Genomic DNA, 57671 nt, shown 5'->3' on the forward strand with positions numbered 1-57671 from the left:
GACGATTATTCAATACTTAACTCGAATCATCACTTACAGGAATAATAATGAAAACTTCTACATTAACAATCGCAATTCTTTTAGCGGCAGCTAGCCAATCGACTATGGCCGCAGAATTAGACCTAAAAGTTACTAACCTAACCAAGGGTATTCACTTTACTCCACTGTTAATTACAGCACACAACAGCGAAGACACACTATTTGAAGTAGCAACGCAAGCATCTACAGCATTACAAACAATGGCTGAAGGCGGCAATATTGCAGAGCTAGTTGCACAAGCAACTGCAGCGGGCAGTGATATGGCTGCAAATCCAGCTGAAGGTTTACTTGCACCAGCCGCATCTACAACGGCAACACTTACCACTACCGACGGTAACGAGTACCTATCATTAACTGCAATGATGCTACCAACTAATGATGGCTTTGTAGGCTTAAACAGCTGGAAAATCCCAACAGAAGCGGGTACTTACACAATTAATTTAAATGCTTACGATGCAGGCACGGAACAAAACAATGAGCTTGTAGTTGAAGGCTCTGGCGCTCCAGGTACTCCGGGTATTCCTGCGGCTCCAGGTGGCGACGCTGGCACTGGCGGTACAGGTATATTAAGTGGTGATACAAATACAAGCATCCATATTCACCCAGGTAGCTTAGGTGATGACGATTTAGAAGCGGGTAATAGCGATTTAAGTAATACAGTACACAGATGGTTAAACCCAGTAGCGCAATTAACCGTTACAGTTAAGTAGGAGCATGATTATGTCATCTGCTAACAACCTTAAAAAAAGTCTACTAGTGCTTGCACTTGCAACCACACTTGCAGCGTGTAGCGATAATGATAACGACCCAGTGGTTGAAGAGCCGGTCGTTGTTGAGCCAATTGTTGTAGAACCTGTGATCAGTGAGTTTACTATTACTTTTAGTAACTTAACTGCAGGACAGCCTTTGTCACCACTCTCTGTCATTGCTTTTGAAGATGAAGCACCTTGGTCATTCGGTACTACAGCTTCTGTTGGTTTAGAAATGCTTGCAGAAAGCGGTGCAAATGAAGAATACCTCAGCTATGAAGTTGCACTTGCTGCAGTTTCAGCTGAAGGCGCTATTGGCCCTGGTGAAACCACCACAGTAATCATTACTGTTGAAGAGCAAGAAACGCTTAATTTGTCATTTGCTGCCATGCTTGGGAATACAAATGATGCTTTTACCGGTCTTAGTTCTTTAGATGTATCAACATTAGAAGTTGGCGGTTCGTTATCACGCACTACGACTGCTTATGATGCGGGTACGGAAGCAAATACAGAAACAGCTGAAACTGTGCCAGGTCCTGCCGCTAGCGGTGAAGGGTTTAACGAAATACGTGACGATACAGCCGATATAATAACGATGCATCCAGGCATTGTTTCAAATCAAGATGGATTATCTACATCAGCACTTGGTGTTGAACATAAGTTTGATAACCCAGTATCGAAAATAGTAATTACGCGCACGCAGTAACGTTCCAGCTTGTAATGGGGAAGTAAGGGAGCACGGATGCCCCCCTTTTTACGAGGTAATACATGCGTCACGAAAAAATATTAGTAGTAGAAGATGACAGAGAAATAGGTAAGTTAATTACCACGCAGCTAACGTCGCTTAACTTACATGTTGATCATGTTGTAAGCGCAGAACTTGCCTTAAAAAAAATAGCTAAGCATCCCTACGGACTTATTTTACTCGATATAAACTTACCCCAAATGGATGGTTTGAGCTTATGCCGAAAAATAAAAGAGCATTACCCAACTACCTCCGTAATTTTACTCACCGCGCTGAGTAGCGATATGGACAGAGTTATTGGCCTTGAAATGGGCGCCGATGATTATATTTGTAAACCCTTTTTTGCACGCGAATTACAAGCCAGAGTAAAAACCCAATTACGCCACAGAGCACAGCTACTCGCTAGCCAAAATAACGACAACTCCCCCGTTGATAGCGAACAAACACTAAATGTAGGCTCACTCAATATAGAATTTAGTTCGCACCAAGTGTATTTAGGCAAGCAAGCCCTTAACCTTACCGCCACCGAATTTGATTTACTCGTTTACTTTGCACGCCATCCTAATCATGTTTTTAGTCGTCAGCAATTACTCGATAAAGTATGGGGTTACCAACACAGTGGTTACGAGCACACGGTTAATTCACATATAAACCGCTTACGTGCCAAGCTAGAAGAACACCAACAAGCGCCTATCATCGAAACAGTTTGGGGTGTTGGTTACAAACTAAACCCTAGCCAACTCAATTAAGACACCTATTATGAAATTATCTTTGTATCAAAAATTAGCTATATCGCTAGTCGTAATTTTTTGTTTTATTTGCGCCCTAGTTTACGGCTGGAGCAAGCAATTAGAACTGACTTCAAAACACCACGCCGAACAAAATCTGCACTTAGCGTTAGCGGAACATTTAGTACAAGATAACCCACTAATAAAAGAAGGGGTTTACGACTATAAAGCGCTTGAAAACCTCTTCCATACCTTAATGTTATTAGGCCCTGCGTTTGAATTTTATTTTGTAGACGAAACCGGAAAAATTCTTACTTACTCAGCAAAGCCGGGTAAAGTTAAACGCACGCATATTAGTTTAACGCCTTTAAAAAGGCTGATTAACGACCCAAGCGCTGCACCTATTTATGGTGATAATCCTCGTAATAAAGAGCAACAAAAAATATTTTCAGCCGCGCCAGTATTTAATCAAGATAAGCTACAAGGTTATTTATATGTAATTATTGGTGGTGAGGCTTACGATACCTCACTAAGCACTGTAAAAAATAATGATAAGTTATGGCTAGCTGCTTTATGGCTTGGCTCTGCACTCGCATTTTTATTTATTGCGATGCTAATTTTACTACGTTTTTTTACCAACCCAATTCAGCGCTTAGCACGCGATGTTAGTAATATTGAAGCCGCTAACTACAGCCTTACCGACACCAAGCTAAGTAACTATTCAACGCAAAAAAGTAACGAAGTGCATAGTTTAGGGCGAAGTATTCAAGCCATGTTAACGCGTATTAATGAGCAGTTTAAAGCGCTTGAACAAGGCGATAAACAACGCAAAGAGTTGCTGACCCATCTATCGCACGACCTACGTACACCACTTGCTTCACTGCAGGGGTTTTTAGAAGTATTAAATCAGTCAGGCGAGCAGCTAAGTAAAAAAGAGCAGCAAGAATACTTGCAGGTATCGCTTAATAATTGCGGGCAATTAAAGCTACTCATAGAGCAAATATTTGAGCTTGCTCACTTAGAAAATGGCGAAATAAGTATAAATAAAGAAACCTTTAATTTAGGTGAACTCATTTACGATTGCATGGCAAAATTTAGTTTAGCCGTTGACAAAAAAGGCATTAGTTTGTCGGTAGAACCTGCGATTTGTGATTTTCCTGTGGTTGCCGATATAGCTAAATTAGAGCGCGTGTTAAGTAACTTAATTGATAATGCAATTAGGCATACCCCTCGCGGCGGCAGCATTGCAGTACATGTAAAACGCAGTGACGATAATCAACTATTTGTGCATGTATCAGACACGGGCGTAGGCATAAAAGAAGATGAGCTGAATGCTATTTTTGATCCGCACTACCAAGCAAGTAATTCTAATAAAGAAGGGCGCCAGCAAGGTGGTTTAGGATTGGCTATTTGCAGAGGGTTATTAAAACTGATGGATAGCGAAATTTACGTACAAAGTGAAATTGGTAAAGGCACTATGTTTAGCTTTAACTTGCCACAAAAAAAGGTGCTTTCTTAAAAAGCACCTTACATTTTTGTTTATTTTAAATATATAAATTAATTACTTTTTAATACCCGCTAAATCAAGCATAAATGCATAGTTTAGCGCGGTATCTTCTAAGCGCTTAAAGCGACCCGATGCGCCGCCGTGCCCTGCTTCCATATCTATTTTAAACAGTAACTTATTGTCATCAGTTTTATAGTCACGCAGCTTAGCAACCCATTTTGCAGGTTCAAAGTATTGAACTTGTGAATCGTGCAAGCCAGTCGTTACCAACATATTAGGATATGCTTGCTTAGATACTTGGTCGTATGGCGAGTAAGACAGCATGTAATCGTAATACGCTTTTTCGTTCGGATTACCCCACTCGCCGTATTCATTTGTTGTAAGCGGAATGCTCGCATCAAGCATCGTTGTTACTACATCTACAAACGGTACCGCAGCAACCATGCCTTTATAAAGCTCAGGCGCTTGGTTTGCTACTGCGCCCATTAATAAGCCACCAGCACTGCCACCTAACGCAAATATTTCATCTTTTGCGCCATACTTTTGAGAAACTAATGCTTTGGTTACGTCAACAAAGTCATTAAACGTATTCTTTTTAGTGAGTAGCTTGCCGTCTTCGTACCAAGGACGACCTAGCATTTGCGAGCCACGTACATGGGCAATTGCAAATACAAAACCACGGTCTAACAAGCTCAAGCGTGAGCTTGAGAACGTTGGATCCATGGTTGCGCCATAAGAACCGTAACCATATTGCAGTAGCGGGTTAGTGCCATCTTTTTTAAACGCATCTTTACGGTAAACTAAGCTTACCGGTACTTTTATGCCATCACGTGCTGTTACAAAAATACGCTCTGAGGCGTAATTGTCAGCATCAAAATCACCTAACACAACCTGTTGCTTAAGAAGCGTTTTATCGCCAGTCGCTAAATCTACATCGTACGATGAGCTTGGAGTGGTCATGCTTGTGTAGTAAACACGTAACGTGCTGCTATCTATATCGTTATTGCCATAAGTACCAATTGTATAAGCGCTATCGTTAAAGCTCAGTGGTAACTCTTTACCTGTTTTTAAATCACGCGCAATCAACTTTGATTGGCCCATTTCACGTTCTTGGTAAACTAAGTAGTCATTAAATAAATCAATGCCTTCGAGTTTAATATCATCGCGCGCTGGGATCACACTTTGCCAATTAGCCTTGTCGCCTGCTTTATCAATATCAACTTTCATCAGCTGAAAATTTACAGCATCTAAGTTAGTTACAATGTAGTAAGTATTCCCTAGCTTCGAAATATCATATTCAAGCCCTGCTTCGCGCTCAATTAAGCGTTTAGGCATTGCCTTAGTATCATCAGCACTTAATACAGATACGCCTGATGCAGCCGTGCTACTGTGCCAAATATAAATCTCTGACTCATCTTTGCTTTTACTCATACCCATGTAGTAACTGGTATCAGTTTCTTCGTAAATTAGCTCATCATCAGCTTGCGATGTACCTAATGTATGACGATACACTTGGTAACCTAGTAGAGTTTGTAAATCTTTTTTAATGTAGTAAACCGTTTTATTATCGTTTGCCCACACAATGCCACCGTTGGTGCCTTCAAGTGTGTCTTCGAGTAATTTACCGGTAGTTAAATCTTTTATTTTTACGCTATAAATACGACGGCTAACAGTATCTTCGCCATAAGCCATTAAATTGCCATTAGGGCTTACATCTAAACCACTTACTGCATAATAATCATGACCTTTAGCAAGCTTATTTACATCTAAAATAACTTGCTGATCGGTACCTGCAAAATCGCTGCTGCGTAAGTAAGTAGTGTACTCGTTATCGCCACGTGTTTGTGTTGAGTAAAAATAATCACCGTTTTTAACTGGGACCGAATCATCGTCTTTTTGAATACGCCCTTTTAGCTCTTCAAACAACTCACTTTGCAGCGTTTTAGTATGTGCGAGCATTGCATCAGTGTATGTGTTTTCAGCTTCTAAATAGTTAATTACCTCTGGTGCTTTACGTTCATCATCACGTAGCCAATAGTAATCATCAATGCGTGTATCACCATGAATAGTCATTTCTTGTGGCACTTTTTTAGCAACCGGCGCAACAGCTTGTGCAACTTGAACCGTTTTAACTTGTGTATTACTTTTTTTGGTTTCTTCAGGGGCTTGATTACAGCCACTTAAAATAGCGAGTGATAGTGCTGCGAGTGCGAATGGAGTACGTTTCATCAGTCAAAGTCCTTGTTGTATTTTTATTTTTTATTAAGTAATTAAATATACCTATAAATTAGAGTTTGTAGTTGTTTAGTTTGTGAAGCAATGTAAAAAGGGAGCCGTAGCTCCCTTTGTATAACTATTAAGTTATAAAATTACTTTTGTTTACGACGACGTATAAATGCAAATGGCGCTACTAGTAATGTTAACCATGCAAGTGAGCCAGATGAGCTCTTTTTGCTTTCTGGTGCTACAGTCTCTACTACTGGTGGTACAACCTTAGTAATACTTACAGTAACTACAGCAGGAGCAGATACATTACCGCGTACATCAATTGCAACAACTTGAAGTTCAGCTGATGAATCACCAGTTAACAATTCAGTATTAGTTACAACCACTTGTCCATCCGCATCAATACCAAAACCTTGGTGAGTACTTGATTGAACGTAGTATTCTGACACATCTAAGTCTTGCTCAGACTCAGTGATAGTTAGTGCACCAACAACCGTTCCGTTAGCAGCATCTTCTGAAACACTAAACTCACCACCAACTAGCATTGGGGCGTCGATTGCAGGAAGCTCTAACTCAGTACTACTCATCACTTTAACAATATCCAAACCAGATGTTTGTGATAATGCAAATGGACCGCTTGCTTCAACAATTGCTTTTTCACCCGGTTTAAGTGAAGTAACTGCTTCGCCAGTTTCCATAGAAGTAAGCGTTACACTTGGAGATGCTCCAAATGTAGTTGAGCCTTCAATACTATCGGTCTGAGTGAATACACCTGTAACATATGAAGGGTAACCCACAGATGCTTTAAAGTTCATATTCTCACCAAGCAATGAACCATCAACGTTTAGTAGCTCACTACAAGTTGAGAAGGTAATAGTATCTTCACCGGCTGAGTGATAAAGCGGAGTAACCCATGCTAACGAATCGTTACCAGCGCCATCAGTTTCACCAATTACTGTACGGCTACGACCAGGGAATGCTGTTTGACGACCGCGGTCGTTATAGTTTTGCATAACTTGATCATAAACACCGTCATTATCTGTATCTATTTCAAGTCTATAGCCCGCTTGGAATACGTGCGTTAATGGGTCGCGCAATTGGATAGACGATGTTACAAAAATACCAGAGTCACAAGAGCTATCTGCAAATGCAGAGAAAGTAGTCGCTAAAATATTAAACTCAGCTTCTTCTCGTGTTTTCTCTGTGCCTGTTGCAACAATGCTTTCTGCAAAAGGAGTAATGTCTGTTTGGCCGCTATTTTCAACAATAAGTGCCATTTCGTTATCAATGATTTGAGATGAAACGCTTAATTCTGTCGCAGCTTTTGGCATTGCATGATACACAACGTGCAAATCGTGGTCTGTATCTGTGCTTGCATCATTAAATACCAATGCACCATCAAACTCGACTGAAGTAAGAGCAGCGCTTCTTGCAGCAATGTCGTCTGCACTAAATGGGTTTTCTAATTCCCACGCTGGTAGTTTTGTTGGATCAACAGTTAGCGTCACATCAAAGTTAATTGACTGACCTGCAGGGATTGTTACCGACTCAGGGAAATCCCAGCTAATTGCAGCTGTATCGTCATCATTTTGGTAGCGAGCTTCAGTACGCAGCGCATACGTTTTAGCATCTGATGAGAAGTTCTTAACAGTCACTGTTTTAGTTAGAGACTCTGTTTCAGCCATTGACACAAGGCCGAATGAAAGAGCCGCTTGTTTAGTATTAAACTGTGTATTATTAACCCATGCAGCAACTGGTAAGTTGACTGCTTTAGTTACATCAACCAAGCCTGAACCAATCATACTAATTGGAGCCAGTTCTGAGTCAGGACTGCTTGCTAAAGGCTCATTTGTTACATTTAAGTCAGCTGCATTCATTATTGTAGCTTTAATCTCAAATGCATTACGCTCAGGATGAGCTTCACGTACCATTGCAACAGCGCCGGCTGTAATAGGGCCTGAAAAAGAAGTACCATCTACTGGTGCTAGCTTATCCTGTGTACCTGCTGCTGCAACTAATATACTAGTACCAGGAGCAGTGATTTCTGGTTTTAATAAACCATCCATCGAAGGTCCACGAGAAGAGAACGTAGCTACCGCACCTGCTGTAGTTTTAATTTTTACATCAATATCAAATGTTGCCGTATCGCCTGCAGCTAATTGAGCTTTTAAAGCAGCACCTGCAGCAAAATTAATGCCTGCACTTTTAATAATTACATTGTCATCACTGCCACCCATTGGTGCAGGAGTGCCATCATCTGTATTATTTGCAATCAATACAAACTCAGCACCTTTCTTCTGTGCACTAAGTACTTTAACTGTAAATGCACATGCACCACGGTCAATTAAAACCGCTTTACCAGTAAAATCAACATCATCAGCAAAATCAACACAACCATCTTGGTTTGTGTCAGGATACACTAAATCAATATCTGCACCTGTAATTACAAAGTCAGTTTGCGGGCCAAAGCCTGATGCTTGAATATTACCTTCAATACCAGCAACAGTACCTGTAGCAGTGCCAACTTCAGTTGTAGGATGAGTCATTGCGCCTACTGATAACGCATTTGGTGTCGTGCTTGGGCCACCAATACGGAATGGATGATCACCATCATTACCGGCTGAAATAACCATATTCACACCTAAATCAACAGCACGTTGAATTAGGTATTGCGCACCACCACCTGTATATGTATCGCCAAACTCGCCACCTAATGACATGTTCATAACATCTACGCGGTCTGAAATATCACCATCGCCATTTGGATCCATTGCAGCTTCTAATGCCGCAGCTTGAGCAGCACTTGGACAGCCACCACCACAAACAGAGTAAACATATAATTCAACATCAGGTGCAATACCATTCACTGAATTTGAAGAAGACGTACCATGGTTTGTTGGTTCATCTACATCAGGAATTACAACTTCAGGATCATTCTCGATCGGGTCTGCATCTTCATGAATAAAATCGTAACCGCCTTGTACAATACCTTGTGGCCAATTAACCGTTGTAGGATCAGCTTGAGCAGCATTGTATGCTTCTACAGTACCCTCACCACCAAATGCTTTGTGGGTATAGTCAATACCAGTATCTAGAACAGCCACACGCTGACCTTTACCAGTTACAATACCATCAACAATTAAAGGCTTAGCATTAATATATTCAGACGTTGCAGCTACATGTAATTCGTAGTCAAACATTGGTAATACTTTAGCCACTCGTGAATCTTTAGCTATTTTAGCTAAGGCTTCTGGTGTCGCCTGCACAATTAATGTTGGTGCTAATATTTTTGTTTTACCAATTATTTTTGCATCAAAGTCTAAGCTACTAAGCTCGTTGGCCATCGTGTTTTGAAGCAACTCAACGTTAGCAATCATTTCACGACTGCTTGACGCTTCATAAGTGCCAGAAGCCACAGCATCAACAGAAGTTGCTGCACGTAAAACAATCATATGTGCTGAAGGCTGTTTTTGCTCAGATGCTAACTCTTTCACCTGTTCAGCAGCTTGAGGTGCAATCGTTGCATTAGGTAAAGTTGCCGCATTAACAAAAGTAGCAAGAAATGCACTTGAGACTGCCGTAGCTATAGCAGTTTTTTTTATTATATTTTTAGCCATGAGTTCCCCTTGGATAGGTTATGTATTATTGTATTTGTATTAATCAAAATGATTGTATTGTTGTACTGAATATAAAACTTTCGGTACAACCCAAGCAACACCTTGGTTACAAACACATGACATCAAATCCAAAAAACAAGAAAACATCACCTCAGCAAATTGATTTAAAACAATAAAGTTAAAAAATCATATTTGTGAACTAATGTAAACAACTCTAACTTTTTCTTGAGAAATGAATGAATAACGAAGTAATTAACATTTTAACCATGGCTAAAGTAATTCAAACGGCCGTTGCCCCTGTATTCTTAATCACGGGTATTGCTGCTACTTTAGGTGTTTTATCTAATCGTTTAGCACGAATTACCGATAGGGCACGTCAGCTAGAACGCAGACTAAAAGTAAGTACTGACGAGGACTTTAATAAATCACTCGCTACAGAGCTGCGCGCCCTTTTAAAGCGTTCTCGATGTATACATATTGCTTTTAGTTTAAGTGTATTAAGCGCACTACTTGTATGCGCTGTGGTTATGTTGTTATTTTTATCGCATATTCAATCTATAAACTTAGGCGTTACAATTGCCTGTTGTTTTGTAGCAGCAATGGCATTACTTATATGTGCATTTATGTCGTTACTTGGTGAGGTATTCTTAGCAACTAGAAGCATGCGTCGCGGGATGATATTTGCAGATATTGATATAAACGATTAAGTTTTAGTTAAATCTATCGTATTCACTTGAATAAATACGATGTTAGATACAAGATACCGAATTAAGAATTACAATTTTCAACAGGGGCAAACATGAAATTAAAAAAAGTATTAGCAACAATAGCACTGGCAACGTGTGCATTTAGCGTATCGGCAAATTCTGCATTTAAAGAACCAAGTGACGCGATTGAATACCGCCAAGCTGCGTTTTCAATGATTTCAGTGCAAATTGGTGACATGGGCGCAATGCTAAAAGGTAAAGTACCTTTTGACGCAGAGCAATTTAAAATGCGTGCTAACAACGCTGCCGCACTTTCAAAAATGCCATGGGAAGCGTTTTACGAAGGAACAGATAAAGGCGACACAGCTGCACTTGCTGCTGTTTGGGCCGAAAATGCAACCTTTGTTGAAAAAGCGAATGCTTTTGCAGCAAATGCAGATAAGCTAGCGTTAGCAGCCCAATCGGGCGATAAAGCCGTAATTGGTAAAGCTTTTGGCGCATGGGCTAAAGGCTGTAAAGATTGCCATAAGCAATTTAAAGATTAATTATTGTTGTAGCCAGTTTAACAACAATAAATAGATAATAAAAAAGCACTGAGCGTTAATAACGGTCAGTGCTTTTTTTATGCTTTATATTTACGAGACTTTAGCAGCTCGGCTTTTAAAAGGGCGCTTAAATAACGCACCAATATCGCCTAGAATAATATATAAACACGGTACTAATATAAGCGTTATTAACGTTGCAAACATAACAGCAAAGCCAAGTGCTACTGCCATAGGTATTACAAACTTAGCCTGCAGGCTTGTTTCAAACATAATAGGTAATACACCAGCAAAGGTTGTTATAGACGTTAATAGTATTGCTCTAAAGCGGGCACAACCAGCTTCTATTACTGCATTTTTAACGCTAACACCTTCGCGGCGAACTTGGTTTACATAATCTGTCATTACAAGTGAATCATTTATAACAACACCTGCTGCGGCAATTAAGCCAAATCCCGACATTAAGCTCATATCTAAATCAAACCAGTAATGACCCCAAATAGCCCCGGTTAAACTAAACGGAATAACCGACATTACAATAAGCGGTTGTGAATAGCTTTTAAGCGGCACAGCTAGCAGTATGTATACTAAAATCATTCCGCCAATAAAAAACATTATTTGCTCATTAGCTTGAGCTTGCTGCTCTTCTATTGCGCCACCAAGCTCTGATTTAACACTTGGGAATTCTTCTATTAGCTGTGGCAGTAGATTTTCTTTTACTTGCTTAACCACTTCGCCTGGCTCAATTTGCTCTTCATCAATATTGCCATAAACATACACGGTACGGTAACCACCTTCGCGGCGTATATAGCTAATACCTGGTGTTTCTGTTAGCTCTACTACATCACCAAGAAGTACTTCTCGCCCTTGTGGGGTAGTAACAACGGTGTGTTTAAGCGATGAAAATGCCTCACGAGTCAGCTTAGGGTAACGTACCATTACGCGCACTTCTTCGCCGTTTCGGATTACACGCTGTGCTTCGCCACCATAAAAACTAGCACCCACTTGATTTGCAATACCGGCTAAATCTAAGCCTAAATCGTAAGCAACAGGTTTAAGGCTCATTTGCACTTCTTTGCTCGCAGGATCTATGGTTGAGCTAATATCAAACAATCCTTTTTGCTGTTGAAGTAATTGAATAAAACGACGACCCGCTTGATTTAAAGTATCTATGTCTGAGCCATACAGTAAATAGCCAAACTCGCCGCCGCCATTACCACCGCCGCCACCAACATCGTCTTGAATAGTTAACGACTTAATACCAGCAATAGTCGGCATAGCCTCACGCCACCGTCGAGAAAGCTCAAATGCATTGTATGGACGTGAATCTTCGTCAACTAATGGAGCTAGTAACTGCGACTCGGTTCTGCCTTGATTAAATACCAATACATCACGAATAATTTTTTGACCAAACTCACGTTCAGTCTCTTCATCGACTCTAAGTACCATAGCTTCTATTTCACGAATAGCAGCAATGGTTTGTAAGTCAGAAACGTTGTCGTTCATTTCTACTTGAATTTGTGGAAAGTCGTGCGGCACTTTAGGAGTTGGAACTGTACGTACTTTATTAGACGTAATAAGTGCAATACTGATTATAAACATTGCAATAAAAGCAAACAAAACAGTCCAGCGCCAATCAACACACTTAGCAATAAAACGTTTGTATGGGCCATTTACGAAACCAAAAAAGCGTGTATTGAAGCGATCGCGCCAACCACCCTTTTTAATCGGCGAAAAGTGCGTATGAGCAATGTGAGCTGGCAGTATCAGCTTTGATTCAATCAAACTAAATACTAAACACAGCATTACTACAACGGCTATACCATAAAAGAAGGCACTTTCTGGCCCGCTCGACATTGTGAATGGTGCAAATACAGCAATTGTTGTTAACACACCAAAGGTTGCTGGGGTCGCGACTCGGTTAGCGCCACGCACAACATTTTCTACACCACCGCCGCTTTTTTCAACTTCGGTGTAGGCAGCTTCCCCTATCACTATGGCATCATCCACCACTATGCCGAGCACCATTATAAAAGCGAATAACGAAATAATATTAATGCTAATGCCAAATAGTGGCATCATCATCATGGCCCCTAAAAAACAAACAGGTAAGCCAATCATTACCCAAAGCGCTAGTTTAAAACGCAAGAATAACGACAACATAATTGCCACCAAAATAGCACCTTGAAACAGGTTAGCTTTCATCATATCAAGGCGAGCATTTAGGTAGTAGGTCATATCCATTAATGGCTCTAATCGAATACCTGGCGGTAGCTGCTTATTTTTTTGATCAATAAACGCTTTAACCGAATCCGCAACGGGAATCATGTTTTGCTCTTGCGTTGCTTTTACCGATAAATACACCGCGTTTTCGCCATTAAACTTAAAGTAGCGCTCACCTTCAGTAAATTGATCTTTAATAACTGCAATATCTTGCAGTAAAACTTTAGCGCCATACTCGCCAATTTTTACCGGAATTTGCCTAAACTCTTCACCTGAGTAAAACTGATTCTCGACGCGAACAGAAATAACACCTGCGTCTGTTTTTAGCTGCCCCGCCGAAAAGTTAGCTGAGTAACGGCGTACCGCATTCATCACATCACTAAGGGTTAGATTATATTGGCGCAGCGTATCGGGCTCTATTTCAATTGCTATCTCATCAAGAGGAACATCGTTTACCACTAACGACACGTTAGATAACTGTAGTAACTCATCCTCTATTTGGTTTGCTATAGGCTTAAGCTCTGTAAGTGGTAAGTCAGCAACGAGCGTCATACCTATTACGTCTTGCCTAAACTCAACCTGACTTATGGTGACCGGTTCCATACCCGCCGGAAAAGTCGCAATACCATCAACACGCAACTTTACTTTATCAAGCACATCGGTAAGTTTTGCATCGGTGTTTATTTCCAGGCTGGCTGTACCGCCATTTCTAAATGCGCGATACACGCCTTTTTTAATTTCGGTTATATCTTTAAGTGACTCTTCAACTTTTATAAGAATACTTTCTTCTATTTCCTGAGGAGAGGCACCTGGGTAATTAGCCTCAATATTAATGTAGTTAATCTCTACATTAGGAAACATTTGACGCTGAATCGTAAAGTAACTTATAGCCCCCATAATAATGATAAAAAACATCATTAAATTAGCGGCTACTGAATTATTAGCAAAGTAGGCAATTAGCCCTGTTTGTTTTTGTTGTATTGACTCGCTCATAACTATTACACCCTACAGCTGTTGCGTGTTTGAAGTGCTCGTTTCTGAGCTTTCAAGTTTTGCAGCTACACCTGCAATTTTAACCTGCATTCCTTTTTGCGGGTATTCAGGTAAAGTAATAACGAGTTTATCATCGGCATTTAAACCGCTGCTAATATAAAAATACTCACCCTCTTCACGAATAACCGTTACCTTACGTGGCTCTAGTTCTTGATTTTCGTTTACTACCCACACAGTTTGGTTGTTAACCAAAGCTTGCGGTAAACGGTAAATATTATTAAGCATTGCACCTGCAAAATTTACCTGTACGTAGCTACCAAACTTAATGGCTGGTTGTATGTTTTTAAGACCGTATGGGTCTTCAATTCGCACTACTAAACTGCTCATACGCGTAGCGTTATCAACAATCCCTAGGTCGCGGTCAATTACACCTTCACGGGTGAAGCTGTTTAGGCCTTTTTGAATAATCGTTGCGGTAATACCTTTAATACGCTCTGGCAAAAAAACGCTATCGAACCCTGCTATAGGAATAATCACTTCAGCAGTTTCAATATTATTGAGCTCAGCAACTTGCGAACCCATAGTGACAAATTGACCAACACCTACATTTCGGCTAATAACCAATGCATCGTAAGGGGCTGTTACTTCACAATTATCTAAGTCACGTTGTGCACGTTTTAATGCAGCTTGCGCCGACTTTACAGATGCCTGCGCACTTAACACTTGAGGCTTACGTAAAAATAAGTCGGTACGCGCTTTACTTGGAAAACGCTTTGCTTCATCTGCGGCTACTTGAGCTTGGGCTTGCTCTTCAATTAAGCCTGCTTGTGCACGAGCAATTTCTGCCTCTGCAACAAGTACTGCTGCTTCGTAGTTGTCTTTTTCGATAGTAAATAACGTCTCACCGCGAGCAACGATGCCGCCGGCTACAAAATTAGGATGCCAACTTAACACTTCACCCGACACCTGCGCCGAAAGCTGTGTACTTTCAAGAGGCTTTACTTCACCGTAGCTATTAATAATAACTTGATGATCGTTTGCAGCCACTGGCTCAACTTGCACTGTTGGACGAGTATCAATTACTTCTTTTTTTTCTGGCTCTTGTGCAATGGCATTTATTCCCATAAAGCCAACAACACCAACAATTAGCGCTACAAATGGAAAAACCCATCTAAGTGAATTTGTTTGCATATCCTATTATCCCCAAAATTCTATTAGCATCATAATACCAGAGCCTTATGAAACATTAAGGTGACATTTGTAAGCAACTGTTGCAAATACATATAAACCACTGCTATTTAGGGCTATAAAAATAACTTTGCATGCAGCTCACCTCATTTGTTATATTTTGTTACAAACTTTTGTTTATTAATATCAGTTGATTAGCGTTGTACACTTAAATTTCGTCGCGAAGATGTGCGAAATTAAATTAATTTACGTACAGTCCAATTAAATTAACAAATATTAAAAGTCTCAAAATGAAATTAACGACCATCACCCTTGCGCTTAGCTTAGCGTTTGGCAGCCATGCATTTGCAGCCGATAAAAAAGACGAAAAAGAGCCAAAAACACTTAGCGAAATGATCAAAGGACAAACCGAATTTGCCGGTATATTTAGCCTTTATCAAGACGAAAAAACCGGTAAGCACCTTATGGTGATTAACGAGTCCCAACTTAATACGCCGTTTGTATATTTTGCGCACACTGTCGATGGCGTTACAGATGCAGGCCATTATCGTGGTTCGTACCGTGAAACTAAGTTAATTGAATTTAGAAAATACTTTGATCGTATCGATATCATTAGCAAAACACCTCGCTACAAATTTGACGAAAACAGTGCAATTTCAAAAGCGAGTGATGCCAATATTAGTGAAGCGGTACTTGCGAGCATTAAAATAGAAAAAGAAGAAGACGGTAAAATAGCATTCAACGTAAATAAGTTATTTTTAAGCGAATCACTTCATAAAGTATCACCTACGCCAAATCCAGCTGATAAAAACGCTAAAAAGCGCTTTAAAGTAGGCAAATTAGACGATAAAAAATCACGCATTATTAAACAGCGTCCATACCCTAATAACTTAGACGTGGTTGTTGATTACGTATTTACTAACCCAAGCCCAACGGTACGCGGCTCAAATGCAGTAAGCGACCCACGTAGCGTATCGGTAAAAGTTCAGCACTCGTTTGTTGCTCTACCTAGCAACAACTATGCACCTCGTATGGATGATGCGCGCATTGGTTATTTTACAAATCAATTTGATCAAATGACATCTGCCGATTGGGCACCTTATGAAGATGTTATAAAACGTTGGGATCTACAAAAGAAAGACCCTAGTGCAGCACTTTCAGAGCCAGTAAAACCAATTACTTGGTGGATAGAAAACACCACACCCATTGAATGGCGCGATACTATTCGTGACGCTGTTTTAACGTGGAATACTTCTTTTGAAAAAGCCGGTTTTAAAAATGCCTTAGAGGTAAAAGTACAACCAGATGATGCAGACTGGGATGCGGGCGATATTAATTACAACGTACTGCGTTGGACTTCGTCACCTAAGCCTCCATTTGGCGGATACGGACCAGCACTTGCTAACCCATTAACAGGCGAAATACTGGGCTCAGACATTATGCTTGAGTTTGTATTTATGAAAAACCGCTGGATTTATGACACACTTTTCACTCAAGGAACAATGAGCCACAGTGAAGCAACAAATACCGGTGAGCTAAATTGCTCACTAGGGCATGAGATTCAACAAAATCTAATGCTTGCCAAAGGTCTTGCTAGCGGCGACAAAATTGAAGATAAAGAAATGCTTCGCCAAGGTCTAACGCAATTGGTACTTCACGAAGTTGGCCATACTTTAGGTCTTAACCACAATATGAAATCATCTATTTTGTGGGATGAAAAAGAAGTACACGACAAAAACAAAACCCAAGGCATAGTAACCGGTTCTGTTATGGATTATGCACCGGCTAACATTGCCCCAATTGGTATGCAGCAAGGTGATATTTTTCAAACAAAACCAGGTCCTTACGATGATTGGGCAATTAACTATGGCTACAGCGTAGCACTTGCAGATGAAGCTGCTGAGCAAGCTAGACTTAAAAAAATACTTGCTCGTTCAAGTGAACATGCCCTTGCCTTTGGTAACGATGCAGACGATATGCGCGCACCAGGTCGCCATATCGATCCACGTGTCATGATTGGTGATTTGTCGTCAAATCCTGTGGCCTATGGCGCAGATCGTATGGCGTTAATTAATAAATTATTTACTGAGCTAAAAGATAAAGCAACGGTTAAAGGTGAGTCTTACCAACAGCTTGTTACCTCTGCTAATAGCTTATTTGGTCAATACCGAGCTCAAGCAGGTGTTGTTTCTCGCCAAATTGGTGGTGTGTACGTTGAGCGTGCTGTAGTGGGTGATGCAAACGCAGATAAACCATTTACACCGGTATCTCTTGAACGTCAAACACAAGCGATGGATATACTCGCAAAGTTTGTATTTGCACCAGACGTACTACAAAACATGCAACCTCTATATAGCTACTTGCAACTGCAACGTCGTGGCTTTAATCACTTTGGTAAAAATGAAGACCCTAAAGCACACAAAATGATTTTAGGTATGCAAAAGTCTGTACTTGCGCAGCTATTACACCCAGCCGTATTACTGCGTATTTCTGATACTGCTTTGTACGGCAATGAATATAGCCTAACTCAGTTTATGCAAGATTTAACCGCTAATATTTTTGTGAAAAGCAAAGACGCAAATTCTATTAGTCACAACTTACAAATTGAGTATGTTAATCAGCTAATCGCAATTGCAGGTCTTGGCAAAGCAAGTAAGTACGATAACTTAGCTAAAACAGCTGCGTTATATCAGCTAACTCAAATAGCCGATACCAGCACTGCTTGGGGTGCAGATACAGCAACTAAAGCGCATAAAAAATATATTGATCGCTTAATTGCAAAGGCACTAGAAGCGTAAAATATCTCTACTAATTGAGTAAACCAAGGCCACGTTTAACGTGGCCTTTTTTATCACTTAATTCACAGATCAAATATAAATAGTGCCTTTTAAATACCTTACAGCATGCCCCGTTAAGGTGACGGTTGTATCACCCACTTCACATAGTAAATACCCGCCTCTGCTTGAAGCCTGATAAGCGCTTAACGTAGTTTTACCCAATTGCTGCGCCCAGTAAGGTGCCAAGCCAGTATGAATAGAGCCTGTTACATAATCTTCGTCGCCACCGCTTGCAGGCCAAAAATAACGAGATATAAAATCATATTCAGCACTTGGAGCAGTGGCCACTACATCAAGTGGATAAAGCGTTTTTAAAAGCTCTGAGCTAGTTTTTAATTCAAGTATTTGATCGGCGTTTTCATAAATAACAAAGTAGGCTTGGCGATTTTTAAGCACTTTACTCGGTTGTATAGACAGGCCATCAAGCAGTTGCTGAGGCACATTTTGCACTTCAACCGGTGCTTGTATTGGAAAGGTCATTGCAAAGCTGCCATCAGCGTTTTTATTAACGATTAGCTCGCCCACCGCATCAGCAATAAAGCGAATTTGCGATATGTTATGCTCTTCACATAAAACATAGGCAGCCGCAAGTGTGGCGTGACCACAAAAATCGATTTCCATTAACGGCGAAAACCAACGAATAACAAAACTTCCATCGTCTTGCAGGCAGGTAAAGGCAGTTTCAGATACGTTATTCTCAGCGCCAATCTTTAGCATTAAATCGTCACTTAACCACGATTCTAGTGGGATCACTGCCGCATAGTTACCTTTAAATAACTCATTCGTAAACGCATCAATTTGATGAATAGCTAATTGCACTTTAATCCCCTAAACTATTTTATATACACGCTGAAGGTAAAATTTCTTTTGGTACTGTTGTTTTATTTTCGCCAACCGCTTGCATGCCAGTTACCGGTTCGTCAAACCCACATAACCACGCAATTGGGCTTGTAGGGCTTCCCGTTACAACTGCGGGTCTGAATGTTAAAACTGTATCTTGCAAAAGCTGTGAAGCTTTATTACCCAAGCTAATATGAATAGCACCATTATCAACTGTAATACCGGTTACCCGATTGCCAATCAAAAATTGACTAGCAGGCACACCTGCTTGTTCATTACTTGCTGGAAAACGCCTGTTTTCAAGATAATAAACCGTAACATCTTCTCTAATGGCAGCAGCCATTGCAAGTGGGTCAACAAGTTCTGCTCGTTGTATATACTTACTGTATTGAGGTAGCGCAACCGCAGCTAAAATACCAATAATGGACACCACCACCATCAACTCTATTAACGTAAATCCTTTTGTTCTCATAGCACTTCTCCTAGCATAAATAGTGGTTGATAAGCCGCTTTCACAAATAAGCAAATAGACACAACAATGACCAAACCATAAACAATAACGAGCTTACTTATAAAGCTTTTAATATGTGTATTAAGTAACTTTAGCTGCTGCTTTAATAACGCTTTAAATTCTTCTTGGGTTTCTAAACCTAGCAGCTCGCATTGAGCTAAGTGCTGGGTTTGAGGTGTAGAGGCTTTAACACCTTTTTTATGATTATTTGGAAATAATAGCGTGGTAATTAAAGAGTTATGCTCATTAATTAATTGACGAGGAATAAGAAATTTAAATAAACCCGAAAAAGGCTTTAGCTCTGTGAGAGCACTTACATTTTTTAGCTTTAAAATAACGGTAAAAATAACACTCAGCAATAAAACGAGTAAAATAATTGGCACATACCAGTACGTAAAATAATCATCAAATACATGATTTAAAGAAACAGTATGCTTGCTATATATCTCAACAAAAGTAGGCACAACAAAAGACTGATACAACAAAGAGGATAAAACATAAATAACAAATACAATGGTTAAGTAACTAAGCCAGCCCTTGTGCTCAAACTTAAATTCGTTAACTAATTCCGGTAAACATTGATAATACGTAGCTTGCTTTTGCGATGTTGCCTCATCTTGAGATGCAATTTGCGTCACCAGATTATGCGCTAATTTACTATGCGACCCGCTATTGGCATACATATTTAAATGGGGCGGTGTACTCAGCTCATCTTTTTGCTCTGTACTTAGTGTTTTAGAGCTATTAACACGGCAAATATAGCCAAACTGATTCCAATTCATACTTTATCCTTTTATTAGATAAAGTAATTTGCCATAAATTAGGCTAAATAGGAACTTAAGTAGCTTGTTTTTAAGCCATTACAGGCCGCATTCTATAATATTGCATACAACCAAATTGCACAGCATTGGTAAGCAACAGCATAATAAACATAAGTAAGTGCGCCGTGCTTGGAGCCGCTGTTGTAAGCTCAACAGCTAAGCCGCAAATACCAGCAATAAACTGCAAGCTAAAGTAGCGCGCGCTTAAATTACTTACATTACCCGTACGCAATGTTTTATAAGTTTGCGGCATAACACGTACCGAACTCATCACAAGGCCAACATACGTTAAAGCGCTTAATACCGTTGCAGTATCGAGGCTTGAATTCAAAAGCAGTGAAAAAGGCAGTAACGAAAAACCTAGCATAGTAAACAACTGTACCCGTTCTCGTTTAGCTGCGTTATAACGTGCAAAAAAATACAAAATAAGTCCGCTTAACGCACCAGTTACAATAAATGGTAACGCAATATAAAAACGCTCAAAATAAATATTGTAGGTTATAAAATAAAGGCTTTGTGCTAACCCAAACGTCATCATCAATAGTGATAAACCTGAGACACTACGATTTTTTCGAATTTTGTTTAGTAATGGTAAAAAACTAAAAACCAAAATAAATGAAGACAATATAGGCAAATAATGCGCCAAAGCAACCTCGTTTGTTACATAAATGTTAATTAAAAGCAGAAATAAAAACATTTAATAAACATTTGTTTTAAAAGGCTTTTACTATGAGCGCGGCATTGTAGAGCCGCGTAAATTTAACTCAACTAAATAAGAAATTCTTGTTTTAGGTACTGGCAAGCTAGGTATACAAAAACCGTAGAATTAAGTTCACGGTTTACCGGTTTAATAGAAAGCCTCACCGCCAAACTATTAAATAAAAATGATAGTTGTTATCATGCGCAAGTCATTAACTGCTGTATATAAAACTACCTATGAGAAAAACTCTTTTTAAAATTCACAGTTGGATCGCTCTAATAGCTATCATTCCATTGATTGTTATTAGTATTACAGGGAGCGTATTAGTTTTTAAAAGTGAAATAGATGGCTTACTTATGCCAAGCAGCCACTTTGTTGTAAATGCACTGCCAGAGCGCATGCCAATCGACACGTTAATTGCAAAAACAGAGCATGCTTACCCTGAATATGTAGTAGGTAGTTGGGAAATATTTAAAAATGATACAGCTGATCGGGTTTACTTAGTCAAACGCGGCACAGAGCAATGGTATAAGTTTCATTTAAACCAGTATACGGGTGACATTTTGTCTGAACCTGTTGGTACCAGCCATTATTTTACCGATTGGTTTTTAGAACTACATTACACTTTTTTACTGAACGACTTTAAAAACCTGCCAGGGCAAACAGGCACTGTACTAGGCTTCTTTTTTGCTCTGTTTTTATTGGTATTAGGTATTACTGGGCTTATTATTTATCGTAAATTTTGGCAGCGTCTATTTAGTGTGCGCTGGCGTGCAACACTGCAAATTGTACTTAGCGACATTCATAAAATGACGGGGGTTATAGGATCTCCCATCATTATTATTTTAGCTATCACAGGTGGCTACTTTAACTGGGCGGTGTGGTATCACGAAGTTATTGAACACGCAGAGGAAGAGCACTTTGTACTAACCAAAAACCTACACAGTAGCTATATTTCGTTTCAACGCATACTTGATGACAGTAAAAAGCAAATCCCCACTTTTAACGGTACGTTTTTAGTTATGCCACTCGAGCCTGACGAAAATATCACCTTATTCGGCGAAGTCGATACCGCCAACCCACTTGCTAGTGAGTATGCCAATACGGTTAGCTATAACAAGCTAACAGGCGAGCACATAGCTAACTGGGATATTCGCGAAGTAGGCGTTGGCTGGCAGGTAATTGATAGTTTTAGAAAACTTCATTTTGGCTACTTTGCAGGGCTAATAAGTAAAATACTGTGGTGCGTAATTGGTTTAAGCCCAGTGTGGCTAGCAGGTACTGGTTTTTACTTATGGTTTACTCGCCGAAAACGTAAAAAACAATCACAAAAAAACCGTTTAAGTAAACGCCAAGTCACTAACGTTTAAAAATAATAGCTTATGATTCATTTAATAATAAGCTATTTATAAATTATAAAAACAGCACTCTACATATTATTTATAGAAGAGAGTGCGCAATAATACTTAGTCATTTTGAGGGAGTAAACCTAACGCTAGTTGCATTAAAAACGTCTCATTTAGAACAACTAAGTAACGAAATTTTTGCCTTACTATCGACAAGATTTTTCTGCCTAAAAAGAATTATTAATTAATCTTCGCACATCCAAAAAAATGTTATCGCCAGCCTTTTAGTATTTAAATCATCTCCAAAATACTCAGATGCACTGTGAACAATACTACCTTTAAATATAATTAAACGATTAAAGCGATTCTCAATATCTATGTCTTTATACCATGCGCTATATGGAAGGCTACTTACATTAAGTGCATCAACAAGGTTAGCATAAGGAGGATCGACAATATTTCCTCCTGCCGCTTCATTTGCATACTTTAAACGATAAAAAGAGGTACCGGCAGAGGTAATTGGATCAGGATTTAAATACAAAACAGCAGCGTATCTACATAAATAACGATTATCTACATGAGGCCTAGAAGCCCCTTCTTCAGCCCCCACTAAAATTGCAGTATTGGTATCAACTACAACCTTATTGGAATCAGCAACCCATAATTTATTTTTTTTGATAACTGACTTAACATATTTTTCTATTTTTTTAAGCTGTTTACTATTTAGAGCATTAGGAGTGCGCATTCCAGGCCAAAGTTCTTTGGTATACGGCTTACCGTACTTCCAAACCTCTTTTTTTAAACATGAAGAACGAATAGCCATTGCTTCTTCATGTTTAAAAAACTCATCAACAACCCAATAGTTACTACCTAGTTCTGGCTTTTCATACCTTAAACCAGGTGCGTCGGAGGGGACGCTTGGAAGTACAACGCTCTTGGGAACTTTCTGATGCTTAAATGACATTGTCAAAATACTTATTTTATTAAAACAGCTCAGAATATAACATTTACTTAACAGTCATTTAAAGTGAATAATAAAACTCTACTTAGCGCATACCCAAAGCTACTACCGTTATTTTGCCTACAGCTCTTAGGGCTGAGGGCATAGTTTATTAGTGTTTCATTATAAAACTATGGTCATATTAGTATTTAAGCCAAAATTTTATACATCGTAAATTTAGCATTAGTCCATTTATAAAATTTTTAGAAAAAACATCTATAACATTGATTAAAAACCCACCACATTGTAATGTAAAAATTAACAAAGGAGTGGGTTATGATATTTATCAAAATAGTTATTAGTATTACCTTTTTATTTTTAGTTGGATGTAACACAACCAAGGTTCAGCGAGTAGAACAACAAGTAGGGCTTGAACAACTATTAAACCATTCTTTGTTTAATAAACTCGACACACCTTCTGAGTACAGTATTTTTGAGTTACCGGATGCTGAAAAAGAAATGTTTTTAGCTTACGCCGAAAACCAAAAGCTATCCCAAATCCGTGATGACCGTATAATTTACAACTACCTCGAAAGCCAGATAGCTAACTTTAAATACCATGGCGATACACTTACTTCAGCTCAAACCTTAAAGCGTTCGCAAGGTAATTGCATTAGTTTAGCCATTTTAACGCAAAGCTACGCACAAGCTCTTGGGTTAGAAACAAGCTTTCAAGAAGTTACAAGTAAGCCCATATACGCAAAAGAAAATAATGTTGTTTATGTCGCTAATCACTTTAGAACAAAAGTATATGCTCCAAAAGTAGAGAAAAAAGATGATAATATAATTGAGTTTTTCAGAGCGGGCACCTTAATTGATTACTTCCCTACCCGTCGCAGTTTTTATTCAAGCAGCGCAGACTATAACGATTTAGTTTCTAAGTTTTACAGTAATTTAGCTGCAACAGCGCTAGCAGACAAACAGCTGGATATTGCTTACTCACTTATTTTACAAGCAAACAAATACACCCCCAATGATCCTGAATTATTTAATATAGCGGGCATTTTGCATCGCCGAGCTGGTGATTTACAAAGCGCTAAAAACATCTATCAAACAGCACTTAGTAATAACGAAATAAGCATTAATTTAATCAGCAACTATCAGCTTTTAGCTAAAAAGTTAGGCGACAAAGAGCTTGTTAAGGAGCTCACCTCACAATTAGTTAATAAAGAAAAAGACCCATACGAATTACTAGTGATCGCTAAAAACAACTTACAAGCTGGCCACGCTCATCAGGCTAAAGCACACCTTGAGCAAGCGATTACTAAAGCGCCTTACATTGCTGAGCTATACTTGGAACTCGCAAAAGTTCGCTATCAACAAGGTAATATTAAACAAACACAAACCTTACTTGAGAAAGCAATTGAACTAGAACGTGATAATCAAAAACTCGATGTATATCAAGCTAAGTTACTATCCTTGCAGATGGATAAGTAACTTAGCCAATTAATATTTATAACGAATAATAAAAGCTCAGCCACGCTCGCATTTCATCTTCAAAACTGTCGCCTTCTACTCGCGACAGTCCCATATTAAACGTTAAATCGTTTACACCTGCTGGCCCCATTCCAAAACTAAAGTCACCTTGGTATTTTAAGCCGTAGCTTTGTGCGTATACGGTGTCGTCGAGTTGATGTTGCTTATAATAAAGCCACGGCATGCCTTCTTTAAAGCTAAAGCCGCCACCGTAGCCTTGATAGCGCTTTGTAGTTGCGCTATAAAAAGGCAGCTCAGATGAAAGTACATATTCACTATTTTGCTGCTGATTAATAAGATTTGAGCTAAAGCCACCTAATGCAAGGCTCCTGTCGTCACGTTGCTTTTGAGAAAAGTTTGCATAAAGAGGAATACCAAATGCTTTACCAAAAATTTTTGCTGCTAAATCATAACCTTGCCAATTATTACTTTTGTTACTGCCATCGTACCAACTCGCATAAATACTTTGGCCTATAGCAAAGTCTTGACGATCATATTGCCAATTTTGAGCAATACCTAAACGCGTCCAACTTTTATGGCTTTGCTTATAATCAGTGTAATTGTAGGCAAGCTCTGGCGTTAAACTTAACAGCCCAAATTTAACGGGGTAACTTATTGCGGCAAAACCGCCTCGCGAATCAATATCGGCATTTAAACTTGCTTGGTACTGGCGCGATGTATTTAAGTTGTAGTCAAACAGTGCTAGTTTCAGTTTTACATCAAGCGCATTATATTTTGCCTGCACATAACCCCCCTGCAGTGCTCCATCGTGTAAATCAGTGCTATAACCCGCTTGTAAGTCGAGCTGCTTTAATAAGTCGCTACTTTTAATGCTTAAATCTAACAAACTGGTAGAAGCCGAATAATACTGAGAGCCAATCGCGAAAGTAGCGTGCTGGTCGAGCACGTTGTAATTTGTTTGCTCTGTAGTTTCGTGCTTATATATTTTAGCTTTTGGAAGTGTATGTTCGTTTACTATTAGCAGCGGTGCTTTTTTGTTAGCTGCAAACTCAGTAACTACAGTGCTTTTTATAGCTTTTGGCAGTGTTTTTACATTTGGCCCATCTGCAGTTATCGAAAAATAGAGTAACGAGCCATCAGCCATTTCAATTGGGTGGGCAACGGCCTCTTGCCCTTGGGTTAACTTGGTGAGTGTTTTACTCTCTATGTTGTAGTTATAAATATCGGTGGCGCTATTTAAACCTGCAACAAAGTAAAATGACTCGCCATTATGGCTAAAGCTTGGCTGACTTAAATATTGATACCCGTTCGGCATAGGTACTAATTGCTGTTGTTCGCCGTTTATACCTTGTATATACAATCGCCAATTTTCATTTAATGACGTTGATAAATAAGCTAATTTAGTTTCGTCAGGACTGAGTATTGGGTAATCGTAAGTTGTCTCAAGGCTTTTTGTAAATAATGGTGTGATGGTTTGCGTATTGAGATCAACCTTTACTAATTCAGAGTAGCCATCTCTTATTTGCTCGCCATACAAGGTTTCGCCGTTACTGGTTACGTTAAAACGACGTATACCAGCAAGTTCGGTAAGTTGTGTAATATTTCCAGTGTCAGTGTTATAGCTAAATATGTCAGACACTTTGTTATAAATACCCGACCCTTCATTGCTGTACGCATTGAAATACAACGTTGTGCTATTTACCCATTGAGGATTTGCAATACCGGCTCGGTTAATTTGATTAAGCACTTGTTTTTGTTCGCGCTTAAACACACTGGGCGCTGTATCGGGAATATCTTGTGCATCGTTTTCGAGTAGCTCTTTTTGCGCTTTAGTAAACTCTTCTTGCGCTTTAATGTTGTCATCAGTGCTATAAATTATAAGCTTGGTATTACTCTCTTTATCTCGCTCAACAATCGCAATTTTACTACCATCTTTTGAAAGTACTGGGTTACTTGCATATAAGTTAAGCTCAAGCCAAAGTTCACTATTAAGTAACGGCTCCCCTTGCTCTATTTGCATTGCTTTATAGGTATATTCAGCTATAAATCGGCGATATAGCTTGGCTGCACTTTGCCCAAACACACCGCTAAATGCCTCATCAAAATTCCGCGTTTTTACGCCTTGCATTCGCGTCCAAACACTATCGAGTGTTTGTTCTGAATAGTTTTTCTCTAACCAATTTAAAAAGCGACTACCCATTAAATACGCCATTGAGCCGCCCATAAAGCCCTGCTCGCCATTTAACTGCCCATAGGTTGGCAGTGCGCCCTGTTGAGCAAATTCTCGCAGTATTGACTCTGAGTAGTTATCAAACAAACGTCCACGCCCCGTCATTTTAGACTCAATCAATGTGGCATAACCTTCGGCTACCCAGCGCGGCGTATCACTGTAGGTTAAGTCGTATAAATCCCATATACCACGTACTTTCTGCTGCCAGTGATTGCGTGTAGGCTGTGCTAAGTGCACTAAGTGAATATATTCATGCAACACAAGCAACTGCTGCCAGCCAGAGCTGTTTGATATAACTGTGTCGGATTGTGGTGGGGTTGTAAAAAGTGCCATTACAGGGTTACTTGAGGTAGGTAACGCAAAGCCGTTTGCTGCATTTAGGGGATCAAACACCACTACATCAACTGTTTTATCAAGTGCTCTGTTTTGCTGCTCAAGCACTTTGGTGCGAACTATTTCAAGCTCTGTTGCAGTTGATTTAGCAAAATCAGCATGCTCAATACTGTAGTGAATATTAAAGTGTTCGGTATGAATAGTTTGCCAATCGGCTGCAAAGCTTGGTGCTGCTAGTAATAAAGCTGATGCGATAAGTGTTTTTTTCATGAGCGTCCCTAAAAGAATTCCTTAATACCATCTAGGGTATTATTAAATGTCTTTCATGGGCAGTAAGAAAGTGTAATAAAGCATGTGCAAATGTGTATTTACACATGTTTTACTAGGGGAGTTTACATCCAGCTGCGAGTATCTGACTCAATCTGCTTAATTGTAAAATCAATAATAAAGTCAGCATCTTGCTGCTTTATGTAGGGCATAAATGCAAACCCTGAAGCAAGTTGTATATACAGGCTTTTTAAGCCTGATTTTCTTATTAAGTACGTACTTATACTGCGTGCACTTTGCGCTTTATAAAGCTCAAAAACACGGTAATGAACGCCAATCATACCTTTGCGTACAACCATGTAAAATCGGCCATTATCCTCATGCATGTAATAACCATAACGCTGATACGACAAAGTTACCAAGCCAGAAAACACCACCAAAACACCAAGGCTAATCAAAGTATTAATATCAGCAATAAAACAAAAGCCAAACACTAATACACTGGGTAACAGTGAATAAAAGCCTAAATTTTTATACAAAAGCGCTCGCTCTGCGCGCTTAAAAGCGAGTTTTTTACTATTAAACCACGGGTAAATCCATTGGCATACACTATCAACTTGTTCGCTATTTAATACAGGCAATACTAACGTTTGTTTATTTTTTTTAGCCGCAACACCGGCTGCTATCCCGCCGCTACTTGCTTGCAAGCACTCAACGGTAAATCGCTTTAGTAATCGCCCCATTAAGTTTTGCTTAATAACAATAGATTGCACTTTATCCATGCTCATAGAAAGCTGATGGCGCTCTAACAAGCCAGCAATACGTTTAAACTTTTGACCTTTAAAATAAAGCTCAAAGTTATAAAAACGAATAAGCGACATAGTCACCGATAGCATCACCGCTACCAAAACTAGCAAAACAATTAAGGTGATCATCGCAAAAGTAGCAGCGCTTGCCAGCATACCAAGCTCTTGTTGGTAAAAGCCTTCTACTTTCGCAATAATTTGCTTCTCTAAAAAATCGATAATCAAGTTTATAAAAGGGGCAAAAGCAGCGATTGCTAAAATAGCCATATTCGACATTAAACCAAATTTAGCTATTTCTTTATTGCTAATGCTTAGGCTGTTTTCGATAATGTCTGTTTCGCTTTGTTCAGTATTTTGTATTTCTTGCTGTTGCTGCGCTTTAAAATCAAATATTTGTTTACGCATTTGCTGTGCATAATCTTTAGTGACGCCGGGTAAAACAACTTCTTGCGACACACTGCCAGCTGCATCAAAAATACAATTAACTAAGTTTACGGGGGTAAAATAAAATGGCTCGGCAATATTAACGTTTTGCACACGGCCAAATTTAAGCGTAAGTCGCTCTTTTTTAAATACACCTTTGTTAAGCAATATTTCGTTGTCGCTACTAATACAAAACTTAAAATTTAAATAATATAAAAATGAGTAAATAAGCAACGAAATTAGCGCAATCCCACCTGCAACCTGTGCCCAAAACAACTTATTTTCTACTTGAGTAACAAACACGACAAGCATAGGCAGTAAGTTTAAAAGGCCATCTTTTACAAAGCGCACACTAAAGTGCACAACAAAGTATAAAAGTGCCCAGGGCGATACTTTCTGCCAGTAAATAGGGCTCGCTTTATCTTCGATAGTTGTATTACTCATCGACTAAAGCTGCCTGAGTAGTTGCGTCGTCTTGGCGGTAGTTTTGTACAAATTGGCGCATATTTTTACAATCATCATGGGTTAGCCCACTAATTTGTAAATCGGCACTTACACCGCCAGCGCTAAATAATTTAATACTCGCAAGGCTAAGTTTTCGCTCTATTGGCCCTTGGTGTATTTCCATATGCTGTACACGCGCTAAAGGTAATACCGTCACTTGTTGCCAAATAACGCCTTTTTTAAAAGCAATGTCATGATTTCGCACTGCAAAACCTCGTAACCTCACACTTATTATGTTGTACGCCATAGATACGGCCACCAAAATTGGCATACCAATTAGCAAATACGTTTGTGCATTATTAGCAAAGGCTTCATTAAAATAACAAACAGCAATAAGCGCTCCAATTAGCGGTATATAAAACAGAAGCGAGCTAAGCTGTGTATGTAATAAGGCTCTATCAGCCAATGGCTTAAAGCTAATATCACTATGCTTTGGTAAATCCATTATTTGTTGATTGTTAAACACTATTTGTCCCTATTCCTGCTTTTAATTATGACTAGCTTACCAACTAATGGTGGTTATTAAGGTGTGGCTTTGTTTTGGCTCAAGCGTTACTTTATCTGTCAGTACATTAGCAGCCTCTAAGCAGAGCATTGTTTTATATTCATCATCAGCAAAGTTAGATAAGCGTTTTGATTTTTCTATCCATGGGTTCCACAGTACACACGAACTTGAGTTTTCGCGGCTCACATTAATAACACCTTCTGGCGTATTAATAGTTTGCATTGTATTTGCTTGTGTATAAACCATGTCGGTTTCGCGATTGAAGCTTACAACATCATTTTGTACAAATGGCCCTTCACTAAACTCAATATATTGCGCGCCTTGTAAACCATCTACATGGGTATTTGTAATGTCTGATGTAGGAAAATAGGTATGTAGCGCTTGAGTAAAGCTAAATGGCGCACTCCCTAAGTTAGCGGTTGTTAAGCGAACCTGTAATTTATCGCTTAATACAAACTCAACTTTTAATGCTGACTGATGTGGCCAATACGTCGTATTAACAAGCTTCATGGGTAGCTTTAAACTAACTGTAATTTGCTCATCAGATTCGTGTACTTCATCAGCTTGCCACACACTTGTGCGCGCAAAACCATGGGCAGGCCAGCCATCATTAGCGTGTGTACCAAACCACGGCCAACAAATAGGAATACCACCTCGAATACTTGCCCCTTCTTGATAAGTTTCGTCTTGTGATACCCATATAAGTGGCTTGTTATTTTTAGGGATAAACTCGGTAATTTGCCCACCTTGCAAAAATATTTTTGCATCGCACTTTGAGCTAGCTATTTTAATAAACTCAAGACCGGTTTCGCTTTGCTCAATGCTAACTGATGGCGATAATTTCATACCTTCCCCTATAATACTGATACTAAAGATTTTTAATATTTGTGCAGAAACAATAATGCATGCTTAAAGTATACGCTATTGATATTAAATATTGATTGCTGAATTTGTTCATTGCCGATTAATACATATACAGTAAACTCACAAACAATTACTTTGTACTAACAGCTGTAAATGAATAATACTAAAGTCTATACAATAAGACTTGCCAATTATTCACAACATACGTACTGTGCGCAACTTAATGCACACAAGATGCTAAGAAAATTTACTATAATTTAAACAATATAATTTTACATTAGTTACTGCTCTAACTATTAAAAACCAACAAAAGCGGCCTAATGTGCAATATATTGTTTGAATTCAATTTATTTGATGTGTAACATTTCGCGATTACGGCAAACTACCGCCCCATCGATGAGATAAGCAAATGCAAAAATATGACGAGTTATTGGTTTCTTTACGTAAAGTGATCCGCGCGATTGACTTACATTCTAAGCAGCTAAATAAAACTTCGGGTTTAACTGGCCCACAATTGCTTATAATGCAAGAAGTTAAAAAAACCGATGGAATAACGGCGAGCCGTATTGCTCAAAACGTAAATTTAAGCCCAGCAACGGTCACCAATATTCTCGACAGAATAGAAAGCAGAAACTTAGTAACACGCGTACGCAGTCAAATGGATAAACGCAGAGTGAGCTTATACCTCACCGAGAAAGGAAAAGAGTTACTTGATAAAGCACCTCAGCCACTGCAAGAACACTTTATTGAAAAGTTTTCTGCGCTTGCTGAGTGGGAACAGAGCCTTTTACTCTCATCAATGCAGCGTGTAGCCGCGATGATGGATGCAGATAAATTAGATGCATCGCCCCTTCTAGAAGTTGGTGCACTTACTCAAGCTCCTAAAGAATAAACAATAAAAAAAATACATAGTTTTGTACTTACTCTAAACGTAAGGCGTTTTTTGACGTCTTGAATTTTTTATTTTTTAATCACAAGCAGAGCGGCTATTATGACTAAACTCTCAAAATTAACACTAGCACTAGTCCTAGGTGGTGTTACAAGCACTTCTTATGCGTCTGATGATCTAGACACACTACAAAGCCAACTTAAACAGCTAAAGCAACAAATGCAATTGCTTGAAAATAAGTTAGCTGATGAAAAAACAAAACAACAGCAAATTAATAAGCAGCACGAACAACAAGTTGCAAACATCAGTAAAAAATCTGATCAAAAAGTAGTTGAAGTTGCCGCAGCTGAACCTGAGAAAAAAGATGAAGGCATTAAAGTTGGTGGAGCAATACGCTTTAATTACAGCACCAACACATACGATGAAGATACCCAAGATCGCGGTGGCGATTTTGATTTTGATATTTTCCGTATAAATGTATCTGGTGAAATTAACGATATTTCACTGAACGGTGAAGTACGTTTTTACGATTATATGACCGTTGTTAAATATGCTTACTTAGGTTACGAGTTTGCAGATGGCTGGGAAGGACAAGCAGGTATTGCACCCGTGCCTTTTGGTAATGGCCCATATAACTCACACAGCTACTTTTTCAGTACTAACTATTACGTAGGCCTAGAAGACGACTTTGATTTAGGTGTAGTAGTAAAACGTAAACTTAAAGATAACTGGAAGCTAGACCTAGGCTTTTTCAAAAATGATGAGCTAGGTGGAGTAGACGGTGGTTCCGATAAAAGCAAGCGTTACTCTTACGATATAGTTGGAAGTGGTACTTATGATTCTGAAGCTGGGATTACTGAAGGTAACAATATTGGTGAATACAATACGTTTGCCGGGCGTGCGACGTATCAAATTGAGCACAGCAAAAATATAACTACCGATGTGGGTGTATCATTATTAAGTGGTGGCTTACATGGCGGTAACGACCGTGCAGGTAACTACGGTGCATGGGCATTTCATGTTGATAGCACAATTAACAACTGGAATATCCAATTTCAACACGGTGAATACGACTACGACCTAGATGACAGTAGCGACCGTTTTGTTGTTGGTGCGTATGCTTATTACGATACCGTATCTAGCGAAGCAACTATGACTAACTTTAACGTTGCTTATAATTACTCGCTTGATTGGGGCCCAGTTACCGACATTCAATTTTACAACGATTACGGCATTATTTATGACAAGTCTGACGACAGCGCAGATACATGGATGAACGTAACGGGTATGAGTGTTGCTGCAGGTGGTTTCTTTAGTTACTTCGACTTTATTCAAGCACGTAACCAGCCATTTATTGGCGGAACAATTATTGGTGATGGCGATACAGAACGTCGCTTCAACATAAATATTGGTTACTACTTCTAAACTGTTAACCGCATTTATTTTTAAAAGGGCAAACTTAGTTTGCCCTTTTTTATTGATTTTAAGCTTCGAATTAATAGCTATTTAGCCTACAATTAGAGATACCATAACACGCCTAAAAAGAGCCTAAGTGAATATAAAAGCAGTGTTTATTTGTTATAAAAACTTATGGTTTAAAGCGCTTGGCTTAATACTTGTAGCCTTGGGTATTATTGGCATTGTGTTACCGGTCATGCCTACCACTATATTTTTTATTTTAGCGCTCACCTGCTTTACTCGCTCATCACCCGCGCTTGAACAATGGCTGTTAAACCACCCTCGTTACGGTGTAACTCTGCAGCAGTGGCAAGCTCATAAAGTAGTGCCTGTTAAAGCCAAATGCTACGCCGCCATTGGCATGTTAATTGGATTTATATTTTTACTGTACTCAGCCGCCCCTATTTGGGTTATTTATCTCGTTGCAGTAATAGAAGTATCGGTAATGATTTACCTTATTTTAAGACCCTCCAGCCCTCCTAAGCATTAAATATTCATTTTTTACCTGCATACCACCTTTGTTTTAAAGTTTTTATGTAAAGATAAGTAAGTAAATTTGTAATAGCTAATGCAAATCATTATCATGTTGTAAATTTAATTTATTTACTGTTTTTATGTCGTTTATTAATAAGCGGGCTTTGTATAGTACAAGCCGTGCTCTACATATTTATATTTCTACAGCTTTGTTTTTTTTGCTTATTTTATTTTGCGTTAGCGGCATTGTGCTCAACCATATTGATTGGCTTAAAAACGATAAAAATAACGGCCAAGTAACGGCGGTAATTCCAGCTGAGCTAGTTACCAAAGCAAATGAACAGCTAGATACGCTGCCAACGCTTTACCCAGAAATAGAAGCTTACTTAGCCGAGCAATATGCACTTACAAGAGTAAAAAGCATTGAGTGGGAAAAAGAAGACGCGCTTGTCATGCTCGACTACCCACTGCCTGCAGGGTTTGCCTACGCAGAGCTTGATTTTACAACTGGCGAGTTAAACCTTGATTACCAAACAGGTGGCTTTTTAAGCCTCATTGGCGACTTACATAAAGGCCGCCACAGCGGTGAAGTATGGAGTTGGGTAATTGATATATCTGCCGTACTAATGATTTTATTTGCCATCACCGGCATGATTATTTTGTTTCAAAATAGAAAAAAACGCTTAGCAGGAATATGGATAACCTTACTAGGAGTCGCAACTCCACTGGTTATTTATTTATGTTGGGTTCCACAAATAAAAGGAGTGTCTTAATGGTTAAATTTAAATTATTTATAAGCGCCGCATTACTGCTTGTAGCTGCGTTTTTTCAAACAACAGCGCATGCACAAACACCACAGCTAGAGGTTGAATTAACGCTTCCCGACTTAGAAGTACAACCGTATCACCGCCCATACGTTGCAGTTTGGCTTGAAACACCAGAGCGCAAACACGTTACAACGCTTGCACTTTGGGTACAAAAAGCAGAATGGTTTAAAGACTTACGCCAATGGTGGCGTAAAGCCGGTAAAAGCGATGCCAACTTTGACGGCATTAGCGGCGCAACAAAGCGCGCGGGTACTTACACTATAAATTGGCAAGGTAATGATTTAGACGGTAACCCAGTAAAACCAGGTAAATACTTACTTAATATTGAAGTTGTACGCGAAGAAGGCGGCAGAGACTACACCCGTGTTGAGCTTGATTTAACAAAGTCGGGAAAAATTACAATTGATGGTAAAAACGAGTTTTCACAAAGTTTCGTCACTGTAAGCACTAAGTAGCTGCTACTTAATCATTTAAATTTAAGGAAATACAATGAAAATTAATTTATTAAAAACTACATTAATCGGCGCATTGAGCTTATCTGCTTTAGTGTCAACTTCGGCAAGTGCACACGGACGTTGGTTACTACCTTCGCACACATCTTTATCAGGCGATAAAGCGCATTACGTAATGATTGACGCAAGTATTTCAAACGAAATTTTTGCACCAGACAAAGCCTTTAAACCTAAAGAAAAAGGCGCAGAGTACGACGATACGTTATTAATGGCACTTGCGCCTAATGGTGAGCCAGTATCTGAAACCATCCGTGCTTATTACTTAAAACGTAAAAGCTCAGCTGCTGTAAGCTTAACAGAGCAAGGCACTTATCACATTGCAATGACCCAAAAGCCAATGTACATGACCTTCTATAAAAACGAAGAAGGTAAGCGCAAACGCGTATTTGGTAAAAAAACAGACGCTAAGTTACCTAGCAATGCAAAAGATGTAACTACAACGAAGGTTGTTTCAACAGTAGATACATTTGTAAGCCGAAATGGCACCTCAAAGCCTGCACAGTTAGGTTTAGGCTTAGAGCTTAGTGGCCCAACGCATCCAAACGATTTATTTGTAGGTGAAAGCGCTAAGTTTCAGCTACTACAAGATGGTAAATCTGCTGGTGAAGGCATTGAAGTAAGTATTTTAAAAGGCGACACACGCTACCGTAACGATCGTGGCGAAGTAAAAGTAACGACCGATAAAGACGGTATGTTTACAATTACATGGAAAGAACCAGGCCTATACCTAATCGAAACCTCTAACAAGGTTACCGTAAATGAAGAAGGCGTAGATGCAGGACGTTATGCATTATTTACAACGCTTGAAGTTGCCCCTGAATAATTTAAATCACTAAATTTAAAAAATTGAAAGGCCAAGCATTTGCTTGGCCTTTTTACGTCTTACTAACTTTTATCTAAAATTCCCTTGAATTCGCAACCATTCGACACAAGATTGCAACTACAACGATCCAAACGCCTATATCGCGCGTAAACAGTGACCTTATATGTTAACAACTTAGAATATCTTAGATAGTTTTTATCTTTGCACTAGGGTAGTCGCTTCTATATGATGCGCTCCTTTTCGACTAGCAGCTCTTGGGGAACAATTAATGACTTTTAAGCGTTTATCTGCAAATAAACTAGCACTTAGCTTGGCCGTTACCACTGCACTTAGCACACCTTACTCTACGGCCGTTGCCGCAGAGCAAGATAATCAAGCAGAAAAGAATATCGAAGTAATTTCGGTTACCGGTACTCGCAGAAGCTTACGCAGTATTGCCGAAAGTACGGTACCCGTAGACATTATTACCAGCGGTGATATGCAAAGTACGGGTCAGCTAGAAATAAGCCAAATACTAGCAAACCAAGTACCTAGCTTTAACTACCCAAGTGCCACTATGGGTGATGGTACTGACCATGCAAAACCAGCTGTTTTACGTGGATTAGCACCCGATCACACATTAGTACTTATAAACGGTAAACGCCGCCATGCCGGTGCGCTATTAAACTTAGCAGGTGTTGTTGGCCGAGGCTCTACAGCTGTTGATTTGAACATGATTCCAACCTCTGCAATTAAGCGTGTTGAAGTACTACGTGATGGCGCAGCCGCACAGTACGGTTCTGATGCAATTGCTGGGGTAATTAACATTGTACTTAAAGATGCCTCAGAAGGCGGTAGCGTAAGCGTAACGTACGGTAAATACGATACTCAAATGGCTGGTGTATCTCAGCTAGACAGCACCTATGCAGATGCAAACGGCGACTTAGCCTTTAATACCGGTGGCGACAGAGAAGTAAACGACGGTGCAACACGCACTGTTAGCGCAAACTCTGGTTTTGCGTTATCTGATAACGGTTTTGTAAACGTATCCATTGAGTACCGTGATAACGACTCAACTCAGCGCTCAGGTTTTGACCCTCGCGAACAATACAGCCGCCTTGATGATGGCAGCCTAGACCCACGCGAATTTACTATCGATCGTTACAACCACCGCTTTGGTAAAGCAGACCTTGAAGATTACGCGTTGTTTTACAACATGGGTTACGATTTAGATAACGGCTTAAACCTTTATTCATTTGGTAGCTACTCAAAGCGTGAAGGTAATTCAGGTGGTTTTTACCGCCGAGCAAAAGACAGCCGTAACGTTTTAGAAGTGTACCCAGATGGCTTTTTACCGCAAATTGAAACAGACGTACAAGACTACTCATTTGCATTGGGCTTACAAGGCGAAACTAACGACTGGACATGGGATGTAAGTACCAACTACGGCCGCAACGACTTTGGTTTCGGTGTTGTAAATAGTATTAATACATCACTAGGTGCCGACAGCCCAACCGAATTTGACAACGGTGCATTGGTTTACGATCAGTTTTTAGTAAACGCAACAGCCAATACCACTCTCGATTTAGGCTTACCTGATGACGTATTTTTTACCGTAGGTACTGAATATCGCCACGAAAGCTACAAAATAGAAGAAGGCGAAGAAGCGTCTTACATCACCGCACTTGATAGCGATGGTAACCCAATTGCAGCCGGTGGCGCGCAAGTACTTGCTGGTTTTGGACCAGAAAGTGCGACTGACGAAAGCCGTCATAACATCGCTTTATTTGTTGAGTTTGATACCTACTTAACAGAAAAGTGGAACGTCGTTTTAGCGGGTCGTTATGAAGATTACAGCGACTTTGGCGACACATTTACCTCTAAACTTGCCTCGCGTTACAGCATTACTGAAAACCTATCGCTGCGCGGTGCAATTAGCACAGGTTTCCGTGCGCCATCTTTAGCGCAAAGCTCGTACCGCCAAATATCAACCGTACTTGAAAACAACCAACCATTTGAAGTTGGTCTATTCCCAACCGATTCTGCAGCAGCGCAAGCGCTAGGTGCACAGCCGTTAGATGCTGAAGAGTCAGTAAACGTTACTGCGGGCTTTATTTACACGCAAGACAGCTTTAGCTTAACTGTTGATGCGTACCGTATTGATATTGATGACCGTATTGTATTGTCTGAAAACTTAGAAGGCGATGCAGTTGTTGAAATACTACAAAATGCCGGTGAGCTAAATACCGAAAGCGTACGTTACTTTACCAACGCTATCGACTCACGCACGCAAGGTGTAGATATAGTTGCCACTTATAACCTAGATTTAGACAACTTAGGTGATTTACGTTTAAACGTAGCAGCTAACTTTAACGATACCGAAGTAACACACGTAAACGACAACCCAGCGCAGCTTAACTCACTAGGTGACGACTACGTAGTGTTTGCACGTCGTGAAGTAGGTCGCTTTGAAGAAGGCACGCCAGATAGCAAATGGAACCTATCAGCAGTGTGGAACTTTAACGAATGGCAAACAACGCTTCGTGCCACACGTTATGGTGAAGTCGCTGATATATCAACTACAGCGGATCGCGATGAATACCTAGACCCTAAATGGATCACCGACCTAGAAGTGGCATACCGTCCAGACGAATATTGGAAATTTGCCGTTGGTGCAAACAACTTGTTCGATCAGTACCCACAAGCCACCGTGGATAACATTGGTTACTCTGACTTTGGCCAAATATTCCCGTACACACCGTATGCGCCTTACGGATTAGACGGACGTTTCTTATACGGTAATATTACTTACAGCTTTTAATTAGTTCCCTAATAAAAGCAGAGCAATTATAAAAGGATGCATCGCGCATCCTTTTATATTAATAATTAGTTATTTTAACCACTTATTAGTATTTCAACTCTCATAAAAAACCACCACCCTATATAAAACAACAGCTTACATTTCGGCCTCGTTTTTGCTCTATTATTCTTATATAAAAAGTACAAACAAAAATACAAAGGACTAAACATGAGCTCATCAACACAATTAAGCATTGCAAAACCACTTTCACTTATTGGCGGCATTTTATTATTAAGTGGCTGTGTATTTCATATATCGCCAAGCGTGGCATCAGTAAAACAAACTCAACAACTATCACTGCCAAGCAATAATCTTGAGTATTTAAATGTGTTAAGCGGCGCAGGTAGCCTTGAAATAAAAGGCTCAAAAACGGCCACCAGCATTAGTGTTGATGCCACTATTTACACAGCCGACATTGAAGACGAGTACGAGCTAACGCTCGAAAAAAACGGAAAACAGGCAAAGCTTGTTGCCCAAAATAAAAGCCGTAATGGTATTAGCTTTTACAGTGGCCAATCTCCAAGTATTAATTTAGTGGTTACTGTGCCAAGTAGTCTAAATTTAGATATTGATGATGGCTCTGGCGACATTGTTATAAGTGCTATGCAAAGCAATATTGACGTGAAAGACGGCTCGGGGAGCTTAACTATAAGCGGTGCAAAAAACCTAACTATTGACGATGGCTCAGGTGGAGTAACCCTTGAAAACATCGCAGGTAATTTAGAATTAACCGACGGCTCTGGCAGTATTCATATAAACAACGTAAGCGGCAATGCAACTATTGACGATGGTTCTGGCGAAATGCACGTGAGCAACATAAACGGTTCGCTAAACGTTGAAGATGGATCGGGTGATTTAGTGATAAGCCATATAAGCGGTACTGTTAATGTTGATGATAACTCTGGCGACCTGCTTATTGAGCATATTGGTTCAAGCGTAACAATTGAAGACGGTTCGGGTGATATTCGCGTTAATCATGCAAAGGGGCTGACTATTACTGAGTCGGGCTCGGGCGATGTAAGTATCGATAATATTAGCGGTTCAGTAAAAGTAGCTGACTAGGGCGTGTTGATCTTTGTGGATAGAAATTTGTTCAATCTAGGGGCGATTAAATCGCGGCGCGAGGTTTGTAACCTAGTGGGCTCGATAACTGCTCCTGCGTTATTCTACTGGCTTACATCCATGTAAGAATAAGTAAAAACCGAGCAACAAAGAGTTAATCGTCCCTAGAAAGAACCCAATGGGCAGCGCATGTTTGGTATTTATGCTGCGTTATCGCCTATTCATGGGGAATAACCACACTACATAGGCTCCGCCTTGCCTAAAAACCAAACATACTGCTGCAAATTCACTCACCAATGATCAACACGCCCTAACAGTATGAGCTAAAAATAACGTATTTTCAGCCACATGAATTATTGTATTTTATAAGAACCTAAGTCATTCTATTTATGCTCAAATACCTTGAGCATAAATAGAATGACTTAGGATAAACGCGTGTTAGAAATTGCTTTAATTTACTTAGCAGCAGCCATTGTAGCTGTCCCTATTGCAAAACGAGTCGGACTTGGCTCTGTGTTAGGTTATTTAATTGCCGGCATACTCATTGGCCCTTATGCGCTGGGTGTTGTGGGCGATCAAACCGATGTAATGCACTTCGCTGAGTTTGGCGTAGTAATGATGCTGTTTTTAGTGGGTCTTGAACTACAACCTTCGCGTTTATGGACATTACGCCACTCTATTTTAGGGCTTGGCGGCTTACAGGTTGTGTTATCGGCAGCGGCTATATTTGCATTTTGTTATTGGTTTTTTGCCATGCATTGGCAAACCGCACTCGCCATTGGTTTAATGCTGGCGCTCTCCTCTACCGCTATTGTGCTGCAAAGCCTTGAAGAAAAAGGCTGGCTAAAGCAAGAAGCCGGACAAAACGCTTTTTCGGTATTGCTGTTTCAAGACATCGCAATTATCCCTATTTTAGCCCTATTGCCACTGCTTGCATTTGCCCCGCAAACTAGCACAAAAGAAATCAGCGATTCGATTATTGCAAGCTGGCCTGTATGGCAACAAGTATGTGTTTCGGTTGCGGTTATTGCCGCTATTATTGCCGGCGGTAAATATGTATCGGCCCCGTTATTTAGATACATTGCCCAAACACACATGCGTGAAATATTTACTATTTTTGCACTGTTTTTAGTGGTCGCTATCGCGCTGGTTATGCAAAGTATTGGTTTATCGCCTGCGCTGGGGACTTTTTTAGCGGGCGTTGTACTTGCCGAGAGTGAATTTAGACACGAATTAGAAGCCGATATAGAACCCTTTAAAGGCTTACTGTTAGGATTATTTTTTATAACTGTTGGCGCATCAATTAACTTTGAACTGCTATTTAACGAGTTTAGTACCGTTATAGGCTTAGTGGTTTTACTCATTGTAGTTAAAGCCTGCATTTTATTTGCCCTTGCCGTTACCTTTAAAATTAACAGTAAACAGCAGTTATTATTTGCCTTAGCGCTTGCCCAAGGGGGTGAGTTTGCCTTTGTACTTTTAAGCGTAACCACCACCTTAAGTATTTTAACGCCCGAGCAAACCAGCCTTGTTACCTTAGTTGTGGCGGTATCAATGCTAATAGCGCCGTTATTACTTATGGTTTATGAGCAAATACAAAAACGCAGCAGCAGTGCTCTGCCTGAGTTTGATAAGCCAGAGCAAATTAGCACCGCTAAGCACGTAATTATTGCGGGCTACGGACGTTTTGGCCAAATTATGGGGCGTTTACTGCACGCGCAAGGCTACGAAATTACCGTACTTGATCACAGCCCTAGCCAAATAGAATTACTACGCCGTTTTGGTAACACCGTATTTTATGGCGATGCCGCACGCCAAGAACTCCTTGAAGCCGCAGGCGCGCACACCGCGCAAATGCTGGTAATTGCAATTGATAACCCCGATAAAACTATTGAGATAATTAAGCTCGCACATAAAAACTACCCGCAGTTAAAAGTTGTTGCTCGCGCAATCGACCGCCGCCATGCGTATCAGTTACTTAATTTAAAAGTAGATGCGTTTAACCGCGAAACAGTCGACTCGGCTATTAACCTTGCCGTAGAAGCACTCGAGTTACTAGGTAACACTAAGCAAGATGCAGAGCGTGCTGGTAAACTGTTTAGAGACCACGACCGCGCTGCAGTACTGCAACTTGCTGCATTATGGGGAGACGACGCCAGCTACGGCGTAGCAGTTCGCCAACGTATGGAAGATTTAAAACAAGTTCTGCAACAAGATAAACAAGCACAAAGCGATTTAAATACCTGCGATAGCGGTGACTGCGAAGACGGCTTAACAGAAGTAGCGAGTAAACCTAAAAAGCCTGATGATGCTCATCTTGAGTAGATTTAGGCGGTTGATTTTTGCATTTAGTGGCAAGCAGTAGCGCTTCAAGAAGAGTAAAAAATAGTTTGTCAAAGTTTAGCTACGTGAAAACATAACTAACTATTTTTCCATTGAAAACACTTCTCAACCGCCGATCACGTACACTTTATCAGGATATGAAAGAATATATATTTTTTTAAATCCCAGTGTTTGCAGAATACTTCGGTAACTTAGCTGCTTTTTCTAATATTTTTGATTCGATTGTTTTTTGGTCAAGTTCTGATACCCAACCAACTTTATCTGAAACATAAGTCCAATGACTATAATTAACACATGAAACCGGCAGTTTCGTAACAAATACCACCGAACCTCTATCCGGTTCTAACCTCACCTGTTCGAAATCCTTCAACTCTTTTGTAGCAGTAACTAAGCAATTAATAAACCGTTTACTACTTTCAATATTCCCAAGAAAATTAACTTTTATTGGTATGCTCGAAATTTCATAATATTTTTTACATATTAATTTTATTCTTTGAATATTTCTAGACTCTGTAGCTCGCTTAGGTGAACCTTTCCTCATTTCATCTGAATAGATTTCTCTTACCTCTAAACCAAAATCTACTCCATTACTACCAATCAATAAATCAGGCCAACAAGCCTCATTTGGAGCATCATCGATTTGCCATTTTTGCCTTAGCAATTCAGATAGCTTTGAAGCATAAGCTTTTTCTATATTTTTCTTAGAGTCTGTTGTCATAAAATACCACGGTAGCTAACAGCTTTATCAAACGAAACTTCACCAAAATGTCCCTATTGTGTGAATTTCTATTAATATCAAATAGTGTAAATTATTACCAGCTATAAATATTATGCGGCTGATCGCGTGTAGTATTACTTGGGTGGGAATGGCTTAAATTAATCTACTTTTTGAATACCAGCTTGTAGCTCATAGCCGCCTGTCATTCTTTCAGCTATGAGCTACAACATTAAAAGACCTAGTGGTGATGTCCGCCTTGAATAGCCTCGCCCTGCTGGTTGTAAAAACCTGTTGCGCTGTGCTCAATAAAACCAAGGTTTATCATTTTAGCTAAAAATGGGTCGCCTTCGTTATCGCCAATGTCGGCGTAATCGGTAGTTTGAAAACGATCCCACTGTGCAAATTGAGCGGTAATTAATGGCTCATCAGTGTTTACATTATTAAGGCTAAGTAAGGTAGTAGTTTGGCTTTTTTTATTACTAATACTAAATGTTTTAACTAATTTTGAATGCGTATAAAAGGCAAGGTTAAAGTCGTTGCCATTTTCGCTCAATGTATAGTTTTTTACTTCATCGCAGCCTTTGCCTTGTGTGCTTACTAGGGTCATTTTTTCGATTAGGTGGTTATCCACCAGCTGACTTTTAGCACTCCAACTTTGTACGCCGCGTACCTCAGATGGTTGATATTCAATGCCGCGTTGCTGGGCATTAAAGTAACGTATTGGTCGTATTTGATTATTAGCTAAATGCTGCCAAAGCTCGGTTATTACTTCACTTTGATGCGCTACTTGCTGATTGTTTCGCCAAAGGGTAAGTGACTCGCTACTTTGCTGCGCTTTATGGCTGTTGGTAATTTTATAATCCGCTTTTAAATGCTTGGCATCAATATCACATTGCGAGGCAAAGCTACTTGTACTTACAAGCGTGGCAATTATTAATAACGCTTTTTTCATTTAGCTATCTCTTATTTATATTTCAAGTTTATGGCAATAACATAACGATTATAAATGTCAGTTTAATGACAAAAACCCCGCAAAGTAGGCGGGGTTTTTTATTTAGATATATTTAACTAAATTTATAACTAGCGAGTATTTATTGCGCTAGTTTTTCGTCTGCTGTTTTTACAAAGTCAGCGGCAAAGTCCATTACATGGAATAAAAAGCTTTGCTCGTTTGTGCCTGTTACTAAGTGTGCACCTGGTCCCATTGCATAAACGCCTACGTCTTCACCGGCATGTGTTTCTGAGCCCATTGGTACCAGTGCTTCTTGATGAAAACCAGGTGTTGTTGTATCAACATCTGTTAAATCAACACGCCCTGTAACTGGTGCAAACGCGTAACCTGCATCGGCATCGGTCTCGCTGCCTAGGTTTCTAAAACCACCACCATTGGTGTAACCAACCGTTGTATAAGGCATATCGTCGGCGGCTAAGCTTGGCTCAGTAGCGCCCACTGCAACCACTTTACCTAAAATTGGGTTACCGCGTTTAGGGTAACCGGCAATGGTAAATACATGGCTGTGATCGGCAGTTACAACTATTAATGTTTCTTCTGGGTTGGTGTTTTCCATCGCCACTTTAACGGCTTTAGCAAGCTCAATAGTGTCGTTTAACGCGTTATAAGCATTACCCGCATGATGCGCGTGGTCAATTCGACCCGACTCAACCGTTAAGAAAAAACCTTGCTCGTTGTTATCAAGTACGTTTATTGCTTTTTCGGTCATTTGTGAAAGCGAAGGTTCGCCTGCAACATCGTTTGCGCGGTCAGCTTCGTACTGCATGTGGGATTCGTTAAATAAGCCAAACACTTTAGTGGCGTCGTCACTTATTGCATCAAAACCGGTTTGATCCATTACGTACGTGCCATTTGGATATTGCGTTTTCCACTCTGCGGTTAAGTCGCGGTTATCTGTTCGATCCCCTTCAACAGCACTTACTGCATCGGCTGAATTAAACGCGGCATCTTTTGGTAAAAAGTGACGACGACCGCCGCCCATTACTACGTCAATACCGTCTACATCAACACCACTAAAGCGTGCTTCTAGGTTGGCTTCAAAGTTGACCAATTGCGATGCAATATCTTCACATGTTGCGGCACTTTCTGGCATATCGGAGATATCTTCCCAGTTACGCTCTGCCGATTTAGCATAGGTTGCAGCTGGTGTTGCGTGAGTAATACGCGCTGTAGAAATAATCCCTGTTGCTTTGCCTGCAATTTCAGCAAGCTCTAACGAGGTAACAAGTTCGTGCCCTTTGCCTGATGCACAATTACCACGTTCAACCGCTTCATCAATACCAATAACGCCCGCGTCGGTTTTAACACCCGATGCCATAGCAGTCATAGTGCCTGCCGAATCTGGCGTTTGCGCATCTACGTTGTATGTTTTTACAAAGCCCGAAAAAGGCATAGTTTCAAAGCTTAACTGGTGTTCTTCACCCATTTCACCTTCTAACTGACCCGCTAAAATACGTGCTGCGGTTATGGTAGAAATACCCATACCATCGCCCACAAATAAAATTACGTTTTTAGCCTTGCCGGATTCAGTAACAATGTTGCTACTGGCTGTTTGTGCAGCACCCAATTTTGTTTGTGCTTCACTAAACCACGTATTACTAGTGAGCGAGGCTAACTGCTCGCTTGTTAACGACGTTGCAGGTGCATTACACACTAAATTAGTTGAGTTAACTTCGTCGCTATCTAGCACGTCGTTATTATTGGTATCTGCGCCTACTTGCGTCTCTACACCGCCATTAATACACTGCTCAGAGCCCACTGCAATAGCGTTATCTACTGCGATAATATTATTTTCATTTTTGTTATCGTCACTCGAGCAACCTGCTAGCGCGACCATTACTGCCAAAGAAAGTACCGTTAATTTGTTCATGTTAGCCGCCATTATTGCTGAGTTAGTTCAAGAGCTTGATTAATTAAATGAAATACAACGTTTTGTTCAATTACGCCCTGTGCTAGCTGAGCACCAGGACCTTTTGCATGCAAAGATATGTCTTCACCTGCGTGTGTTTCTGAACCCATTGGTACAGTTGCTTCTTGGTGAAAACCTGGGGTTGTTGTATCTACGCCATTTAGCTCAACACGCCCTGCTACAGCAGCACTTGTGTAACTTGCATCAGCGTTGGTCTCACTGCCTAAATTTCTAAAACCTAAACCATTTGCGTAACCTACCGTGGTGTACGGCATATCGTCGGCGGCTAGGCTTGGTGTTGTTGCACCTACTGCAACTACTTGACCTAAAATTGGATTACCACGCTTAGGGTAGCCTGCAATAGTAAATACATGGCTGTGATCGGCGGTTACTAAAATAAGGGTTTCTTCTGGATTGGTGTTATCTACCGCTGCTTGCACGGCTTTAGCAAACTCAATGGTGTCGTTAAGCGCGTTGTATGCATTGCCCGCGTGGTGCGCGTGGTCAATTCGACCCGACTCAACCGTTAAGAAAAATCCATTATCGTTTTTACCAAGCACTTCAATTGCTTTAGTGGTCATATCGGTAAGCGAAGGCTCGCCCGCTACATCGTTTGCGCGGTCAGCTTCGTACTGCATGTGGGATTCGTTAAATAAACCAAATACCTTAGTGGCGTCGTCTGCTATTGCATCAAAGCCTGTTTGATCCATTACGTACGTAGCATCTGGGTATTGTGTTTGCCACTCAGTCACTAAGTTGCGCTCGTCAGTACGGTCGCCTTCTATAGCGCTTACTGCATCTGCTGAGTTAGCTGTTTCGTCTTTTGGTAAAAAGTGACGACGACCGCCACCCATCACAAAATCAAGACCGTCTACGTCGGTCCCTACAAATCGTGCTTCTAGGTTTTTTTCAAAGTTAACCAGTTGCGATGCAATGTCTTCACAGCCACCTGTTACTGCATCTTCTGGCATATCTGATACGTCTTCCCAGTTACGGTCAGCCGATTTAGCATACGTGGCAGCAGGGGTTGCATGAGTAATACGTGCTGTAGAAATAATACCGGTAGATAGCCCTTTAATTTCAGCCAATTCGGTCGCGGTAAGAAGCTCGTTACCTGCCACTGTTGAACACACGCCGCGTTCAATATCTTCGTCTACACCAATAACGCCCACATCGGTTTTTACACCCGAAATAATAGCCGTCATCGTGCCGGCTGAGTCGGGAGTTTGCGCATCTACGTTATACGTTTTAACTTGTGCAGAGTATGGGAACTCTTCAAAACTTAAATAACCTTCTTCGCCAGATTGGTTATTACGCTGCCCTTGTAAAATGCGCGCGGCGGTAAGTGTAGAAATACCCATGCCATCGCCCACAAATAAAATGACGTTTTTAGCTTTAGTGGCTTGTGTAGCCTGCGCTTGTGCTGTTTTTGTTGTTAGTTTAGTTTGCGCAGCGCTATACCAGCTGCTGTCTTTTTGGCTTTGCGGTAGTACATCAGCATGGCTCACTGCGCTAAATGCAAATGTTAGCGCGATTGCCGCAGCGACTTTTTTAATTTTCATCCGTAATTCCCATTGTTTAGTGGTTATTTTTTGAAATGTGTAAACACAAAAAAGATCAACCGCTGCACTATAGAAAACAGATGTGACTGATAAAGGTAATTTTGATGAAAGTAAAATGACTAAACTATTACAAAAATAAGTCACAAAAAAAGCGCAACGTGTTAAACGTTGCGCTTTTAAGGGAAATTATTGAGGGAGTTATTTAAATATTAAAAACGTGCTTTAAACGATACCCCAAAGTAGCGCTCTGCATCGCGCGGTATTTGGTAACGGAAGTTATCGCCACTGTAGGTAGTTACGTAGCTTTCGTCGGTTAAATTTTTAGCAATAAGCGATACTCTAAACGCGTCATCTTTAAACGACAAACCCACACTTGCGTTTAAAATACCGTAATCTGGTAATAAAGCAGCTGGATTAAATTCGCCTACGTTGTCTGGTAGGTCTGAGTATTGCTCATCGGTGTAAATGTATGAGCTGTTTATGTGTACGTTAAAACCATGGTCGGTTTCAATAAAGTAATCAGCCGTTAGTGAGTATTTAAGATCTGGCGAAAATGGTACATCTAAACCTGAGCGGTCAGTACACGAGCCCGCGGCTACCTCTGCCGGACAATTAAACTCGTCAATTTCAGCTTTAATGTAAGCAACACCACCGGTAAGCGTTAGCGACTCTGTTGCAGCCCACATAAAGTCAACTTCAACACCTTGTGTACTTACGTCGCCCGCATTGGTTAAGCGCGTAATACAAGTGCCGTCTGAACAGTCAAAGTTGTTAGCTTGAAAGCCTTCAATTTCGGTTCTGAAAAGAGCCATGTTAAATACAAATTCGCGGCTTGCGTATTTGTAGCCTATTTCATAAGCGTCTGACTCTTCAGGTGCTATTTCGCGGCTGTCGTTATCTGGATTAAAGTTATAATAAATATTAAACCCAGGGCCTTTGTAACCTTGCGAGTAAGTACCGTATACCATTTGACCATCGCCTAAATCGTATTGCATACCTAGACGACCCGATACGTTGGTTTCTTCGGCTTTGCCTTCATCATCTGTATTAAGTGTTGCTGGGCGCACGCCTACACCGGTGCGGCCATATACATCATTACTTACACGGCGATGCGTGTAAGACACTTCATCGTCGGTGTAACGAATACCAAATAAAACGCGTAAATCTTCAGATAAATCGTAGGTACCATCGGCAAAGGCCGCCCAGTTATTAAATTCTGTGCTCATAAAAGCAGTGGCCGATACAATATCGTTTGCGTTACAGCTAACGCCTAGGCCTTGTGTGTAACCTTCTAAATCAGCAAGTGCTGTATCAAGCTCAGCGCCCGATAAGTTATTTTGCGCGTAAAAAGCCATTGCGCTATCAAGCTGGCCACCATTATTTTGACAACTTGCATCGCGGGTAAAGTTACGTTGTGAGTCCATGTTCCAGTAAAATAAGCCGGCAACATAGTTAAATGGCCCAGCTAGGTTTGATGTAACTCTAAACTCTTGTGAAAACTGATCCCATTGCTGTGCACCAATATCATGTAACTGAAACGGCGCGCCAAATACCGGCTCACTGCTGTCGCCAGCAATAGAGGTAAAGTCGCCTTCGCGGTATTCTGTGTTATCCCATGAACGCTGTGCTGTAATTGAAGTATACGTATAATCGCCAATTGTTTTATCAACTTGCACCGAAAATGCGCTATGTTCGTCAATTGTGCGCGACTCGTAGTCATGGTCAACTTTGCGCTGGTCGAGGTCAATATCGGCTACACCATCCACAATGCCGTTACTGTTTGGCGCTGCTTTTGAATCAGGATTACGACCACTTGGCAGGGCTTCTAAGTCGGCACAACAGTCGTCATCTGCGTTATAAAACTCAGCTATAAACTTTACGCTTAAGTCGTCCTCTGGCTCGTATTTAAATACAGCACGTGCACCTTCGCGGTCATAACCGTTTACTTTTTCGTTGTTATAAACGTTATCAATGTAACCGTCAAACTTGCCTTTAAATACCGTTAAGCTAGCGGCTAAATCGTCGGTTAAACCGCCGCTTATAACACCTTTAAAACGGTATTCGTTATCTTGATAGAACGAGGTCTCTACGCTGCCGGTTGTGTCGTACGACGGATCTTTAGTGGTAATATTTACCACACCTGCTGAGGCGTTTTTGCCAAATAACGTACCTTGTGGCCCGCGTAATACTTCAATGCGGTCTACGTCGTATAAATCGGCAAATGCTTGACCCGAGCGGCCAAGTACCACGCCATCAACAACAGTTGCCACACTTGGTTCGGCAGCAATACTAAATGAAATAGTACCAATACCGCGCACTGTTAGCGCTGAGTTACGTGTTGTGGTGCCTTTTCTAAAGCTAACCGAAGGAACAAGTGACTGTAAGCCTTCCATGTTATTAGCAAAAGCTGAATTAATTTGATCGCTATTAAGTACCGATACCGCAACAGGTACTTCGTTTAAACTTTGCGTTCTTTTTTGTGAAGTAACGACTATTTTTTCAAATGTATCGTTTTTAGCTGTTTCTGTTTTTTGTTGTTCTTGTTCGGTTTGCTCTTGCTGTGCATGTACCTGCGCGCTAAGCGCTAAACCGGTTGTCATTGCTAACGTGACTGCCAAGCTTAAGACGGACTTTTTAGCTCTCATGTCATTCTCCATATTGTGCGTGTGCTGTGTGGTACCGCGCTAGCAATTGTGTGAGTTGCTAAAAAGCGGTGTCAGTGTGTGTGATACTTTCCTTAAAGCTCTTATATCTTATATCTTATATAAGAGCTTTAAATTTAAACAAACTATCTTACTAATGCAAACATTATGTGAATTAAATGTGATTTGAGTTTGGTGTATAGAATATGGCCGCACGTTATGCGGCGTTTTTAGCCCCAATACGCGCTAAGCTATTTTCGTAACGAACCTGCCAACGACGTACACTCCACCAGCTAAGCACTAAAACAGTAGACCAAACAGCAACTAAACTTGGTACAAAGTACACACTGGTTCCACCCACTAATCCGAGCGGCGAAAACAATATATACAAGCTAACAATCAAGCCTACTAATACAATTGCGCAAGGTAATGCGTATTTCCAAGGATTAAGGTCTACCTCGGCTTTGCGTGTAAATTGCCATGGTGTTTTAAGTGGTTTGTAGTAACCAATACCCAGCATTATTGCTAATTCAATTAAGAACAAAATGGCGTAAATATGAATAAAGTTAATGTCTACATCCCATACAAATTTAAGCAAGGTGTAGGCAATAATATGGAATATAATCGCGACTTTAGCGCCCAGTGCAGGCACTTTTCGAGTAAACAAACCAACCAATACAATTGTGATGACCGGAATGTTGTAAAAACCTGTAAACACACGAATAATGTGCCATAAACCTTCAGGCGCAAACATCAATAATGGCGCAGTTATAAACGACAATATGGCAATAACAATACTGGTAATTTTGGCTACTTTTATAAGTTGGCTGTCTGTTACTTTATTTTTTTTCATTGGCTTATAAACGTCTAAGCAAAATAAGGTCGCCGCGCTATTGAGCAATGAATTAAATGAGCTAAATACAGCACCTAGCAATACGGCCAAAAAGAAGCCAGATAAATACTGTGGAAGTACTTCTTTTACCAAATGTGGGTAAGCTAAATCGATAGTTGGCAGGCTTTCGTGTTTATAAAGATGGTAAGCAATAACGCCTGGGATCATCATCATAAACGGTACTAGCACTTTAAAGTACCCTGAAAACAATACCCCTTTTTGACCTTCAACTAAGTTTTTAGCGCCCAATGTACGCTGGATCACATACTGATTAGTGCCCCAATAAAACAAATTAGCTAAGATCATCCCTGTAAAAATAGTGCCAAATGGCACGGGATCATCGCTACTACCAATAGCATTGAGCTTTTCTGTGTCGGTGTTTACTAGGGTGCTTAACCCTTCTGAAAAACTACCATCACCCAATGCAATTAAGCCCAGTGTTGGCACTAAAATACCAATAATTAATAACCCAACACCGTTAATGGTATCTGATACCGCAACCGCCTTTAAACCTCCAAATACAGCATAAATAGCCCCAACTGAACCCACTGTAATAATGGTCACAATTAGGCTTGCTTGGTAGCTCATATTTAATAAGGTGGGTACATCAAAAAGTCTAAGTACGGCAATTGATCCTGAGTACAAAACAGAAGGGATCGTTATAAAACAATACCCTACCATAAATAAGATCACCGTCATGCGTCGTACGGTATCGTCAAAACGATCCCGTAAAAATTCAGGTAAGGTAGAAAACGCGCCCGCTAAATAACGAGGCAAAAAGATCAACGCCATAATAATGGTTGAGATCCCTGCGGTTACTTCCCACGCCATTGAGCTTAGGTTGTAACCATAAGCTGAGCCATTAAGACCAATTAGTTGCTCGGCCGATAAGTTAGTGAGGATCATCGACCCTGCTATAAATGTACCTGTTAACCCACGACCCGCTAAAAAGTAGCCATCTTGGGTGTTAACTTCCCCTTTGGTTTTTTGGTACGAGATATATCCCACCAGCGCCATAAACGCCAAGCACGATAGCAGTGTCATGGTAATGTTCATACCTTCCATCTTGCGCCCCTTTTAGCTTACTTTACTCGGTAAAAAGTAAGCTAATATCTTTATTATTGTGTGTTGTATGAGTGTTGTGTGTGTTTTTTATTAAGCCGAGTTTTATTTAGGCCATGCTGTTAATTGGCTCATGTCTTGTTCTGTGTGTTGAACCTCTGGGCCAAGCATTAGGCTGTCGCCTTCGCGTACAAATACTGCCATTTCTTCAAGTGCGAGTGTGTGCTCGTAGTACTTACTCCCTTCGTAAACTTGTTTATCGGGGAAGCGAATCCAATTGCCTTGCGGTAAATAAAACTTAACTTTACCATTTGGTACTACACACGGTACAACCAGTAATTTTTCACCGCACATAAATTGCTGATCAAAACTATGTGCCAGTACATCATCAGGAAATGCCAATACCATGGCACGCTGAATCGGCAAGCCTGTTTGCTGCGCTTGCTCTGCACATGTTTGTAAGTACGGAATTAACTGGTAGCGTAATTTAAGTGCTGCAAATACCGCATCACTTGCTTGCTCGGTGTAAGACCACGGTTCGCGAGGACCAATACCGTGTAAGCGCATATGTGCGCTAAATACCGACGCTTGTGCCCAGCGCACGTAAAGTTCTGCGTCGCGGGTGTCTTTGTAAAAACCACCAATGTCGGTTGCAAAAAATGGCCCACCCGACATACCCCACGCTAAACTGCCACGAATGCTTGCCGCTAAACCCTGCCAATCGGCTTGCGGATCGCCGCCCCACTGTGCAGGAAAGCGTTGGCTGCCCGTCCATGCTGAACGGCTAAACAAAAATGGCCCAGTTTTACAGTATTTTTCGGCGGCCTCAAAAACGCAGCGGTTGTACAACATGCTGTAAACGTTGTGCAGCCTAATACCGCTATCACCACTGTGAGATATCATATTGTCGTCTTCTAGCTGCTCGCCAAAATCCGCTTTTATCATATCTACGCCAAGCTCAAACAAAGGCTTATGCGATTCGAGCCAATATTCGTAAGCATCAGGGTGCGTAAAATCTAAAATACCCGATTCTGGCAGCGGCGTAAGTACTTCGCCAAATGGGCTTAAATCCCACTCGTATTGATACGCTTTACCTGTGCGTTTGTCTTTTATTAGCCAACCGTTTTCGGCCGCTTTAGCAAATAATGGGTTATTTACCGAGATCATCGGGTATTCCCACACACAAATTTTAAAATCCATCGCTTTTAATTCATCAAGCACAGGTTTTGGGTCGGCGTAGCGTGTTGGGTCCCATTCAAATGCAAAGCGGGTGTCGGTGTCTTGCCATGCACGGCCATCAAGAGTAATTACGTCGCACGGCATATTTTTAGCGCGCACTTCGCGGGCAACACTAAGTAATTCGTCAGCATCTTTGTAATACGCTTTTGATAAAATAACACCAAAGCTCCACTGCGGTGGCACCGGTGCAAAACCTGTTAGCTCGCAGTAACGGTTGATGCTTTGGGCAGGTGTTTGTTCTTGATATAAAAATACATCTAGCGCGTCGTCTTCAACTAAACATACATATGCACGTTGCGACCAAAGTGCATAACCTACGCCATGAGTTACCGGTGCGGGTGTATGTACAAATAAATTCCAGCCTTCTGGGCTCCATGCATACGGGGTATTTTTATAAGATTTTTCGGCGTTAACACCTAGCGCATCGTGGTTGTATGAACGAATAAGTTGGCCGCGTTTATCAAGCTTGCCCCATTTTTCGCCAAGACCATACACGGCTTCGTCGTAGTTAAGCTCTAAACTTAATATCCAGCCGTCATCTGTTTTAGCTAGTGGCGGTAAACGGTGCTGGCGTACAAAGTGACCATCAGTTGCTGATTGCTGTACTAGCTCATCGTTTTTATAAAGTTTGAAATGAAAAGGGTCGCTGTAAAATTCTAGGCGGTATTCGCCACCACTTACGCTGTAATCATTATTGTTTTTGCTAAGTGTTAGGGGGTATTCTGATGGGGTTGTGGTTAATATTTTAAATTGCTCGTCATGCGTGGTGCCTGCATTTAAACGTAAGCCAAACTGGCTAATCGTTACGCTAATATCACCAAACTGAGTGGGCAAAACCAGCACATTACCTTGTAACTTTGGCTGTGCGGTTAAGCGTGCTGGCTCTATTGCGTTCCAGTCTGGCTCACGTAATTCAAATGCATTCATGGGAGTTCCTTAACCAATTATTAGTCTTGTATAAGACACAAGTTAAATAATTGTAATCCCCATGTCAACGTAAATAAACTCAAGATGAATTATTTACATCGCGATTTTTAAAATATCCCCGGCGCCGATGTTGCCACCAGCGATATACCACTTAGGCCAAGCAATGCAATTGCTATAATACGTACCCATTTAGCGTCAACGTAGGGCGTTAATTTACGAGCAAAATGCGTAACTAGCAACACTAAAGGAATAGCCGCTGCAATTAAAAACATAATGTCGAGCCCAGGCAAAGTACCAAATAAAGCGATACCTACACGTACTAGTCCACCGATAGTAAATACCGCTAATAACGTACTGCGAATAGCTTCAATGGACCAACTTTGCTTATAACATTGAAACACAAGCGGCGGCCCTGAGGTTGAAAACAACCCTCCAAGTAACCCACTCACCCCACCGGCGATTAAGAACGAACGAGGACGACTTTGTTTATTGGCACGATCGCGGCCAATCAGCATTAAAGCGCAGCACAATAGAATGCTTACGCCTAAAATAAAGTTTAAATAGTGCGTTAAATGCGACGACATAAACTCAAGCAGTACAAAACCTACCAGCATTAACGGAATACCGGTATACAACATAAGTTTTAGCTCGGGTACTTTTACCGAGCTGCGGTTTTTAACCACCACGGTTGTAGAGTTAACCAAACCCAGCAAACTCACCAAAAATGTAGTTGCCGTAAGTGGCAATACATCAAGTAACGTAAAGCTTGCAACCACCAGCAACCCAAAGCCAAACCCGCTAAGAGTTTGCATTACAGTGGCAAGGCTTAGGCACAGCGCCATAAGCAAAATGAGTTCAAAAGAAATACTGAGCACTTTTAATTTCCTAAGGGTGAGCTATTGTAGTGTAACGATTTGTTTTTAGGCATAATGTATATTTTGCGCCTATTAAACATTACAGCAGTAGTTCAAGTTTAATTGAGCTAGCGCAAATATGCGTAAAAGGTTTCACCTATGCTATAACTACAGGTGGATTAAATTTAATGGTAAATAATAATGAGTAACTCTATGTTTGATCACAAATTAAGTGGCCCAAGCTTGGCTTTTCAACCACTTTACTTACAAGTGGCTGATTATATTAAACAGCTCATTGTTGAAAGACGTTGGGTACCTGGCGAAGCATTACCAAGCGAATTTCGCCTTGCTGAAGAATTTAACGTAAGCCAAGGTACAGTTCGTAAAGCACTAAACTTATTAACCGACAATAAAATAGTAACTCGTCGCCAAGGCGTTGGTACGTTTGTATCGCAACATACTGCGCAAGATGCCTTATTTAGGTTTTTTCCGTTACAAGCAGACGGTAAAGGTGCCGATTTGCCAAAGGCTGAACTGCTATCGGTTGAGCTTTGTGCAGCGCCAGTTGAAGTAATAGAAGCGTTACAACTCAATAAAAAAGACAAAGTTACCAAGCTTGTTCGTAGGCGTATTCTTGATAACGAATTTTGCATGAGCGAAACTATATACCTACCACAAAGCTACTTTCCTGATATACATCAAAGTAGTGATATTCCGCATACATTGTACCATTACTATCAGACCAAATTTAACCAAACTGTACACAAAACCCAAGACAGTATTAAAGCCGTACTTGCTACAATGGATGATGCCAAAATGCTTGCTATAAAAGCTGGCGATCCACTGCTGTTGGTATCACGCATTACCGAATCAATCGAAGGTAAACGTATTGAATACCGCCAAAGTAAATGCCGTAGCGATCATTACCACTATCAAATTGAACTTGATTAATTAAAAGCGTGTTTAGTGCTAAAAACCCACTTTAGCGCATAATAATTAAATATTTTTTAAAGGCAGCAAACGCTGCCTTTTTGCTGCCTGTAGGTTTTTTAACTGAACCATTTACTGCTTTGCTGTTAACACAGTATTGACACTGTTTGATTCGTATAATAACTTATGTCTTATACAAGACCTAAGTCATTATGCATTTTTAACAGGAATTCCCAATGAGTTCATTAAATAATATCCCTCCAGTAGGGTTCGGTTTATGGAAAGTCGCGCAAGAAGATTGTGCACAAACGGTATACCAAGCCATTAAGGCAGGTTACCGCCATCTTGATTGCGCATCAGACTACGGTAACGAAGAACAAGTAGGCGATGGCATCGCCCAAGCAATAAACGATGGCTTATGTACCCGTGAAGAATTATGGGTAACATCAAAACTGTGGAATACCTTTCATGCACCAGAGCATGTTGGCCTCGCGATTGATAAAACACTGAGTGATTTAAAGCTAGATTACCTAGACTTATACCTAATTCATTTTCCGATTGCGCAAACATTTGTGCCAATAGAAACCCGCTATCCACCAGAGTGGTTTGTTGACCCTACAGCGCAAAACCCACAAATGGAGCTTGCAAAAGTACCACTGTATTTAACGTGGCAAGCAATGGAAGAACAAGTACACAACAACAAAGCAAAACGCATTGGGATATGTAATTACTCAAGCGCACTGCTTCACGACTTAATGACCTACGCAAATATCAAACCCGCTATGTTGCAAATTGAGTCGCACCCTTATTTAACGCAAGAGCGATTAGTAAGACTCGCAAAGCAGTACGATATTCCGGTTACTGCGTTTTCACCACTGGGTGCGCTTTCATACCTTGAGCTAGAAATGGCTGATAAAACTGAATCAGTTCTTGAGCAAAGCGTTGTTAAAGCGGCCGCACACAATCATGGCAAAACGCCAGCACAAGTAGTTCTTCGCTGGGGCGTGCAACGCGGCACTGCCATTATTCCTAAAACCTCAAAACTTGAACGCATGAAAGAAAATCTCACACTGTTTGATTTTGAAATAACAGAGCAAGAAATGGCGCAAATTTCTGCGCTTAACAGTAATCGCCGATTCAACGACCCTGGGCACTTTTGTGAAGCTGCCTTTAACCGCTTTCACCCAATTTACGATTAGGAACATACAATGTCAGCTACCGAAATTAACTACGCCTCAGTGCCAACTCAATTAACATTCGATGATTCGGTTTTTCCGTGCATTGTTGTTAATAACAATAACGCCAGCACCGTTGAAGAAGCGGTAGCTTTCATTCGCGCAAATAAAAGTGAATTGGCTACAAAACTTCGCAGCTCAGGTGCTGTGTTGTTTCGTGGCTTTCCTGTAAATAGCGCCGAAACATTTGATACTTTTTCAGCCGGGTTTGATTATGACAATTTTACTTATAAAGAGTCACTGTCTAACGCGGTACGTATTAATTTTACCGAACGTGTATTTACAGCTAACGAAGCGCCAAAAGATGTAGAAATATACTTACATCACGAAATGGCGCAAACGCCTATTTCGCCAAGTAAATTATTCTTCTTTTGTAAATCGGCCGCAGAAGAAGGCGGTGCAACACCTCTTTGCCGATCAGATAAATTATTTAGTGCATTAAAAGAATACGACAGCAAGCTTGCCCATGACTTTGAACACAAAGGCCTAAAATATACCACCTATATGCCAGCCGCTGACGACGCAACATCAGGCCAAGGCCGAAGCTGGAAAAGTACGCTAAGTGTAGAAACCAAAGACGAAGCACATAATAAATTAACCGAACTTGGTTACGAGTGGGAATGGCTTGAAGACGGCTCACTAAAAGCCGTTACACCAGTACTACCTGCTGTAGTAACTCTTGAAAACAACGTACAGGTTTTTTATAACCAACTGATTGCCGCTTACATGGGCTGGAAAGGTGTACGCGATAATCCATCAATTGCCATTACCTTT

Annotated in this window: 42 protein-coding genes (1 of these 42 only partly in view); 21 read left to right on the forward strand and 21 right to left on the reverse strand. The window is 40.5% G+C overall.

Annotation, left to right across the window (positions count from 1 at the left end):
- Nucleotides 1-47: 47 nt before the first annotated feature.
- The 4 genes from AAEY68_RS06900 to AAEY68_RS06915 all read left to right on the forward strand — a co-directional run bounded on the left by AAEY68_RS06900 (nucleotide 48) and on the right by AAEY68_RS06915 (nucleotide 3780).
- Complete coding sequence (locus AAEY68_RS06900; protein WP_007580506.1) at nucleotides 48-749, forward strand: spondin domain-containing protein; 702 nt, start codon at nucleotides 48-50, stop codon at nucleotides 747-749.
- 10 nt (nucleotides 750-759) lie between these two features.
- A complete protein-coding gene (locus AAEY68_RS06905; protein WP_350585720.1) occupies nucleotides 760-1494 on the forward strand; it encodes a spondin domain-containing protein in 735 nt (244 codons plus the stop codon).
- Nucleotides 1495-1556: 62 nt separating this feature from the next.
- The gene (locus tag AAEY68_RS06910) at nucleotides 1557-2282 is read left to right on the forward strand and encodes a response regulator transcription factor (RefSeq protein ID WP_007580488.1); all 726 of its coding nucleotides are present in this window, start codon (nucleotides 1557-1559) and stop codon (nucleotides 2280-2282) included.
- A gap of 10 nt (nucleotides 2283-2292) precedes the next feature.
- On the forward strand, nucleotides 2293-3780 hold the full coding sequence (locus AAEY68_RS06915; RefSeq protein ID WP_007580487.1) for a sensor histidine kinase: 1488 nt from the start codon (nucleotides 2293-2295) through the stop codon (nucleotides 3778-3780).
- A 42-nt stretch (nucleotides 3781-3822) separates the two neighbouring features.
- Here the strand turns inward: AAEY68_RS06915 and AAEY68_RS06920 are convergent, their stop codons facing one another.
- Together AAEY68_RS06920 and AAEY68_RS06925 are read right to left on the reverse strand one after the other, a co-directional pair.
- The gene (locus tag AAEY68_RS06920) at nucleotides 3823-5997 is read right to left on the reverse strand and encodes a S9 family peptidase (RefSeq protein WP_024592630.1); all 2175 of its coding nucleotides are present in this window, start codon (nucleotides 5995-5997) and stop codon (nucleotides 3823-3825) included.
- A 140-nt stretch (nucleotides 5998-6137) separates the two neighbouring features.
- Nucleotides 6138-9611 (reverse strand): S8 family serine peptidase, encoded by a 3474-nt coding sequence (locus AAEY68_RS06925; protein WP_024592631.1) that lies wholly within the window; start codon nucleotides 9609-9611, stop codon nucleotides 6138-6140.
- 236 nt (nucleotides 9612-9847) lie between these two features.
- Between AAEY68_RS06925 and AAEY68_RS06930 the strand changes: the two genes are divergently transcribed.
- Together AAEY68_RS06930 and AAEY68_RS06935 are read left to right on the forward strand one after the other, a co-directional pair.
- Nucleotides 9848-10318 (forward strand): DUF2721 domain-containing protein, encoded by a 471-nt coding sequence (locus AAEY68_RS06930; RefSeq protein ID WP_007377300.1) that lies wholly within the window; start codon nucleotides 9848-9850, stop codon nucleotides 10316-10318.
- A 92-nt stretch (nucleotides 10319-10410) separates the two neighbouring features.
- Nucleotides 10411-10863 (forward strand): c-type cytochrome, encoded by a 453-nt coding sequence (locus AAEY68_RS06935; RefSeq protein WP_007580483.1) that lies wholly within the window; start codon nucleotides 10411-10413, stop codon nucleotides 10861-10863.
- Nucleotides 10864-10953: 90 nt separating this feature from the next.
- On the opposite strand, the gene AAEY68_RS06940 is transcribed toward AAEY68_RS06935, so the two are convergent.
- Both AAEY68_RS06940 and AAEY68_RS06945 read right to left on the reverse strand, forming a co-directional pair.
- The gene (locus tag AAEY68_RS06940) at nucleotides 10954-14076 is read right to left on the reverse strand and encodes an efflux RND transporter permease subunit (protein ID WP_024592632.1); all 3123 of its coding nucleotides are present in this window, start codon (nucleotides 14074-14076) and stop codon (nucleotides 10954-10956) included.
- Between the two features lie 12 nt (nucleotides 14077-14088).
- On the reverse strand, nucleotides 14089-15267 hold the full coding sequence (locus tag AAEY68_RS06945) for an efflux RND transporter periplasmic adaptor subunit (RefSeq protein WP_024592633.1): 1179 nt from the start codon (nucleotides 15265-15267) through the stop codon (nucleotides 14089-14091).
- 287 nt (nucleotides 15268-15554) lie between these two features.
- Between AAEY68_RS06945 and AAEY68_RS06950 the strand changes: the two genes are divergently transcribed.
- Nucleotides 15555-18062: a zinc-dependent metalloprotease gene (locus AAEY68_RS06950; protein ID WP_024592634.1), complete on the forward strand. Its 2508-nt coding sequence runs from the start codon at nucleotides 15555-15557 to the stop codon at nucleotides 18060-18062.
- 69 nt (nucleotides 18063-18131) lie between these two features.
- Here AAEY68_RS06950 and AAEY68_RS06955 read toward each other — a convergent pair whose 3' ends face one another.
- The 4 genes from AAEY68_RS06955 to AAEY68_RS06970 form a co-directional block, all read right to left on the reverse strand.
- On the reverse strand, nucleotides 18132-18920 hold the full coding sequence (locus tag AAEY68_RS06955; protein ID WP_024592635.1) for a PhzF family phenazine biosynthesis protein: 789 nt from the start codon (nucleotides 18918-18920) through the stop codon (nucleotides 18132-18134).
- Nucleotides 18921-18939: 19 nt separating this feature from the next.
- The gene (locus tag AAEY68_RS06960; RefSeq protein WP_350585721.1) at nucleotides 18940-19413 is read right to left on the reverse strand and encodes a pilin; all 474 of its coding nucleotides are present in this window, start codon (nucleotides 19411-19413) and stop codon (nucleotides 18940-18942) included.
- Complete coding sequence (locus tag AAEY68_RS06965; protein ID WP_024592636.1) at nucleotides 19410-20234, reverse strand: hypothetical protein; 825 nt, start codon at nucleotides 20232-20234, stop codon at nucleotides 19410-19412. The genes AAEY68_RS06960 and AAEY68_RS06965 overlap by 4 nt, the downstream gene beginning before the upstream one ends.
- Before the next feature lie 70 nt (nucleotides 20235-20304).
- Nucleotides 20305-20919 (reverse strand): PQ-loop repeat-containing protein, encoded by a 615-nt coding sequence (locus AAEY68_RS06970; RefSeq protein WP_033010146.1) that lies wholly within the window; start codon nucleotides 20917-20919, stop codon nucleotides 20305-20307.
- A gap of 290 nt (nucleotides 20920-21209) precedes the next feature.
- Here AAEY68_RS06970 and AAEY68_RS06975 point away from each other — a divergent pair, with 290 nt between their 5' ends.
- Nucleotides 21210-22343 (forward strand): PepSY-associated TM helix domain-containing protein, encoded by a 1134-nt coding sequence (locus AAEY68_RS06975; protein ID WP_024592638.1) that lies wholly within the window; start codon nucleotides 21210-21212, stop codon nucleotides 22341-22343.
- Nucleotides 22344-22563: 220 nt separating this feature from the next.
- Here the strand turns inward: AAEY68_RS06975 and AAEY68_RS06980 are convergent, their stop codons facing one another.
- Nucleotides 22564-23283 carry a DUF6445 family protein gene (locus AAEY68_RS06980; RefSeq protein ID WP_007580474.1) on the reverse strand — a complete coding sequence of 240 codons (720 nt, stop codon included), beginning with the start codon at nucleotides 23281-23283 and terminating at the stop codon, nucleotides 22564-22566.
- A 312-nt stretch (nucleotides 23284-23595) separates the two neighbouring features.
- Between AAEY68_RS06980 and AAEY68_RS06985 the strand changes: the two genes are divergently transcribed.
- Entirely contained in the window at nucleotides 23596-24756 is a 1161-nt protein-coding gene (locus AAEY68_RS06985) for a tetratricopeptide repeat protein (protein ID WP_024592639.1), read from the forward strand.
- A gap of 16 nt (nucleotides 24757-24772) precedes the next feature.
- Here AAEY68_RS06985 and AAEY68_RS06990 read toward each other — a convergent pair whose 3' ends face one another.
- The 4 genes from AAEY68_RS06990 to AAEY68_RS07005 all read right to left on the reverse strand — a co-directional run bounded on the left by AAEY68_RS06990 (nucleotide 24773) and on the right by AAEY68_RS07005 (nucleotide 30670).
- On the reverse strand, nucleotides 24773-27589 hold the full coding sequence (locus AAEY68_RS06990) for a TolB family protein (protein ID WP_024592640.1): 2817 nt from the start codon (nucleotides 27587-27589) through the stop codon (nucleotides 24773-24775).
- A gap of 122 nt (nucleotides 27590-27711) precedes the next feature.
- Nucleotides 27712-29259, reverse strand: coding sequence for a PH domain-containing protein (locus AAEY68_RS06995; RefSeq protein ID WP_350585722.1), 1548 nt, complete (start codon nucleotides 29257-29259; stop codon nucleotides 27712-27714).
- Complete coding sequence (locus AAEY68_RS07000) at nucleotides 29252-29785, reverse strand: PH domain-containing protein (RefSeq protein WP_024592641.1); 534 nt, start codon at nucleotides 29783-29785, stop codon at nucleotides 29252-29254. Before AAEY68_RS07000 ends, AAEY68_RS06995 begins: the two co-directional genes overlap by 8 nt.
- A gap of 36 nt (nucleotides 29786-29821) precedes the next feature.
- Nucleotides 29822-30670 (reverse strand): D-hexose-6-phosphate mutarotase, encoded by an 849-nt coding sequence (locus AAEY68_RS07005; RefSeq protein ID WP_024592642.1) that lies wholly within the window; start codon nucleotides 30668-30670, stop codon nucleotides 29822-29824.
- 427 nt (nucleotides 30671-31097) lie between these two features.
- On the opposite strand from AAEY68_RS07005, the gene AAEY68_RS07010 reads away from it, so the two are divergent.
- The 9 genes from AAEY68_RS07010 (at nucleotide 31098) to AAEY68_RS07050 (ending at nucleotide 41897) form a co-directional block, all read left to right on the forward strand.
- Nucleotides 31098-31580 (forward strand): MarR family winged helix-turn-helix transcriptional regulator, encoded by a 483-nt coding sequence (locus AAEY68_RS07010; RefSeq protein WP_010554531.1) that lies wholly within the window; start codon nucleotides 31098-31100, stop codon nucleotides 31578-31580.
- 99 nt (nucleotides 31581-31679) lie between these two features.
- Nucleotides 31680-33002 (forward strand): putative porin, encoded by a 1323-nt coding sequence (locus AAEY68_RS07015; protein WP_024592643.1) that lies wholly within the window; start codon nucleotides 31680-31682, stop codon nucleotides 33000-33002.
- A 127-nt stretch (nucleotides 33003-33129) separates the two neighbouring features.
- Complete coding sequence (locus tag AAEY68_RS07020; RefSeq protein WP_007580453.1) at nucleotides 33130-33525, forward strand: YbaN family protein; 396 nt, start codon at nucleotides 33130-33132, stop codon at nucleotides 33523-33525.
- A 124-nt stretch (nucleotides 33526-33649) separates the two neighbouring features.
- Nucleotides 33650-34282 (forward strand): PepSY-associated TM helix domain-containing protein, encoded by a 633-nt coding sequence (locus AAEY68_RS07025; RefSeq protein WP_024592644.1) that lies wholly within the window; start codon nucleotides 33650-33652, stop codon nucleotides 34280-34282.
- Nucleotides 34282-34791, forward strand: coding sequence for a DUF2271 domain-containing protein (locus AAEY68_RS07030; RefSeq protein ID WP_010554527.1), 510 nt, complete (start codon nucleotides 34282-34284; stop codon nucleotides 34789-34791). The genes AAEY68_RS07025 and AAEY68_RS07030 overlap by 1 nt, the downstream gene beginning before the upstream one ends.
- Before the next feature lie 34 nt (nucleotides 34792-34825).
- The gene (locus AAEY68_RS07035; protein ID WP_024592645.1) at nucleotides 34826-35671 is read left to right on the forward strand and encodes a DUF4198 domain-containing protein; all 846 of its coding nucleotides are present in this window, start codon (nucleotides 34826-34828) and stop codon (nucleotides 35669-35671) included.
- Between the two features lie 268 nt (nucleotides 35672-35939).
- A complete protein-coding gene (locus AAEY68_RS07040; protein WP_024592646.1) occupies nucleotides 35940-38471 on the forward strand; it encodes a TonB-dependent receptor plug domain-containing protein in 2532 nt (843 codons plus the stop codon).
- 207 nt (nucleotides 38472-38678) lie between these two features.
- Nucleotides 38679-39572 carry a DUF4097 family beta strand repeat-containing protein gene (locus AAEY68_RS07045; protein WP_024592647.1) on the forward strand — a complete coding sequence of 298 codons (894 nt, stop codon included), beginning with the start codon at nucleotides 38679-38681 and terminating at the stop codon, nucleotides 39570-39572.
- A 435-nt stretch (nucleotides 39573-40007) separates the two neighbouring features.
- Nucleotides 40008-41897, forward strand: coding sequence for a monovalent cation:proton antiporter-2 (CPA2) family protein (locus AAEY68_RS07050; RefSeq protein ID WP_024592648.1), 1890 nt, complete (start codon nucleotides 40008-40010; stop codon nucleotides 41895-41897).
- A gap of 175 nt (nucleotides 41898-42072) precedes the next feature.
- On the opposite strand, the gene AAEY68_RS07055 is transcribed toward AAEY68_RS07050, so the two are convergent.
- The 8 genes from AAEY68_RS07055 to AAEY68_RS07090 form a co-directional block, all read right to left on the reverse strand.
- Nucleotides 42073-42633 carry a hypothetical protein gene (locus AAEY68_RS07055; RefSeq protein ID WP_024592649.1) on the reverse strand — a complete coding sequence of 187 codons (561 nt, stop codon included), beginning with the start codon at nucleotides 42631-42633 and terminating at the stop codon, nucleotides 42073-42075.
- Nucleotides 42634-42871: 238 nt separating this feature from the next.
- A complete protein-coding gene (locus AAEY68_RS07060) occupies nucleotides 42872-43585 on the reverse strand; it encodes a hypothetical protein (RefSeq protein WP_024592650.1) in 714 nt (237 codons plus the stop codon).
- Between the two features lie 139 nt (nucleotides 43586-43724).
- A complete protein-coding gene (locus AAEY68_RS07065) occupies nucleotides 43725-45515 on the reverse strand; it encodes an alkaline phosphatase (protein WP_024592651.1) in 1791 nt (596 codons plus the stop codon).
- A gap of 11 nt (nucleotides 45516-45526) precedes the next feature.
- Nucleotides 45527-47116: an alkaline phosphatase gene (locus AAEY68_RS07070; RefSeq protein ID WP_024592652.1), complete on the reverse strand. Its 1590-nt coding sequence runs from the start codon at nucleotides 47114-47116 to the stop codon at nucleotides 45527-45529.
- A gap of 209 nt (nucleotides 47117-47325) precedes the next feature.
- Complete coding sequence (locus AAEY68_RS07075) at nucleotides 47326-49761, reverse strand: TonB-dependent receptor (RefSeq protein ID WP_101217640.1); 2436 nt, start codon at nucleotides 49759-49761, stop codon at nucleotides 47326-47328.
- A gap of 214 nt (nucleotides 49762-49975) precedes the next feature.
- Complete coding sequence (locus AAEY68_RS07080) at nucleotides 49976-51715, reverse strand: solute:sodium symporter family transporter (protein ID WP_024592653.1); 1740 nt, start codon at nucleotides 51713-51715, stop codon at nucleotides 49976-49978.
- Nucleotides 51716-51817: 102 nt separating this feature from the next.
- A complete protein-coding gene (locus AAEY68_RS07085; RefSeq protein ID WP_350585723.1) occupies nucleotides 51818-53878 on the reverse strand; it encodes a glycoside hydrolase family 31 protein in 2061 nt (686 codons plus the stop codon).
- Nucleotides 53879-53985: 107 nt separating this feature from the next.
- Nucleotides 53986-54753, reverse strand: coding sequence for a sulfite exporter TauE/SafE family protein (locus AAEY68_RS07090; protein WP_350585724.1), 768 nt, complete (start codon nucleotides 54751-54753; stop codon nucleotides 53986-53988).
- Between the two features lie 180 nt (nucleotides 54754-54933).
- Here AAEY68_RS07090 and AAEY68_RS07095 point away from each other — a divergent pair, with 180 nt between their 5' ends.
- From AAEY68_RS07095 to AAEY68_RS07105, 3 genes are all read left to right on the forward strand, one after another.
- Nucleotides 54934-55683, forward strand: a complete 750-nt coding sequence (locus AAEY68_RS07095; RefSeq protein ID WP_024589596.1) for a GntR family transcriptional regulator — start codon at nucleotides 54934-54936, stop codon at nucleotides 55681-55683.
- 215 nt (nucleotides 55684-55898) lie between these two features.
- Nucleotides 55899-56861, forward strand: a complete 963-nt coding sequence (locus AAEY68_RS07100) for an aldo/keto reductase (RefSeq protein WP_350585725.1) — start codon at nucleotides 55899-55901, stop codon at nucleotides 56859-56861.
- Between the two features lie 9 nt (nucleotides 56862-56870).
- Nucleotides 56871-57671, forward strand: partial view of a TauD/TfdA family dioxygenase gene (locus tag AAEY68_RS07105; RefSeq protein ID WP_165722659.1) — the 5' portion only. Its footprint extends 195 nt past the window's final position; 801 of the gene's 996 nt are visible here — the first part of the coding sequence; its start codon is at nucleotides 56871-56873; its stop codon lies off the right edge, out of view.

The sequence above is a fragment of the Pseudoalteromonas sp. RB2-MNA-CIBAN-0110 genome (assembly GCF_040309305.1).
Classification (GTDB): domain Bacteria; phylum Pseudomonadota; class Gammaproteobacteria; order Enterobacterales; family Alteromonadaceae; genus Pseudoalteromonas; species Pseudoalteromonas arctica.

Bases quoted from the DNA above. Each gene is read 5' to 3' on its own strand.
- AAEY68_RS06935 (WP_007580483.1), top strand. From the start codon at position 10,411: ATGAAATTAAAAAAAGTATTAGCAACAATAGCACTGGCAACGTGTGCA.
- AAEY68_RS07025 (WP_024592644.1), top strand. From the start codon at position 33,650: ATGTCGTTTATTAATAAGCGGGCTTTGTATAGTACAAGCCGTGCTCTA.
- AAEY68_RS06980 (WP_007580474.1), bottom strand. From the start codon at position 23,283: ATGTCATTTAAGCATCAGAAAGTTCCCAAGAGCGTTGTACTTCCAAGC.
- AAEY68_RS06965 (WP_024592636.1), bottom strand. From the start codon at position 20,234: ATGAATTGGAATCAGTTTGGCTATATTTGCCGTGTTAATAGCTCTAAA.
- AAEY68_RS06990 (WP_024592640.1), bottom strand. From the start codon at position 27,589: ATGAAAAAAACACTTATCGCATCAGCTTTATTACTAGCAGCACCAAGC.
- AAEY68_RS07060 (WP_024592650.1), bottom strand. From the start codon at position 43,585: ATGAAAAAAGCGTTATTAATAATTGCCACGCTTGTAAGTACAAGTAGC.
- AAEY68_RS06950 (WP_024592634.1), top strand. From the start codon at position 15,555: ATGAAATTAACGACCATCACCCTTGCGCTTAGCTTAGCGTTTGGCAGC.
- AAEY68_RS07065 (WP_024592651.1), bottom strand. From the start codon at position 45,515: ATGAACAAATTAACGGTACTTTCTTTGGCAGTAATGGTCGCGCTAGCA.
- AAEY68_RS06945 (WP_024592633.1), bottom strand. From the start codon at position 15,267: ATGCAAACAAATTCACTTAGATGGGTTTTTCCATTTGTAGCGCTAATT.
- AAEY68_RS07045 (WP_024592647.1), top strand. From the start codon at position 38,679: ATGAGCTCATCAACACAATTAAGCATTGCAAAACCACTTTCACTTATT.
- AAEY68_RS07010 (WP_010554531.1), top strand. From the start codon at position 31,098: ATGCAAAAATATGACGAGTTATTGGTTTCTTTACGTAAAGTGATCCGC.
- AAEY68_RS07075 (WP_101217640.1), bottom strand. From the start codon at position 49,761: ATGAGAGCTAAAAAGTCCGTCTTAAGCTTGGCAGTCACGTTAGCAATG.
- AAEY68_RS07070 (WP_024592652.1), bottom strand. From the start codon at position 47,116: ATGAAAATTAAAAAAGTCGCTGCGGCAATCGCGCTAACATTTGCATTT.
- AAEY68_RS06915 (WP_007580487.1), top strand. From the start codon at position 2,293: ATGAAATTATCTTTGTATCAAAAATTAGCTATATCGCTAGTCGTAATT.
- AAEY68_RS07055 (WP_024592649.1), bottom strand. From the start codon at position 42,633: ATGACAACAGACTCTAAGAAAAATATAGAAAAAGCTTATGCTTCAAAG.
- AAEY68_RS06960 (WP_350585721.1), bottom strand. From the start codon at position 19,413: ATGAGAACAAAAGGATTTACGTTAATAGAGTTGATGGTGGTGGTGTCC.
- AAEY68_RS07080 (WP_024592653.1), bottom strand. From the start codon at position 51,715: ATGGAAGGTATGAACATTACCATGACACTGCTATCGTGCTTGGCGTTT.
- AAEY68_RS07040 (WP_024592646.1), top strand. From the start codon at position 35,940: ATGACTTTTAAGCGTTTATCTGCAAATAAACTAGCACTTAGCTTGGCC.
- AAEY68_RS06910 (WP_007580488.1), top strand. From the start codon at position 1,557: ATGCGTCACGAAAAAATATTAGTAGTAGAAGATGACAGAGAAATAGGT.
- AAEY68_RS06905 (WP_350585720.1), top strand. From the start codon at position 760: ATGTCATCTGCTAACAACCTTAAAAAAAGTCTACTAGTGCTTGCACTT.
- AAEY68_RS06920 (WP_024592630.1), bottom strand. From the start codon at position 5,997: ATGAAACGTACTCCATTCGCACTCGCAGCACTATCACTCGCTATTTTA.
- AAEY68_RS06900 (WP_007580506.1), top strand. From the start codon at position 48: ATGAAAACTTCTACATTAACAATCGCAATTCTTTTAGCGGCAGCTAGC.
- AAEY68_RS06975 (WP_024592638.1), top strand. From the start codon at position 21,210: ATGAGAAAAACTCTTTTTAAAATTCACAGTTGGATCGCTCTAATAGCT.
- AAEY68_RS07100 (WP_350585725.1), top strand. From the start codon at position 55,899: ATGAGTTCATTAAATAATATCCCTCCAGTAGGGTTCGGTTTATGGAAA.
- AAEY68_RS07035 (WP_024592645.1), top strand. From the start codon at position 34,826: ATGAAAATTAATTTATTAAAAACTACATTAATCGGCGCATTGAGCTTA.
- AAEY68_RS06995 (WP_350585722.1), bottom strand. From the start codon at position 29,259: ATGAGTAATACAACTATCGAAGATAAAGCGAGCCCTATTTACTGGCAG.
- AAEY68_RS06925 (WP_024592631.1), bottom strand. From the start codon at position 9,611: ATGGCTAAAAATATAATAAAAAAAACTGCTATAGCTACGGCAGTCTCA.
- AAEY68_RS07085 (WP_350585723.1), bottom strand. From the start codon at position 53,878: ATGAATGCATTTGAATTACGTGAGCCAGACTGGAACGCAATAGAGCCA.
- AAEY68_RS06930 (WP_007377300.1), top strand. From the start codon at position 9,848: ATGAATAACGAAGTAATTAACATTTTAACCATGGCTAAAGTAATTCAA.
- AAEY68_RS06940 (WP_024592632.1), bottom strand. From the start codon at position 14,076: ATGAGCGAGTCAATACAACAAAAACAAACAGGGCTAATTGCCTACTTT.
- AAEY68_RS07030 (WP_010554527.1), top strand. From the start codon at position 34,282: ATGGTTAAATTTAAATTATTTATAAGCGCCGCATTACTGCTTGTAGCT.
- AAEY68_RS07015 (WP_024592643.1), top strand. From the start codon at position 31,680: ATGACTAAACTCTCAAAATTAACACTAGCACTAGTCCTAGGTGGTGTT.
- AAEY68_RS07005 (WP_024592642.1), bottom strand. From the start codon at position 30,670: ATGAAATTATCGCCATCAGTTAGCATTGAGCAAAGCGAAACCGGTCTT.
- AAEY68_RS06985 (WP_024592639.1), top strand. From the start codon at position 23,596: ATGATATTTATCAAAATAGTTATTAGTATTACCTTTTTATTTTTAGTT.
- AAEY68_RS07095 (WP_024589596.1), top strand. From the start codon at position 54,934: ATGAGTAACTCTATGTTTGATCACAAATTAAGTGGCCCAAGCTTGGCT.